Genomic DNA, 57205 nt, shown 5'->3' on the forward strand with positions numbered 1-57205 from the left:
GAGGGGGTCGGATGGGACGGCGCGTTACACGTATTGTGTGGGTGCGGTTTCCCCCGCGTTTGCTTTCTTGGATTCAATACCGTAATCGCGGGTGAACCCGCTCCCACAAGAGTCTTAGCCGTAGCGCTTGCGAGCCTCGATCGCCAGCCCGCTGCCGATGCTGCCGAAGATGTTGCCTTCCACGTGCCGCGCCTTCGGCAGCATCGCCGCCACGCTCTGGCGCAGTGCCGGGATGCCGCTGGAACCGCCGGTGAAGAACACCGTGTCCACCTGTTCCACACCCACGCCGGCCTTGAGCAGCAGTTCATCGACACTACCGCGCACCCGCTCCAGCAGGTTGTCGATGGATTGCTCGAACAGCGCCCGGGTCAGGTCGACGCTCAGTTCCTTCTCGATCCGCCCCAGGTCCACCAGGCGGTTCTGCTCATGGGTCAGCTCGATCTTGGTGGCTTCCACTTCCATCGCCAGCCAGTGCCCGGCGCGCTGCTCGATCAGCTTGAACAGGCGGTCGATGCCCAGGGTGTCCTCGATGTCGTAGCGCATGCTGCCCAGGGCCAGCTGGGATTTCTGCGAGTACACCGAGTTGATGGTGTGCCAGGTGGCCAGGTTGAGGTGGTAGCTGGTGGGCATCAGCGCCTGGCTCTTCATCCGGCTGCCATAGCCGAACAGCGGCATCACGCCTTGCAGGCTCAGTTGCTTGTCGAAGTCGGTCCCGCCGATATGCACGCCGCCGGTGGCGAGGATGTCGTCCTGGCGGTCGTCGAGCATGTGCCGCTCGGGAGCCAGGCGGATCAGGGTGAAGTCCGAGGTACCGCCGCCGATGTCGACAATCAGTACCAGCTCCTCGCGCTCGATGCCGGACTCGTAGTCATAGGCCGCGGCGATCGGCTCGTACTGGAAGGACACGTCCTTGAAGCCGATCTTGCGCGCCACTTCGGCCAGGGTGTCCTCGGCCTCCTGGTCGGCGGCCTGGTCGTCGTCGACGAAATGCACCGGGCGGCCCAGCACCACTTGCTCGAAGTCGCGGCCGGCGTTGGCTTCGGCGCGTTTCTTCAGCTCGCCGATGAACATCCCCAGCAGGTCCTTGAACGGCAGGGCGGTGCCCAGCACGCTGGTGTCGTGCTTGATCAGCTTGGAACCGAGCAGGCTTTTCAGGGATCGCATGAGACGCCCCTCGTAGCCTTCCAGGTATTCGTGCAGGGCCAGGCGACCGTACACCGGGCGGCGCTCCTCGATATTGAAGAACACCACCGACGGCAGGGTGATCTTGCCGTCTTCGAGGACGATCAAGGTCTCTTCGCCGGGGCGGTGCCAGCCGACGGTGGAGTTTGACGTGCCGAAGTCGATACCACAGGCACGGGCCGGGGATGCATGAGTCATGGAAGCGGTTCCGGGGAAAAACGGCCGCGCAGTTTATGCCAGCCGTGGACAGAATCAAGACCGATTATCTGTCTGGCGACAAACCCTTGGCGGTCTTGAAAGGCTATGCTCTACCCCAATCTTCACAGGCAGTGCATTTCAACCGATGGTGATTCCTTAGATGGATTTCAAAGACTATTACAAGATCCTTGGCGTAGAGCCGACGGCGGATGACAAGGCGATCAAGACCGCCTACCGCAAGCTCGCGCGCAAGTATCACCCGGACGTCAGCAAAGAGCGTGACGCCGAGGACAAGTTCAAGGAGGCCAACGAGGCCTACGAAGTGCTGGGCGACGCGGCCAAGCGCGCCGAGTACGACGAGATCCGCAAGTACGGCGGCCAGCACGGCCGGCCGTTCCAGGCACCGCCGGGCTGGGAAAGCCGTGGCGGCGCGGGCGGCGGTGGCTTCGGTGGCGGCGGTGACTTCTCCGATTTCTTCAGCTCGATCTTCGGATCGGCCGGTCGCGGCAACGGCAATCCGTTCGGTCGCGCTCAACAGCAGCGCAGTGCCGGTCGGCGAGGTCAGGACGTGGAAATGGAACTGGCGGTGTTCCTCGAAGAGACCCTGTCCAACGAGTCGAAGAAGATCAGTTTCCAGGTGCCCCAGCACAACGCCATGGGCCAGCGCACCGGCGACACGACCAAGACCCTCAACGTCAAGATCCCCGCCGGAGTGACCGACGGCGAGCGCATCCGCCTCAAGGGCCAGGGCGCGCCGGGCGTGGGTGGCGGGGCGAACGGCGACCTGTACCTGGTGATCCGCTTCGCACCTCATCCGCTGTTCGATGTCGAAGGTCATGACCTGATCATCACCGTGCCCCTGGCACCGTGGGAAGCGGCGCTGGGCACCAAGGTGGAAATGCCTACCCTGACCGGCAAGGTCAACCTGACCATCCGTCCGGACAGCCAGAGCGGCCAGCGCCTGCGGATCAAGGGCATGGGCCTGGCCAACAAGCAGGGCCAGCGCGGCGACCTGTACGCGCAACTGAAGGTGGTGATGCCGGCCCAGTCGGACGCCGCCACCCGTGAACTGTGGAGCAAACTGTCGGAGAAGGCCGGGTTCAACCCGCGAACTCAATGGAGTAAGTGACCATGAGTAGCACCCTGATCGTTCAGCTGGACATGCGTACCTTCTGCCAGGAAGCCGATCTCACGGCCGACTGCGTGATGGAAATCGTCGAACACGGCATCGTTGAACCTTCAGGGCGAACGCCGGAGGACTGGTTGTTCGACGACCGTTCGCCGGTGCTGGCCAAGCGTGCGGCGCGGCTGCACGCGGAGCTGGAGCTGGAATGGGAAGGGGTGGCGCTGGCGCTGGAGTTGCTGGAGGAAGTGCGGCAGTTGCGCAGTGAGAACGATATGCTTCGCCAGCGGTTGGGGCGGTTCGTGCAGTAATTCAAGAACATCACGGACCCTGTGGGAGCGGGTTCACCCGCGATTGCGGCAGTGGGCTCACCATCGCAATCGCGGGTGAACCCGCTCCCACAAGGTCCGCTCTAGCGGCACCTACGTTGGAGGAACAGCCCCCGGATTCAACACCAGTTGCATGAAGGTCAGATCCAGCCACCGCCCGAACTTCACCCCCACCTGCGGCATCTCCCCGGTCACCTTGAACCCGAGCTTTTCGTGCAGGCGGATCGAGGCCGCATTGCCGCTCTCGATCGCCGCCACCATCACATGCTTGTCGCACTGGCGAGCCCGCCCGATCAGGGCCTCCATCAGCCTCAGACCCAAACCATGCCCGCGCTGGTCGGCACGGATATACACCGAATGCTCCACGGTATGGCGAAAACCCTCGAACGGCCGCCAGTCACCGAACGAAGCGTACCCGGCGACTTCTCCAGTCTCATCCACGGCCACGATGATCGGGTAACCCTGCACTGCGCGCCCGTCGAACCAGGCCTGGCGGTTGGCCAGGTCCACGGGCTGCTCGTTCCAGATCGCCGTGGTGTTGAGCACGGCGTCGTTGTAGATGTCGCGGATGCCCGGCAGGTCGGCAGGCACGGCGTCGCGGAGGGTGTGAGGCATGGTGGTTATCCACAGGCTGGGGCAGGCCGCCAGATTAAATGGTTACCAGCCCGCGCACACCTTCGGCCTCCATGTTTTCACCACGGCCCTGCTGGACGATTTCGCCACGGGACATCATCAGGTACTGGTCGGCCAGTTCGGCGGCGAAGTCGTAGAACTGTTCCACCAACAGGATCGCCATGTCGCCGCGGGCCGCCAGCTTGCCGATCACCGCGCCGATCTCCTTGATCACCGAGGGCTGGATGCCTTCGGTGGGCTCGTCGAGGATCAGCAGGCGCGGTCGGCTGGCCAGGGCGCGGCCGATGGCCAGCTGTTGCTGCTGGCCGCCGGAGAGGTCGCCGCCACGGCGCTGCTTCATCTGCAGCAACACCGGGAACAGCTCGTAGATGAATTCCGGGACCTTCTTCGCCTCGCTGGCGCCGAAGCGCGACAGGCCCATCAGCAGGTTTTCCTCGACGGTCAGGCGCGGGAAGATCTCGCGCCCCTGGGGCACGTAGGCGATGCCGGCCTGGACCCGCTGGTGCGGCTTGAGTGCGGTGATGGCCTTGCCTTCCCAACTGACGCTGCCTTCCTTGGCGGGCACCAGGCCCATCAGGCAACGCAGCAGGGTGGTCTTGCCGACGCCATTGCGACCGAGCAGGCAGGTCACTTCGCCGATCTTCGCTTCGAAGGACAGGCCGCGCAGGATGTGGCTGCCGCCGTAGTACTGATGCAGGGAATCGATTTTCAGCATGTTGTTGTCCTTACCTTCCCAGATAAACCTCGATCACCCGATCATCCGCCTGCACCTGCTCCAGCGACCCTTCGGCCAGCACACTGCCCTGGTGCAGCACGGTGACATGGTCGGCGATGCTGCCAACGAAGCCCATGTCATGCTCCACCACCATCAGCGAGTGCTTGCCGGCCAGGCGCTTGAACAGTTCGGCGGTGAACTCGGTCTCGGCATCGGTCATGCCCGCCACCGGCTCGTCGAGCAGCAGCAACTGCGGGTCCTGCATCAGCAGCATGCCGATCTCCAGGAACTGCTTCTGCCCGTGGGACAGCAGCCCCGCCGGGCGCTGGCGCGAGGCGTCGAGGCGGATGGTGGCCAGGACCTCGTCGATACGGTCGCGCTGCTCGCCACTGAGACGGGCACCGAGGCAGGCCCACACCGACTTGTCGGTCTTCTGCGCCAGCTCCAGGTTCTCGAACACCGTCAGCGCCTCGAACACCGTGGGCTTCTGGAACTTGCGGCCGATCCCGGCCTGGGCGATCTCGACCTCGCTCATGCGGGTCAGGTCGAGGGTGTCGCCGAACCAGGCCTTGCCGCTGGTAGGGCGGGTCTTGCCGGTGATCACGTCCATCATGGTGGTCTTGCCGGCGCCATTGGGGCCGATGATGCAGCGCAGCTCGCCGACGCCGATGTACAGGTTCAGCGCGGTCAGGGCCTTGAAGCCGTCGAAGCTGACATGGATGTCCTCCAGGGTCAGCACCGTGCCGTGGCGTGCGTCCAGGCCGGGCCCGACCACCTGGCCGAGGCCGATGGCGTCACGGCCGCTGCCCGCGTCGAGAATGGGTTCGAGCATGAACTCGGGATGGATCGACGGCAGTCTCATTGTTCGCCCCTTTTCTTCAGCAGGCCGACCACGCCCTTGGGCAGGTACAGGGTGACGAGGATGAACAGCGCGCCGAGGAAGAACAGCCAGAACTCCGGGAACGCCACGGTGAACCAGCTCTTCATGCCATTGACCAGGCCGGCGCCGAGCAGCGGGCCGATCAGCGTGCCACGGCCACCAAGGGCAACCCACACGGCGGCTTCGATGGAGTTGGTCGGCGACATCTCGCTGGGGTTGATGATGCCCACCTGCGGTACGTACAGCGCCCCGGCCAGGCCGCAGAGCACGGCGCTGAGGACCCAGACGAAGAGCTTGAAACCACGCGGGTCGTAGCCGCAGAACATCAGGCGGTTTTCCGCGTCGCGCAAGGCGGTGAGCACCCGGCCGAATTTGCTCCGTGCCAGGCGCCAGCCCACATACAGGCTGCCCGCCAGCAGTGCCACGGTCAGCAGGAACAGCACCGCGCGGGTGCCTTGGGCGGTGATGTCGAAGCCGAGCAGGGTGCGGAAGTTGGTGAAGCCGTTGTTGCCGCCGAAGCCGGTCTCGTTGCGGAAGAACAGCAGCATGCCGGCGAAGGTCAGGGCCTGGGTCATGATCGAGAAGTACACGCCCTTGATCCGCGAGCGGAAGGCGAAGTAGCCGAACACCAGGGCCAGCAGTCCCGGTGCCAGCACCACCAGGCACATGGCCCAGGCGAAATGCTGGGTGCCGGCCCAGTACCAGGGCAGTTCGCTCCACGACAGGAAGCTCATGAACGCCGGCAGGCCGTCGCCAGCGGCTTCGCGCATCAGGTACATGCCCATGGCGTAGCCACCGAGGGCGAAGAACAGGCCGTGGCCGAGGGAGAGCAACCCGGCGTAGCCCCAGACCAGGTCCAGGGCCAGGGCGACGATGGCATAGCAGAGGATCTTGCCCACCAGGGTCAGGGTGTAGGCCGAGACCTGCAGGGCATGGCCGTCGGGCAGCAGCGACAGCAGTGGCAGGGCGACCAGCACGGCGAGGACGATGGCGCCGATGGCCAGGGACAGCCGCGGTCCGGCTTTTTGCGTGGCGGTGACAAGCAGTGGCTGGTTCATCAGTCGATTACCCGTCCCTTGAGGGCGAACAGGCCTTGCGGACGCTTCTGGATGAACAGAATGATCAGCGCAAGGATGAGGATCTTGCCGAGCACCGCACCGATCTGCGGTTCCAGCAGCTTGTTGGCGATGCCCAGGCCGAACGCGGCCCACAGGCTGCCGGCGAGCTGGCCGACGCCGCCGAGCACCACCACCAGGAAGGAGTCGATGATGTAGCTCTGGCCGAGGTCGGGGCCGACGTTGCCGATCTGGCTCAGGGCCACGCCGCCGAGGCCGGCGATGCCCGAGCCGAGGCCGAAGGCGAGCATGTCCACGCGCCCGGTGGGCACGCCGCAGCAGGCGGCCATGTTGCGGTTCTGGGTGACGGCGCGCACGTTGAGGCCCAGGCGGGTCTTGTTCAGCAGCAGCCAGGTCAGCAGCACGACGAACAGGGCGAAGCCGATGATCACGATGCGGCTCCAGGGCAGTACCAGGTTCGGCAGTACCTGGATACCGCCGGACAGCCAGGCCGGGTTGGCCACCTCGACGTTCTGCGCGCCGAAGAACAGGCGGATGGCCTGGATCAGGATCAGGCTGATGCCCCAGGTCGCCAGCAGGGTTTCCAGTGGTCGCCCGTAAAGGTGGCGGATCACCGTGCGCTCCAGGAGCATGCCGACCCCGGCGCTGACGGCGAAGGCCACCGGCAGTGCGAGCAGCGGGTAGAACTCGATGGCGCCGGGGGCGTAGCGCTGGATCAGCACCTGCACCACGTAGGTGCTGTAGGCGCCGAGCATGAGCATCTCGCCATGGGCCATGTTGATCACCCCGAGCAGGCCGAAGGTGATGGCCAGGCCGAGGGCGGCCAGGAGCAGGATCGAGCCCAGGGAGAGGCCGCTGAAGGCCTGGCCGAGCAGTTCGCCCAGCAGCAGCTTGCGCTTGACCTGGGCCAGGCTGGTTTCCGCGGCGGTACGCACGCCGGCGTCGCTTTCCACGGCGGGGTCGAGCAGGGCTTCGAGGCGGGTGCGGGCCATGGGGTCCCCGGTCTCGCCGAGCAGGCGCACGGCAGCCAGGCGTACCGAAGGTTCGGCGGCGGCCAGTTGCAGGTTGGCCAGGGCCAGGCCGAGGGCGGCGTGGACGCTGTCGTCTTTCTCCTGGGCGTACTGGCGGTCGAGGAAGGCGACCTGGGCCGGTTGCGCGCTCTTCTGCAGTTGTTGCGCGGCTTGCAGGCGCAGGTTGGCGTCGCTGCTGAGCAGTTGATGGCTGGCCAGGGCGTTGTCCACCAGCCCGCGCAGGCGGTTGTTCAGGCGCAGCTTGCGCTCGCTGTCGGGCAGGCGGCCTTGCTGCAAGGCCGTCAGCAGCGGCAGGCGGCCGGGATCGGGTTGTGCCGCCCAGTCCTGGAGCAGGCGGGCCTGGTCGTTGGGCTTGGCGGTGGCGAAGTATTCGGCTTCGCTGGCGTGTGCGGCGAGGGGCAGCAGCAGGCACAGGCAAAGCAGGAGGTGGTAGAGGGCCTTGGGCATGGAGCGGGGTCCCTTTTCTGGTAGAGGGAGGTGCGGTGTTCTTGAGGGCCTCATCGCTGGCAAGCCAGCTCCCACAGGGATCGCGGGTGGCCTGCCAGCGGTGTTGCCTTCAGGGGATCAGTTGCCCTTCACCGCATAATCCGGACGCTTGTCATTGCCCGGAATGAACGGACTCCACGGCTGCGCCCGCAGTGGCTGCTCGGTTTCCCAGACCACGTTGAACTGCCCGTCATCCTGGATCTCGCCGATCATCACCGGCTTGTGCAGGTGGTGGTTGGTCTTGTCCATGGTCAGGGTGAAGCCCGACGGCGCCTTGAAGCTCTGTCCGGCAAGGGCTTCGCGGACCTTGTCGACATCGGTGCTGCCGGCTTTCTCGACGGCCTGCGCCCACATGTGGATGCCGACATAGGTGGCCTCCATCGGGTCGTTGGTCACCGCCTTGTCGGCGCCTGGCAGGTTCTTCGCGTTGGCGTAGGCTTTCCAGTCGCTGACGAACTGGGTGTTGACCGGGTTATCCACCGACTCGAAGTAGTTCCACGCGGCCAGGTGGCCCACCAGCGGCTTGGTGTCGATGCCGCGCAATTCTTCCTCGCCCACCGAGAACGCCACCACCGGCACGTCGGTCGCCTTCAGGCCCTGGTTGGCCAGCTCCTTGTAGAAGGGCACGTTGGAGTCGCCGTTGACCGTGGAGATGACCGCCGTCTTGCCGCCGGCGGAGAACTTCTTGATGTTGGCGACGATGGTCTGGTAATCGCTGTGGCCGAACGGGGTGTAGACCTCTTCGATGTCCTTGTCGGCCACGCCCTTGGAGTGCAGGAAAGCGCGCAGGATCTTGTTGGTGGTGCGCGGATAGACGTAGTCGGTGCCCAGCAGGAAGTAGCGCTTGGCCGCGCCGCCATCCTCGCTCATCAGGTATTCCACCGCCGGGATCGCCTGCTGGTTCGGCGCCGCGCCGGTGTAGAACACGTTCGGCGACATTTCCTCACCCTCGTATTGCACCGGATAGAACAGCAGGCCGTTGAGTTCCTCGAACACCGGCAGCACCGACTTGCGCGACACCGAGGTCCAGCAGCCGAACACCACCGCGACCTTGTCCTGGGTCAGCAACTGGCGGCTCTTCTCGGCGAACAGCGGCCAGTTGGAGGCCGGGTCGACCACCACCGGTTCGAGCATCTTGCCGTTGACCCCGCCCTTGGCGTTGATCTGTTCGATGGTCATCAGCGCCATGTCTTTCAGCGAGGTTTCCGAAATCGCCATGGTCCCGGACAGGGAATGCAGGATGCCGACCTTGATGGTCTCGGCGGCCTGGATAGTCCAGCTCAGGCCCATCGCGGCGATGGATGCACTGAGGGTAAAGGCCTTGATCAGACTGCGACGCTTCATGGGTGCTCTCTCCGTTGAGTTCGTATTTGGCGGTAAGGCAAATGGCGACTGCGCGGATAGAGCGATAGCAAGGGCTGTGCCGGATTGTGTACAGGCTCTGGAACAAGGGTTTCAGCGGATTGTGAGCGATGCGTGCACCGCCCTGGAGCCCAGGACGGAGGCACGGTGCAGGCCGTTGCGCGCTGATGGTGCGCAACGGCCTGGCGGGGCGGGGATCAGCGTTGCGTCGAGCTGATGTGGCTGCGCGGCTGGCGACGGCTGCGCACGAACTGGTAGGTCACGGTGAGGATCACGAACCAGATCGGGGTGACCATCAGCGCCTGGCGGGTATCGGCCTCGAAGCTCAGCAGGACCAGGATGAAGGCGAAGAACACCAGGCACGCCCAGCACATGAAGCGCCCGCCCGGCATCTTGTACTTCGACGCCGCGTGCAGCGCCGCGCGCTGTTTGCGGTAGGTCAGCCAGGACAGCAGGATCAGCGACCAGACGAACATGAACAGGATCGCCGAGACGGTGGTCACCAGGGTGAAGGCCTCCATCAGGTCCGGAATCACGTACATCAGCGCGGCGCCGAGGAGCAGGCAGGTGCAGGAGAAGTACAGGCCGTTGGCCGGCACGTCACGGTTCGACAGCTTCTCGAAGGCCTTCGGTGCATCGCCCTCCTGGGCCAGGCCGAAGAGCATGCGGCTGGTGGAGAACACGCCGCTGTTGGCCGAGGAGGCGGCCGAGGTCAGTACCACGAAGTTGATCACCGCCGCGGCAGCCGGCAGGCCGGCGAGGATGAACAGCTCGACGAACGGGCTCTTGTTCGGCACCACGTCACGCCATGGGGTCACGGCCATGATCGCGATCAGGGCGAACACGTAGAACATGATGATGCGCAGCGGGATCGAGTTGATCGCCCGTGGCAGGGTGCGCTCCGGGTCCTTGGCTTCGGCGGCGGTGGTCCCCACCAGTTCGATGCCGACGAAGGCGAACACGGCGATCTGGAAGCCGGCGAAGAAGCCCATCAGGCCATGGGGGAACATGCCGCCGTCATTCCACAGGTTGCCCAGGCTGGCGGTGCTGCCGGAGGGCGACTGGAAGCCGCTGATGATCATGTACAGGCCGGTGCCGATCAGGCCGACGATGGCGATGATCTTGATCATGGCGAACCAGAACTCGATCTCGCCGAACAGCTTCACGGTGATCAGGTTCAGCGACAGCAGCACGCCGACGCACAGGATCGCCGGGACCCACTGCGGCAGGTCGGGGAACCAGAACTGCGTGTAGCCGGCAATGGCGATCACATCGGCGACGCCGGTGATGACCCAGCAGAACCAGTAGGTCCAGCCGGTGAAGTAGCCGGCCCAGGGGCCGAGCAGGTCGGCGGAGAAATCGATGAAGGACTTGTAGTTGAGGTTCGACAGCAGCAGCTCGCCCATCGCCCGCATGACGAAGAACAACATGAAGCCGATGATCATGTAGACGAAGATGATCGACGGGCCGGCGAGGCTGATGGTCTTGCCCGAGCCCATGAACAGGCCGGTACCGATGGCCCCGCCGATGGCGATGAGCTGGATGTGGCGGTTGGTGAGGTTGCGTTGCAGGTGATGCTCCTGCCCGTCCTTAGTAATGTCTTGATTCATTGCATGCATTCCATAAATCGCAGTCTTCTTGTATGTGAAGCGGCGGCTAGGCTATCACGGGAATCCGCGGGGTAGACGCGACAAGATGACTCGACTTTAGGGGAATGCCCTGTTTTGAAGCGCTTGATGTGGGAGCGGGTTCACCGGAACGCCGCTCCCACAAGGGCAGTGCCGTTTTCAGGCCCGCGCCACCAGCAGGCGCTTGCCGAACACCCGGTCCAGCCCCCACACCACCAGCATCGAGATCCCTACCAGCGGAAACGCCACCCCCAGCACCACCATCACCACCGTCGCGGTCTTCCAGCGTGGCAGGTCGTGGCGCAGCGGTGGAACACCGAGGCCGCCCTGGGGACGGCGTTTCCACCACATCACCAGGCCGCTCAGCGAACCGAGCAGGACCATCAGGCAGATCAGCAGGATCAGCATCTGGTTGACCACGCCGAACATCTTGCCTTCATGCAGCATCACCCCCAGCTCCGTGGCACGGGCTACCGGGCTGTAGTCCTTCCAGCGCACGTCCACCAGGACCTTGCCGGTGTACTGGTCGACATGCAGGGTGGCGTCGTTGCGCGGGTCGTCGGCGAACACGGCGATGGTGAACACGCCACTGGCGGTCTTCGGCAGGGTGATGCTGTAGCCGGGTTCGACGCTGCGAGCGGTTGCGATGTCCTCGACCTGCTGCAGGCTCACTTGCGGCGCCGCCGGACCGCTGTCCATGTGCATATGGCCCTGGTGCTCGGCATGGGCGCCGCCGGACGCCGGCAGCGGCGTGTTTTCCACCGCCCACGGCACCGTCTGCCGCGCCGCGTTGTTCAAGGTGCGGGCTTCCTGGTCCGACGTGGGCACGTCGTTCCACATGGCCGCCGGAAAGCGATTCCACAGGTCGGCGTACTGCTTGCCCCAGAAGCCGGTCCAGGTCATGCCGCTGAGCAGCATCAACAGCAGGACCAGCGAACCCCAGAAGCCGCTGACCGCATGCAGGTCGCGCCACAGCAGGCGCCCGCGGGCATTCATCCGCGGCCAGAACACCCCGGCGAAACGCCCGCCCCGTGGCCACCACAGGTACAACCCGGAGACGACCAGGACGATGCCCCAGCCAGCGGCCAGTTCCACAACGCGGTCGCCGACCGTGCCGACCATCAGTTCGCCGTGCAGCGCCCGGGCCACGGCTTGCAGGTTGCCCTTGGCATCCTGCTCGCCCAGCACCTTGCCGCTGTAGGGATCGACGAACACATTCAGTTCCTGCCCGTCGCGCGTGACCACGAATTGCGCACTGCGATCGGCGGCGGGCGCCGGCAGGTACTGGCTGATCGCGCTGCCCGGATACGCCGCCTGCACCTGGGCCAGCAGGTGATCGGCCGGGTACTTGTGATGCCCGGCCTCGACCATCATCAGCGAGCGGTACATCAACGGATCCAGCTGCGGCTTGAACAGGTAGATGATCCCGGTGACCGCCAGCACGATCATGATCGGGGCTACGAACAGCCCGGCGTAGAAATGCCAGCGCCAGGCCAGGTTGTAGAAGGAAAACGATGGCTTGCTCATGCAAGGCTCCCGAATGAGGGGCGCGGCCAGCGGCCGCGCCCTGGCTGGATCAGAAACTCAGGTCGACCTTGGTCCACAAGGTGCGTCCCGGCTCGTTCACCGTTTCCGTGCCGGAGTAACCGAAGCCGGCGTTGCCCGCCAGGTTCAGGTGCTCGGCATAGTTCTTGTCGAACAGGTTGTCGACGCCGGCGCTGAGCTTGAGGTTCTTGGTCACGCGGTAGGCACCGTTGAGCGAGAACACGCCGAAGCCGCCGGACTTGTCGAAGTCCTTGCCGACGATGTTGCCGTAGTTCTCCGAGACCCGGTTCTGCGCGGAAACCAGGCGCCACAGGGCTCCGGCGCTCCAGTCGCTTTCGCTGTAGGTCAGGCCGAGGCGGCTTTCCAGGGGCGGCATCTGCGGCAGCGCCGAGCCGTCGCTGCTGTTCTTGCCCCAGGCGTAGGCCAGGGTGGCGTCGGCTTTCCAGTTGGAGGTCAGCTGGTAGGCCACACCCATCTCGCCGCCCATGATCCGCGCATCGACGTTGTCGGCGCGGGACACGTTGGCGCCGCCACGGTAGTCATAGAGGATGTAGTCGCGCACCTGGCCGATGTAGCCGGAGGCCCAGGCCTCCAGGGTCTCGGTCTTGTACTGGATGCCGAAGTCGAGCTGGGTGGTTTTCTCTGGCTTGATCGAATCGAAGGCGTTGACCGAGCCTGCCGGGCCGGAGGTCGGCGAGAACAGCTCCCAGTAGTCGGGGAAGCGCTGGGCGTGACCCAGGCCGACGTAGGTGGTGGCGGGAATATCCAGCAGATCGTGCTCGTAACGCACGAAGCCGCTGGGCAGGGTGTCGGCGCGGGTGTCGCCGGCGGTGGGGTTGGGCATGCTCATCATCCCCGAGCCGATGCGCTGGCGGAAATCCTTGGCCGAGGCGCGGTCCAGGCGGGCGCCGCTGATCAGGCGGTCCTGGCTGTCCAGTTCCCAGGTCAGCTCGCCGAACACGCCGTAGTTGTGGAAGTCGGCGTCCTTGGTCCAGGGCAGGTTGCCGTAGGTGTTGACCCCCATGCTGCTGCGCTGGCGGTGTTCGTTGGTCTGCGCGTCGATACCGCTGACCAGCGTCACGTCCTCCCAGCGCCAGGTGCCCTTGATGCGCGCGCCGAGGGTGCGGCGGTCGACATTGGCGGCCATGGGGCCGGCCATCATCCCGGTGCCAGAAGGCGTGCGCAGGCTGTAGTTGTCCATCACGTGGTCGGCGTAGTTGTAGTAGACCTGCGCCTCTATCTTGTCGAAGACCTCGCCGATATTGGCTTTCTCGAAGCGCAAGCCGAGGCTTTCGCGCTTGAACTGCGAACCGTCCATGCCGCGTCCGGCGTAGCGAGCCTCGCCGTCGCCGCGCCCGGCGGTGAGCTCCAGCAGGGTGTCGCTGTCCGGGGTCCAGCCGACGGCGACATCGCCGTTCCACTTGTCCCACTTCGACGGCACGGTGTCGCCATGGCCGTCCTTGTAGTCATCGGAGCGCGACTGGTTGCCGACGAAGCGTACATAGCCTTCGCGACCGCCGGCTGCAGCATCCAGCAGTTTGTCGAAGCGGCCGTTGGAGCCGGCCAGCAGGCTGGCATTGACCCGGGTGCCGAGCTCGCCGAACTTCTCCGGTTCACGCTCGAAGAGGATGGTCCCGGCGGAAGCGCCCGGGCCCCATTGCACGGTCTGCGGGCCCTTGATCACGGTGAGGCGGTCGTAGGTTTCCGGCGAGATGTAGGAGGTCGGGGCGTCCATGCGGTTCGGGCAGGCGCCGAGCATCACGCCGCCGTTGGTGAGGATGTTCAGGCGCGAACCGAACATGCCGCGCAGCACCGGATCGCCATTGGTGCCGCCGGAGCGGATCGCCGAGAAGCCGGGGATGGTCTTCAGGTAGTCGGCGCCATCGCTGGCCGGGACCGGCTGGCGTGGGTCCTTGGGGTTGGTGACGATGGTCAGCGGCGAGCTGGGTGCCACGGCGGTGATCACCGTCGGGCTGAGTTCCGCGTTGTCGTGGTCATGGCCTTCGTGGCCGGTTTCCGCGGCCAGGGCGACCGGGGCAAGCAGGCTGCCGCAAAGCAGTGCGATGGTCCCGCGCAGGGACAAACGATGGACAGGGGTAGAGCTGGACATAGGTTTTCCAACATCGATCGGTCATGAGGGTGCACGCGGGCACGGCAAGGGGCCGTTCGCGAAGCACGGGTCGTCAGGGTGTCAGGCGATCGAAGCGGAAGGTGGCGCGCGGCTGCGGGCCCCAGGGAAGAACGCCCGGCGTGGCGGGCCCTGGCGCGGGTGGGCGATGAACTGGCGGCTGGTCGGAATGGCTTCGCTGTTGAGCAGGCTCAGTTGTTGCGGCAAGGCCGGGCAGTGGAAGAACAGGCTGCAATAGCCGCACTTCTCCCACATCACATGCATCGAGGCATCGCCGCCATGGTGGCTGTCGCCGTGATGGCCGCCGCCCATGTCCATCTCCATGCCCATCGGCATGGAGCCACTGTGATCCATCGGCATCGACTGGGAAACCAGCGGTCCGATGAAGATCATCAGCATGGCGAACAGGCTCAGCCAGCCCGCGCGTCTGCTCCTGGAGTCAGGACGCGGTGGCCGGTGCCGGGCAGGGCGGGCGAAGCGCATGGCGCGCGGCGTTCAGCGGATCAATGCTGGTGGGCGGCGGTCCCTTCCGGCGGCTGTTTCTGCACCGCCACTTCGACGGTGACGTCACCGGCTTTCTCGAAGTGCAGGGTCAGCGGGAAGCGCTTGCCGTCGGAGAGCAGGCTGCGGTCCTTGGGCTGCATGATCATCACGTGGTAGGCGCTGGGGCTGAAGGTGACCTGGCCATGGGCCGGGACCACGACGTTCGGCACCTGCTGCATGCGCATCACATCGCCGTTCATCACGTGCTCGTGCAGTTCCGAGCGATCGCTGATCGGGGTGTCGACGCTGAGCAGGCGGTCGGCCTCGGCGCCCTTGTTGTCGATGACGAAGTAGGCGGCGACGTTGGGCGCGTTGGGCGGCAGTTCCAGCGACCATGGGTGGGCGATATGCAGGTTGCCGGCGTTGTATTCGTGGGCACTGGCAAAGGTGGCGGGCAGCAGCAGGGCGGCCAGCAGCATGACGTTCTTGAGCATGGGATATCTCCGGTCGATTCAGATTGTGCGCGTGTAAGAGCGTAGGTGAATCAGACCGAAGGGGAGGCGCGGGGATTGAGTGCGGGCCAGCGCTCGCGGGGGGTGGGCGGCGCGGGGTGTTGCGCGTCGAGAGTGCTGGCCAGGGTGTGTTCGGGCAGCGTAAGTTGCGCGGGGGTACCGGGCAGGGCCAGGGTCGGCGCGGCGCCGGAGCAGCACCAGCAATGCTGCATGACGGCATGCTCGTCGTTGCCCTGGCCGGGGTCGATCTGGCCGATGGACACGGCGATCAGCTTGGTGCCGCCGGTGGAGCAGAAGGCGCCCCAGAGCAACTGGTCGGCGGGCGCCTTGGCGGCGGACGCGGACATCGGCATCGCCAGCAGGTTGAACAGCACTGCGAAGCAGGCGATCCAGGCGTAGGCGAGCCGGTTGGAGGACATGGGGTGACCCGTTGGGATTCGAATGGTGGCTATTTAGCCAGAAGATCCGGGGGATGTAAAAAATGGGGGTGCGATGAAGTGCCGCAGGCGGGTTGACACGTAACCTTGTGGGAGCGGGTGAACCCGCTCCCACAAGGTCCTTGGTCAGCTTCAGGATTTGGTCCGGCCCAGCATCCCTCTCACAGCCTCCTGCAGGTCCGCCGGCAACACCACCATCTTGGCGTTGTCGCTGCCCGCCAGGTTCTCCATGGCATTGATGTAGCGCTCACCCAGCAGGTACATCGCCGGCGTCACATCGGTGCCCACCGCATTCTTCACCAGGGTGATGGCCTGGGCCGAGGCTTCCGCCAGGTTCACCTGGGCCGCGGCGTCCAGCTTCGCTGATTCCTGCCGCGCCTGGGCTTCGAGGATGGCCGCCTGCTTGGCGCCCTCGGCGCGGGTCACGTCGGCTTTACGCTCACGCTCCGCCGCCGCCTGGCGCTCCATGGCCGCCTGCATGTTCGGCGATGGCTTGATGTCCTGGATCTCCACCGAGCGCACGGTGATGCCCCAGTCCTCGGTCTGCTCGGACATTGCCTCGCGCAGGCGCGCCTTGATCTGCTCGCGGCTGGACAGCGCTTCGTCGAGGTCCATGGCGCCGACGATGGCGCGCAGCGCGGTCATGGTCAGGCTGGTGACCGCGTAGGTGTAGTTCTCGACGCCGTAGGCGGCCTTCTGCGGGTCGACCACCTTGGCGAAGCACAGGGCGTTGGCGACGATCACCGCGTTGTCGCGGGTGATGATTTCCTGCTGCTGCACATCGAGGATGATGTCCTTGGTCGGCAGGCGGTAGGCCACCACGTCCATGTACGGAATGAGGATGTTCAGGCCCGGCTTGAGGGTGGTGTGGTAGCGCCCCAGGCGCTCGACGATCCATTCCTCGCCCTGGGGCACGATGCGCACGCCCTTGAACACCGTGACGAGGACGAACAGGGCGATGGTTGCGGTAATGATCAGACTGGTCATGACAGTTCCTTTGTTGATGTCCCGGGGATGCAGGTCAGGCCTTGCCGACCCGTACGGTGTTGCCTTCGATGGCGAGGATGCGCACCCGCTCGCCGGCGGCGATGTCGGCGCCGGCGATGCAGGTCCATTCCTCGTTGCCGAGGATCGGCTTCTGGAAACGCACGCGGCCCTTCTGGAATTCCGAGACCGGCGCCACCAGCAGGCCGACCTCGCCGATCACCTCGTCCGCGGTCCAGCGGTTGTCAGCCTTGCGCGGCTTGAACACCTTGAACCACAGGGCCACGGTCAGCGACGACAGCACCACCCAGATGATCAGCTCGCTGGCCAGGCTCAGCCCCGGCCATAGCCCGGCGATCACCCCGACGGCCACGGCACCGATTCCGAACCAGATGATGAAGAAGGTGGGCAGCACCAGTTCCAGCAGGATCAGGCCGAAGCCCAGCACCAGCCAGATCCACCATTGCAGTTCCATAATCGCAGCCTTGCGTGGGAGGGGATCACGCATTGGAAACGCTTGCCCGGGTATTGGCAATACCCGGGTGGATTACCGGGCGTTTCCGTCGGTCAGCGCCGCCAGCAGGCTGGCCGGGTCGGCGAAATGGCGGTCGACGTCAGGCAGTTCGGGACGGGCGAGGATCAGCACGGGAATGCCGCGTTCACGGGCTACCTGCAGCTTGGGTTCGGTGGCGCCGCTGCCGCTGTTCTTGCTGACCAGCACGTCGATCTGCCGGCGTTCGAACAAGCTGCGTTCATCTTCCAGCAGGAAGGGCCCGCGGGCGCCTATCACTTCGCAACGCACATTGCCGGGGCAGGCTTCGAGGGCCCGCAGGGTCCAGAACTGCTCCGGGGGGATTTCGTCGAGATGCTGCAGCGGCTCGCGGCCGAGGGTGAACAGCGGGCGGCGAAACGGGCGCAGTGCCTCGATCAGTCCGCTCCAGTCGTGCACCTCGCGCCAGTCGTCGCCGGGTTGCGGCGTCCAGGCCGGACGACGCAGGGCCCAACAGGAAACGCCTGCCAGGCTGGCGGCGCGGGCCGCGTTGGCGCTGATTCGCGCGGCATAGGGATGGGTGGCGTCGACCAGCAGGTCGATGCCTTCGTCCTGGATGAAGGCGGCCAGGCCCTCGGCGCCGCCAAAGCCGCCCACGCGTACGCGGCAGGCGAGGTCGTCCGGCACGCGGCCGATGCCGGCGAGGCTATAGATGTGCTCCGGGCCCAGCTGGCGGGCGATGCGCAGGGCTTCCGCGACGCCTCCGAGCAGCAGGATGCGCCGGCTCATGCCTCGGCGTCCTTGAACACTTCCAGGAGTGTAATCGGCAGGGCCTGGCGCCAGGTGTCGAAGCCGCCCAGGGGCTGGGCCTGGGCCACATGGATGCGGGTCAGCTCGCCGCCATGGCGCTCGCGCCAGTCCATCAGGCGCACTTCGCTTTGCAGGGTGACCGCGTTGGCCACCAGGCGCCCGCCCGGGCGCAGTTGTTCCCAGCAGTGTTCCAGTACACCGGGAACGGTGACTCCGCCACCGATGAAGATCGCGTCCGGCCGTTCCAACCCGTGCAGGGCCTCCGGGGCACGGCCGCGCACCAGGTGCAGCCCGGGCACGCCGAGGGCGTCGCGGTTGAATTCGACCAATTGCTGGCGCCCCTCGTCGGCTTCGATCGCCAGGGCGCGGCAGGACGGATGGGCGCGCATCCACTCGATGCCGATCGAGCCGCTGCCGGCACCGACGTCCCAGAGCAGTTCGCCCGGGCGCGGGGCGAGGCGGGCGAGGGTGATGGCGCGGACATCGCGCTTGGTGATCTGGCCGTCGTGGCGGAAGGCGCTGTCCGGCAGTCCGGCCAGAGGCGACAGGCGTGGTGCGCTGGCATCGGCCAGGCATTCGATGGCGAGCAGGTTGAGGTCGGCGACGCTGTCGACGTTCCAGTCGCTGGCGGTGCCTTGCACATGGCGCTCGGCTGCGCCGCCCAGGTGTTCCAGGACGTGCAGGCGGCTGGGGCCGAAACCGCATTCGCGCAGCAGCGTGGCGATCGCTGCCGGGCTGCTGCCGTCGTTGCACAGCACCAGCAGGCGCTGGCCGCTGTACAGGTGGCCATTCAACTGCGCCAGCGGGCGCGCGACCACGGACAGGATCACCACGTCCTGCAACGGCCAGCCAAGACGCGCGGCGGCCAGGGCGCAGGACGAGGGCGCGGAAAGCACATTCAGCTCCGCGGCCGGCACCTGCCGCGCCAGGCTGGCACCGACGCCGTAGAACATCGGATCGCCGCTGGCCAGCACGCATACCGGCTCGCCGCGCAGCGCCAGGACCCCGGCCAGGGAGAACGGGCTGGGCCAGGCCAGGCGCTCGGCTTTCAGGCAATGGGGCAGCAGGTCGAGCTGGCGCGGGCTGCCGAACACCTTGGCGGCACCGAGCAAGGCGCGGCGGGCCTGCTTGCCGAGGCCGCTGAAGCCGTCTTCGCCAATTCCAACTATGGTCAACCAGGGCGCCATGCCGTTCCTCTTTTCCAGGTCAATCCGACCGGCAGGCTTGGCCCGCCGCCGGGCAAAGCAGGCATAATACCGCGCCTTCGCGACCACCAACGCCTTTTGACGATTGACGGGTGACCCCTTGAACCAGTCCCGGCCCGCTCCTGCCATTCGCCCCTCGGCCTGCCCGGGGTTGTGGCGCATCGTCCAGGCGCTGGATGGCGGCATCTCGCGGATCAAGCTCGACGCCGGCCATCTCGAAGCCGACCAGGCCGAGGCACTGGCTGCGGCCGCCGAGCGTTTCGCCGGTGGCGTGATCGAGGTGACCAACCGCAGCAACTTGCAGATCCGTGGCGTCGGCGACGATCACCAAGGCTTGGTCGCGCAACTGCTCGGCGCCGGTCTCGGCCCGCGGGAGGCAGCCGGCGACGATGTGCGCAACCTGATGCTCAGCCCCGCCGCCGGCTTCGATCCGGCGATGCTGTTCGACACCCGGGCGCTGGGCGCGCGAATTCTCGATCTGCTGCAGACCACGCCGCGCTTCCATGAGCTCTCGGCCAAGTTCTCCGTGCAGCTGGACGGTGGCGAGGACATGGCGATGCTCTGGCATCCCCACGATCTCTGGCTTTCGCCCCTGCACCTGGACGACCAGTTGTGGCTGGCCTTCGGCCTGGCCGGCTGCCCCGGGCATGACGCACCGCTGGGTGCGGTACCGCTGGCGCAGGGCCTGGCCCTGGTGCACGGGGTGCTGGCGCGTTTCCTCGATCTGGCCGATAGCGGCCAGTCGCGCATGCGCCAGTTGCTCGGCACGATCGGCGTCGACACCTTCCTTGCCGGCCTGCCGCTGGCCTTGCGTCGCGACGCCGCGGTACTCGAATGGCGCCGCCGCGGACGTGACCTGGCGCTGCACCTGGGTGTCTACCCCCAGCGGCAGGAAGGGCGGGTCGCGGTCGGCGCCATGGCGCCACTCGGTCGCCTCAGCGCCCGGCAACTGCGTGGCGTTGCCGCGCTGGCCCGGGAGTTGGGCGACGGCAGCCTGCGCATGACGCCCTGGCAGAGCGTGCTGCTGCCCAACGTGGCGAGCGCCCAGGCCGAGCGCGTGCTGGCCGGCCTTGCCTGTCTCGGGCTGGTCGCCGACGCCGCCGCGCCGCTTGCCGGCGTGGTCGCCTGCACCGGATCGGCCGGCTGTGCCAAGGCCCAGGCCGACACCAAGGCCGATGCCGTGCAACTGGCAGCCAGCCTGCGTCGCCGCGGCCCGGTGGCGGGCATCCACCTGAGCGGCTGCAAGCGTTCCTGCGCCATGGCCCATACCGCGCCGAGCACCCTGCTGGCGGTCGGCCCCGGACGCTACGACCTGTATTTTCACGACCCGGCGCAGCCGGGCCCCGGCACCCTCGCCGGGCGCAACCTGACATTGGAAGAAGCGGGCGCCACGCTGGACGCCCGCCACGGAGCCCCCTCGATGATTGATTACATCCGCGACGGCCAGGAGATCTATCGCAACTCCTTCGCCATCATCCGCCAGGAGGCCCGCCTGGAGCGGATTCCGCCCGACCTGGAAAAGCTCGCGGTGCGGGTGATCCATGCCTGCGGCATGGTCGAGGTGGTGGACCGCCTGCAGTTCTCCGCCGGTGCCGGCAAGGCCGGGCGTGATGCCCTGGCCGCCGGGGCGCCGATTCTCTGCGACGCACGCATGGTCGCCGAAGGCATCACCCGCGCGCGCCTGCCGGCCAACAACGAAGTGATCTGCACCCTGCGCGACGAGAGCGTGCCGGAGCTGGCAAAAGAGCTGGGCAACACCCGCTCGGCGGTGGCCCTGGAGCTGTGGCGGCCGTACCTGGAAGGCAGCGTGGTGGTGATCGGCAACGCGCCGACCGCGCTGTTCTACCTGCTGGAGATGATCGATGCCGGCGCCCCGAAACCGGCGCTGATCCTCGGCTTCCCGGTGGGCTTCGTCGGCGCCGCCGAATCCAAGGCGATGCTCGCGGCAGACAGCCGGGGCGTGCCCTTCGTCATCGTCGAAGGTCGCCTTGGCGGCAGCGCCATGGCTGCCGCGGCGGTCAACGCCCTCGCCACGGAGGTGGAATGATGCAGGCTCGCGGACGTTTGCTGGGCCTGGGCGTTGGTCCCGGCGATCCTGAACTGATCACCCTCAAGGCCTTGCGCCTGCTGCGCGAAGCGCCGGTGGTGGCGTACTTCGTCGCCAAGGGCAAGCGCGGCAACGCCTTCGGCATCATCGAGCAGCACTTGCAGAGCGAGCAGACCCTGCTGCCGCTGGTCTACCCGGTGACGACCGAAGCGCTGCCGGCGCCGCTGTCCTACGAGCAGATGATCAGCGACTTCTACGACGAAGCCGCCGTCAGCGTCGCCGAGCACCTGGATGCCGGTCGCGACGTGGCGGTGATCTGCGAGGGCGATCCGTTCTTCTACGGCTCGTACATGTACCTCCACGACCGCCTCGCCGAACGCTACGACGCCGAAGTGATTCCCGGCGTGTGCTCGATGCTCGGGGGCGCCTCGGTGCTCGGTGCGCCACTGGTGTACCGCAACCAGAGCCTGTCGGTGCTCTCCGGCGTGCTGCCCCATGACGAACTCAAGCGTCGCCTGGCCGACGCCGATGCAGCGGTGATCATGAAGCTGGGGCGCAACTTCCCCAAGGTCCGCGAGGTGCTTTCCGAGCTGGGCCTGGACGGCCGCGCGCTGTACGTCGAGCGGGCGACCATGGCCAACCAGAAGATCGTCGCGCTGGATGAGGTGGACCCGCAGTCGTCGCCGTACTTCTCGCTGATCATCGTTCCCGGCGAAAGGTGGCAAGGCTGATGACCCGACGCGCACCCGCCATTGTCGTGCTTGGCAAGGGCAGCCTTGACACCGCCCGGAAAATCCAGCGTTTCTACCCCGATGCCCTGATCCACGGCCTGGCCGGCCGGGTCGAGGGTGTCGATCGCAGTTATGCGGAGTTCGGCGCCACGTTGCGCCAGCTCTACCAGCAGGACACGCCGATCATTGCCCTGTGCGCTGCCGGCATCGTCATCCGCAGCCTCGCCAGTGTATTGCTGGAGAAGGGCGCCGAACCGCCGGTACTGGCGGTGGCCGAGGACGGCAGCGCGGTGGTGCCGTTGCTGGGCGGGCTCGGTGGGGTGAACTTCATGGCCCGGGAAATCGCCGCCGGGCTGGGCGTTGCCGCGGCGATCACCACCAGCGGTGAGCTGCGCTTCGGCACCTGCCTGCTCAATCCGCCCAGCGGCTACGCCCTGGCCGACCTGGAGCTGGGCAAGCGCTTCGTTTCCGACCTGCTGGCGGGTGAAAGCGTGCGCATCGAAGGCGCGGCACCGTGGCTGGACGAAGCTCACCTGCCGCAGCGCGATGACGCGCAACTGACCATCCGCGTCGGCTGTGGCGAACGTGAGGCGGCGGCCAATGAACTGCTGATCCATCCGCGCTGCGTGCTGGTGGCGGTCGATACCAGTGTTCCGGCTCTGGCCGAGGCGGTGCGCGGGGCATTGCACCAGGCGAAGATCGCCGAGGCTTCGCTGGCCTGCCTGCTCGCCAGTGAAGCAGACATGGCCGACCCGGCCCTGCACGCGGCGGCTGCCGAGTTGGGCGTGCCGCTGCGCTTCGCCTCGGCACAGGCCTCGGTCAGTGCCCTGGCGGCCCAGGCGCTGCCGCAACTGCTGGCGCCGCAGGCGGTGGGCGAGGGCCTGGCGATTGCCGTGGCCGCCGAGCCGATCGATCCGCAGCGCATCGGTCGCGCCCGTGGCCGCGTCGCGGTGATCGGCCTCGGCCCTGGCGCTGCCGAGCTGATGGCACCGGCGGTCAAGGCCGAACTGGCCCGGGCCAACGATGTGCTGGGCTACGAGACCTACGTACGCATGGCCGGGCCGTTCCGTGCCGACCAGGTGCTGCACTGCACCGACAACCGTGAGGAACTGCAACGCGCCCGCCACGCCTTCGAGCTGGCGGCACAGGGGCGTTCGGTGATCGTGGTCTCGTCCGGCGATCCCGGCGTGTTCGCCATGGCCGCGGCGGTCCTGGAAGCACTGGAGGCGTCGAGCGATCCGGCCTGGCACCGGGTCGAGCTGGAAATGCTCCCGGGCATCTCCGCCTCGCTGGCCACTGCGGCGCAGGCCGGTGCGCCGCTGGGGCACGACTTCTGCGTGATCTCGCTGTCGGACAACCTCAAGCCCTGGTCGATCATCGAGAAGCGCCTCGACCTGGCCGCCCAGGCTGACCTGGCCATGGCCTTCTACAACCCGATCTCCCGCGCCCGGCCATGGCAGCTGGGCCAGGCCCTGGACATCGTGCGCCGGCACCGTGATGCCGCGACCCCGGTGGTGCTGGGACGCGATATCGCCCGGCCCGGACAGTCGCTGAAGGTGGTGACGCTGGGCGAGCTTGTGCCGGAGATGGTCGACATGCGCACCATGGTCCTGGTCGGGTCCTCCACCACCCGCACCTTCCCCCGTGCCGACGGCGGCGAGTGGGTCTACACGCCGCGCTGGTATCCAGCCACCTGAGTCCACGGTTTGCCTGGCAAAACCAGGAACGGCGGGGAAAGGTTTCGTTCCTGACCTCGCCGGCATTGCGACTTACCTTGGCGTTCCCTCCTTCCGGAGGGATCACCGAGAAAGGATCTTGCAATGACCGACAACAGCAACGAAACCCTGTCCCTCAGCTCCGCCGCCGTGGTTGAGAGCTCCCTGCTGGCCTTCGGCGCCGGCATGTCAGCGCAGAATCGCCAGGACGCGAAGAACAGCTACCTGTTCGCCAGTCTCGTCGCCAACAAGCGACACAACCAGCTCACCCTCAGCGAAGCCTGGTTCGATTATTTCCTCGAAGCCATGAGCGACTGCGGCTGGTCCGTGGCCCAGCGCACCTATGAAAAGGAAAGCAGCACCGAGCAATCGCTCACCCTCGCCAATGTCGCGGTCAAGGCCGTGCAGGCCGCGGCCGGCAGCCTGCTCCAGGGCGGACCGCTGGTCCAGGCGCTGAGCCTGCTCGCGGAGCATGCCATCGCCGGCCTGGGCAAGGACGAGCAGGCCCTGACCGTGTTCAAGCGCAACCTGTATCAGCAGTCCAACGTCATGGTCGGCGTGGCCTCGTGCATCGAGACCAAGGACGGCGAGGTGGTCATGGCCCTCGGTGCGATCCAGCGCACCGTGCGTCGTGAAGATGTCGACGTGCTGCTGTTCGACTGGGACAGCAACACCTCGGCCACCTATCGCAGCACGGCCGCCCTGTCGTTCAACAGCCAGGTCTATGCGCGGACCCGCGACATCGTCGAGCAGCGCCTGGGTGATCGCGCGGTGTCGCGGATCATGGACTACCCGATCTGATCGAGCGTCGAGCCCCTGGTGATTTTCTGGAGTTAACGGACATGGATGTCGACGGCTATACGATGTGGGTCACGGGGGGCAGCCTGGTGCTGGTCGCGCCGCAGGTCAGCGAACTGGAGTGTCGCAACGTGCTGCTCACCCTGCGTGACGCGCAAGCGTGGGCTGATGGCCAGATGGCCTCGCGCTTCGCACAGCACCGGCGCTGGTATCGCGCCTATCGCGGCGCCCTGGGCCGCCGTGGCTGGCGGGTGACCCACAGTTGCCAGAGCGTGGAGACTGCGGGAGGTCGCACCCTGTTGGCGCCCACCCAGCCATTGCTGCTGTGGCTGGGCAGCCTGCACGCCGAGCTGGGTGATGTGCTGGAACTGGGCATCGAGGCGCTGACGATGAATCCCCAGGGGTTCGAACAACTTTCACGCCACGCAGTGCGCGGCTTTCGCGGCGCCACGCAGGTGGTCTTGGAACTGGGCGTGTTACGTCCAGGCTCGCAACTGAGCCTGTGCAGTATCGCCCTGGAAACCACCACGACACTGGGCGCGGACTGGCTGACCGCACCGCTGTCGGGGACAAGCTTGCGCGGCGACCTGTATTTCCAGGGCTTGATGGCCGAGCCTGCGCCGGAGCTGCGGGATGTCGGACGCAACGACTTCCAGCGTCTTGTGCGCGTCGGCCATACCCTTCATTGAGGCTATCTCGTCATGACAGAACAACTCCGGGCATCGGTGGTGGGCAACGCCCTGGTGTCCTTCTTTCCCGATGTCGACCAGACCATGCGCGAGCGGGTCCAGGCGGCCATGCTGTTTGCCCAGCGCGCCACCCGCGAAGTGGTCGCCAGCGGCCAGGTCAGCGATGGCTACGACTACTACCTGCAGCAACTGAAATTCCTTGGCTGGGACGCGACATCGCCGCGCGAGCCCTTCGATCCGGAGCTGCAGCGGCGCAAGGTGCTGGACGAGATGCTGGCGCGTATCGGAGCCACTGCCGGCCATGAGTTCTCCACGGTGACGCGCTGGTCCCTGGACACGCTGGAACTCAACCAGCCAGCCCTGTTTCGCTTCGAGGAGCGCTCGCTGCAGCAGGCGGCATTCCAGCTGCTGCCCTGCCGGGTCAACCGGCCCGGCTACCTCGACATGGTGCTCTATCACGAAACCCTGGAACGGGAGGAGCGCCTGAGTGGGTTCCTGTTCCGCGAGCGGGTGGTCACCGGCGTGCGCGCCGAACTGGTACGTTTCAATGCGCGGCTGTTCGAGCAGCAGTTCGGCGAACGGGTCCGGCAGCGCCTGTACCAGGCCTTGCTGGAAGAAGTCTGCGAACTCTGATCAGGACACCAGGTAACCCTTGATCCCGGTGAAGATGATCTGCGCGGCCAGGGCACAGACGAACAGCCCCATCAGCCGGCTGACAATCTGCAGGCCCTGGTCGCCGAGGATCCGCTCGATGCGGTTCGACAGGTAGAGCACCAGGCCGACGGTGACGCTGGCCAGGGCGATACTGACGATGGCCAGCAGCTTGTCGTCCCAGTGCGGCTGGCTGACCCCCATCACCAGCAGGGCACCGATGGTCCCCGGGCCGACGGTGAGGGGAATGGTCAGCGGGACGATGGTCACGTCCTGCTGCACGTTGTCGGTCTGCACCGCCGATTTGCCCTGGGCCATGCCCAGCGCCGAAATGAACAGGACGCTGCCGGCGCCAATGCGGAAGGCATCCGGGGTGATGCCGAAGACGCCGAAGATCACCCGCCCGAACAGGTACAGCAGCACGCTGGCCACCAGCACGCCCATCGCCACTTTCCAGGCCAGGTGCTTGCGCTCCTTGCTGGAGTAGCCGCGGGTCAGGCTGATGAAGCAGGACAGGACGAAGAACGGGCTGTAGAGCACGAGCATTTTCAGGTAAACGCTGAACAACTCATGGAGCATGGTCTGGGCTCGCGAAAGAGGGGAGGCAAGTGTATCAGCGCGGCAGTGGCGCATCGGCAGGCGGGCGCGTCTGTTCGCGACGGGCCACCCAGTACTCGACCTGCTCGCGCAGTTGCGACAGCTCCACCGGCTTGGACATGTGCCCGTCCATGCCGGCGATGCGCGCGCGTTCCTTGTGTTCGGCGAGGATATGCGCGGTCAGCGCCACCACGGGCGTACGCGGGCGGCCCATGGCGGTCTCCCAGGCGCGCAGTTGCTGGGTCGCGGAGAAGCCGTCGAGGATCGGCATCTCGCAGTCCATCAGCACCAGGTCGTACTGCTTGGCCTTCATCGCCTTCAGCGCTTCCTCGCCATTGCTGGCGGTGTCCGGCTCGATGCTGAGCTTGCCGAGCATGCCGCGGATGACCTTGGTGGAGATGCTGTTGTCCTCGGCGACGAGAATGCGGAAATCCGCCGGCAGGTCGATCGGCACCGGCTTGGGCGGTGGCGCCAGGCTCGGTGGCGGGGCCTTGCTGCGTTGCGCCAGTTCCTCGGCGAGGGTGGTCTTGAGGGTGTAGCCGGCCACCGGCTTGGCCAGGATGCGCTTGACCCCGGCATTGCGCGCGATGATCTTGCTCGGCGCATTGCTGATGCCGGTGAGCATGACCAGCAGGATGTCGTGGTTCAGGCTCGGGTCTTCCTTGATCTTGGCCGCCAGTTGCATGCCGGTCATGCCTGGCATGTTCTGGTCCAGCAGGACCGCGTCGAAGTAGTCGCGCAGGTGCGCCTTGGTCCGCAGCAGGGCCAGCGCTTCCTTGCCCGATGGCACGGCGCTGACGTTCATGCCCCAGGCGCCGCACTGCTGCACCAGGACCTTGCGGCAAGTGTCGTTGTCGTCGACCACCAGCACCCGGGCGCCGCGCAGCGAGGCATCGAGATCGGTGGCCGGCTGCTCCAGGCGCTGGGCGTCGAGCGGCAGGGTCAGCCACAAGGTGTTGCCCTGGTTGTGGCTGGTCTTGATGCCGAATTCGCCGTGCATCAGGTTGATCAACTGCTTGGCAATGACCAGGCCGAGGTGCCCGCCCAGCTTGTTGCTGGAAAGGAAATGCTTGCTGTGCAGTTCGGCCTGCAGCAGGGCGTCGCGTTCGCCGGCCTGCATGGATTCGCCGCTGTCCTGCACGGCGATGCGCAGGCGCGGACTGTCGCCGCGCTGGTCGAGGGCCACCACCAGCAGGATCTCGCCGTGGTCGGTCTTCTTCAGGGCGTTGTCGAGCAGGCTGAGCATGGCCTGGCGCAGGCGCGTCGGGTCGCCGCTGATCACCCGTGGCACCTGCGGCTGGGTGAAGCTGATCAGCTCGATGTTCTGTTGCTCGGCCTTGGCCCGGAAGATCCCCAGGCAGTCCTCGATGAGCGCGTTGAGGTCGAACTGCACGTCGTCCAGCTCGATCTGCCCGGACTCCAGCTTGGAGATGTCGAGGATCTCGTTGATCAGGGTCAGCAGCTCGTTGCCGGCGCTGTGGATGGTTTGCACGTAGTCGCGCTGCTTGACCGACAGCGGCGTGCCGAGCAGCAGCTCGGTCATGCCCAGCACGCCGTTCATCGGGGTGCGGATCTCGTGGCTGATCTTGGCCAGGAACTCAGCCTTGGCGTTGATCTCGGCGTTGCTCGCCGCCTGTTCGCGGCTGGCGCTGAAGCGCGCTTCGTTGATGCTGCGCAGGCGTTCGCTGACCGCCAGGTTGAGGAGCAGGCCGCAGAGCACGGTGAGGCCGAGGAGAATGAACAGCAGCCACTGGGTCGGCGTGCGGGTCAGGCCGAGCAGGGCCGGCAGCACCACCAGGCAGCCGAGGTTGAAGATCAGCATGCTCAGGGCGAACAGGCGCGCCGGCGCGAAGCCCTTGTACCAGTGCCAGGTGGAAATGCCGAGCATGCTCAGGCAGCCGAGGGCGACCAGGGCGTAGGTCATCAGGTTCAGCGGCAGGGTGTCGACGAACAGCAGCAACAGGCCGCAGCACATCACCAGGATCATCTGTCCGTGGATCAGGCGGTTGACCCGCGACGGGCCGAGCGGTGCGAAGAAGCGCTGGGTGAAGGCCAGCCCGCAGAGGGTGGCGAGCATCACCGTGAGGTAGGCGGCTGGAGTCTGCGCGGTATGCCAGAGATTCCACGGGCCGCTGAGGTTGAGCAGGATCAGCGCGCTGAGCAGCATCAGCACGTGGTAGCCGGCGAGCCACAGGCTGCTGGCCGAGCGGGAATAGGCGAAGCGGGTCAGGTTGTGCAGGACCAGCATGCCCAGGCAGCCGATCAGCAGGCCGAAGAGCAGCGGGCGGCGCTGGTCGGCAGCGGCGTCGACCGCCGGCAGCAGGCTGATGCCGGGGCGCAACTGGTGTTCGGAGACCAGCCGCAGGTAGACGTCCAGCGCCACGGGGCTGGCTGGCAGGGACAGCAGCTGGTCGCTGCTGCTCAGGGTCAGCAGGCCGTTGTCGCTGCGACGACCGTTATGGAACTGCTGCAGCAGGTTGTTGCCGTCCAGAACATACAGATCCAGGCGCGACAGGTCGGGGGCGAAAACGCGGATCACCTGCTCTTGCTGGCCGGGCGGCAAGCGGTAGTGCAGCCAGAGTGCCTGGTTGGGCGCGGCGGCGTTGAGCTGGTTGAGTTCGATGGGGCTGAACTGGTTGCGGTAGCGTTCGGAGCGGATATCGCCGAGCTGCAGGTTGGCCTGGTTGTCGAGCAGAACCGCCCAACCGCTGCCGGAGTCGGCGAATGCCGGGGGCAGGCAGAGCAGGGTCAGCAGGCTGACGATGGTTCCAATGGCAATCCTGAGCCAACACACGACCATATCCCTTCCTAGCTTGATGCCGGTGCACCACTATGCGCGGCGCGCCGAGTCGAAGGCAAGGCCCCGGCGGGGCCCCGTCGACGGCCCGCAAGCCGCGCCACACGGGCGCCGGGCTTGCGGACGGGCGGATTACTCCTGATGCTCGCCACGCTCGCGGGCAATGGCACGATAGCCGATGTCCTTGCGGTAGAAAGCGCCTTCCCAGTCGAGTTCCGCAGCGAGGCGGTAGGCCTGTTGCTGTGCGGCCTCGACGGTGTCGCCCAGGGCGGTGGCGCAGAGCACGCGGCCGCCGCTGGTGACGACCTGGCCTTCCTTCAGCGCGGTACCGGCATGGAACACCTTGCCCTGCAGGGCGGCAGCGGCTTGCAGGCCCTTGATCGGCGCACCCTTGGCGTAGTCGCCAGGGTAGCCGCCGGCAGCCAGCACCACGCCCAGGCTCGGACGTGGATCCCAGACGGCTTCGATCTTGTCCAGGGCCTTGGCCAGGGCAGCCTCGACCAGCAGGACCAGGCTCGATTCCAAGCGCAGCATGACCGGTTGGGTTTCCGGGTCGCCGAAGCGGCAGTTGAACTCGATGACCTTAGGGTTGCCCGCCTTGTCGATCATCAGGCCGGCGTAGAGGAAGCCGGTGTAGACGTTGCCTTCAGCTGCCATGCCACGCACGGTCGGGTAGATCACCTGGTCCATGACGCGTTGGTGCACATCGGCAGTGACCACGGGCGCCGGGGAGTAGGCACCCATGCCGCCGGTGTTCGGGCCGGTGTCGGCGTCGCCGACGCGCTTGTGATCCTGGCTGGTGGCCATTGGCAGCACGTTGGCGCCGTCGACCATGACGATGAAGCTGGCTTCCTCGCCGTCGAGGAATTCCTCGATGACCACGCGCGAACCGGCGTCACCGAAGGCGTTGCCGGCGAGCATGTCGCGCACGGCTTCTTCGGCTTCGGCCAGGGTCATGGCGACGATCACGCCTTTGCCGGCGGCCAGGCCGTCGGCCTTGATCACGATCGGCGCGCCTTTTTCACGCAGGTAGGCCAGGGCCGGCTCGATCTCGGTGAAGTTCTGGTAGTCGGCGGTCGGGATCTTGTGGCGAGCCAGGAAGTCCTTGGTGAAGGCCTTGGAGCCTTCCAGCTGGGCGGCACCGGCGGTCGGGCCGAAGCAGTCCAGGCCGCGCTTGCGGAACAGGTCGACGACACCGGCGACCAGCGGCGCTTCCGGGCCGACGATGGTCAGGGCGACGTTCTTCTCGGCGAAGTCGGCCAGTTGCTCCAGGGCCAGCACGTCGATGGCGACGTTCTCGCACTTGGCTTCGGTGGCGGTGCCGGCGTTGCCCGGGGCGACGAAGACTTTCTCGATGCGCGGGTCCTGGGCGACTTTCCAGGCCAGGGCGTGCTCACGGCCGCCGCTGCCGATGATCAAAACGTTCATGTCAAAACCTCAGTGGGTTCGAAGGGCTGGCCTTCGCTTTGTGTTCGCTGTACGAGGTCGCAATGAAGCAGGTAGATGCAAGGCGGGGCCGGTTCCGATGAGCGGAGTTGCCGTCTGGCAATGAGCATCAGCGGAACCGGCCCCAACGCAGCAGATGCCTGCTTCAGTGCGGCCGATTGCCGTAAATCAGTGACGGAAGTGGCGCATTCCGGTGAATACCATGGCGATGCCCGCTTCATCAGCGGCAGCGATGACTTCTGCGTCGCGCATCGAGCCGCCAGGCTGGATCACCGCAGTGATGCCGACCTTGGCCGCGTTGTCGATGCCGTCACGGAACGGGAAGAACGCGTCCGAGGCCATGACCGCGCCCTGCACCTGCAGGCCAGCATGCTCGGCCTTGATTGCAGCGATACGTGCGGAGTTGACGCGGCTCATCTGGCCGGCACCGACGCCGATGGTCTGGCGGTTCTTGGCGTAGACGATGGCGTTGGACTTGACGAACTTGGCCACTTTCCAGGCGAAGATCAGGTCGTGGATTTCCTGTTCGGTCGGGGCGCGCTTGGTCACGACCTTGAGGTCGCCCTCGGTGATCATGCCGATGTCGCGGCTCTGCACCAGCAGGCCGCCGGTGACGCGCTTGAAGTCCCAGGCAGCGGCACGTTCGGCCGACCACTCGCCGCAGGCCAGCAGGCGCACGTTGGCCTTGGCCGCGACCACGGCACGGGCTTCCTCGCTGACGCTCGGGGCGATGATCACTTCGACGAACTGGCGCTCGACGATGGCGCGGGCGGTCTCGCCGTCCAGCTCGCGGTTGAAGGCGATGATGCCGCCGAAGGCCGATTCGGTGTCGGTGGCGTAGGCCAGTTCGTAGGCCTGGCGGATGCCGCCTTCAGGGCTGACGGCGACGCCGCACGGGTTGGCGTGCTTGACGATGACGCAGGCCGGCTTGACGAAGCTCTTCACGCATTCCAGCGCGGCGTCGGTGTCGGCAACGTTGTTGTACGACAGTTCCTTGCCCTGCAGCTGCACGGAAGTGGCGATGCCGGCTTCGGCCGGCTTGGCCTCGACATAGAACGCCGCGCTCTGGTGCGGGTTCTCGCCGTAGCGCATTTCCTGGGCCTTGATGAACTGGCTGTTGAAGGTGCGCGGGAATTCGCTGCGACCTTCGGTGGACAGGGCCTCGGCGGCCTGGTTCACGGTGCCCATGTAGTTGGCGATCATGCCGTCGTAGGCGGCGGTGTGCTCGAACGCCTTGAGCATCAGGTCGAAGCGCTGGGCGTAGGTCAGGCCACCGGCCTTGAGGTTTTCCAGGACGCTGGCGTAGTCGCTGGCGTTGACCACGATGGCCACGTCCTTGTGGTTCTTGGCCGCGGAACGGACCATGGTCGGGCCGCCGATGTCGATGTTCTCGATGGCGGTCGGCAGGTCGCAGCCCGGCTTGGAGATGGTGGCTTCGAACGGGTACAGGTTGACGGCGACCAGGTCGATCGGCTTGATCCCGTGCTCCTGCATGATGGCGTCGTCGGTGCCGCGACGGCCGAGGATGCCGCCGTGGATTTTCGGGTGCAGGGTCTTGACCCGGCCGTCCATCATTTCCGCGAAGCCGGTGTAGTCGGCGACTTCGACCGCGGCGACGCCGTTGTCCTGGAGCAACTTGAAGGTGCCGCCGGTAGACAGGATCTCGACGCCGAGCGCTTCGAGCTCACGGGCGAATTCGAGGATCCCGGTCTTGTCGGAAACGCTGATCAAGGCACGGCGGATCGGCAGGCGGGTAGTCTGGTCGGTCATTTCAGATTCCATAACGCGGTGGAGTCAGCAAAAAAGGCGACCTCACGGGGGAGTCGCCTTTTCTGGTTGGGATTCGTGCTTACAACAGGTCGTACTGCTTGAGTTTCTTGCGCAAGGTGCCCCGGTTCAGCCCCAGCAGCTCGCTGGCCTTGGTCTGGTTGCCCTTGACGTAGTTCATCACGCTTTCGAGCAAGGGGGCCTCGACTTCCGAGAGCACCAGGTTGTACACGTCCGTGACAGCAGCGCCTTCGAGGTGGGCGAAATAGTTGTGCAGCGCCTTCTCCACGCTTCCGCGAAGGGTCTGGCCCTCTTCGCTGGGGGTATTGAGGTGCTGTTTCAGGTTGACGTTGTCGCTCACGGGCGTTGTTCCACTCACTAAAGTCTCGGTCATCATCGTCATGCGGCCACCCCTTGTCCGTCCTCTGTCTCAAGGCTCTGTTGCCGTTCGCTGAAGAACAGGCGAACGTCGGCGCATTGCGCGTGTGTGTCTTCCAAACGATTGAACCGGGCGCGAAATTCCCTGGCGCCCGGCAACGTTGCGAGGTACCAGCCAACGTGCTTGCGGGCGATTCGCACGCCCATCACATCGCCGTAGAAGGCATGCAACGCTGCCAGGTGCTCCAGCAGAATCCCTTCCACTTCGCCCAGTCGCGGCGCCGGCAGCGTCTCGCCGGTGCGCAGGTAATGCTCGATCTCGCGAAAGATCCACGGCCGGCCCTGGGCGGCACGACCGATCAGCAGGCCATCGACGCCGGTGCTGTCGAGCACCTCGCGGGCCTTGTGTGGCGAGGTGATGTCGCCGTTGGCGAATACCGGGATCGACACCGCCTGCTTGATCGTCGCGATGGTGTCGTACTCGGCCTCGCCGGTGTACAGGTCGGCGCGGGTCCGGCCATGCACGGCCAGCGCCTGGATCCCGGCCTGCTCGGCGATCTTCGCCACGGTCAGGCCGTTCTTGTTGTCGCGGTCCCAGCCGGTGCGGATCTTCAGGGTCACCGGCACCTCCACCGCGGCGACCACCGCGTGGAGGATTTCACTGACCAGCGCTTCATCTTTCAATAAAGCAGAGCCTGCAGCCTTGTTGCAGACTTTTTTTGCCGGACAACCCATGTTGATATCGATGATCTGCGCACCCAGCTCGACGTTGGCGCGTGCCGCCGCAGCGAGCATCTGCGCGTCGCCACCGGCGATCTGCACCGAGCGCGGCTCGGGATCGCCTTCGTGGATCATGCGCAGGCGCGACTTGCGGCTGTTCCACAGGCTCATGTCGCTGCTGACCATTTCCGACACCACCAGGCCTGCGCCCATCCGTCGGCAAAGCTGGCGGAAAGGCTGGTCCGTGACCCCGGCCATGGGGGCCAGGATCAGGTTGTTCTGCAGTTCGTATGGGCCGATGCGTACCGCCGACATAGGTCTACCCTGTTGTGGGGCCGGATCATTAGAGTTCGAAAAAGGGTGGGCATGATACCCGCTCTCGATGACCGGATAAAGATGAATCTGGATAAAATCTGAACAGTTACGCCTATGGGGCGGGACGTCAACGACAGGCGCCCGACGCCGGAAAGCCGGCATCGGGCGTCGGCAATCACTCGGGAGAGCGGAAGCTCAGGCTGTAGTTCACCGCTTTCGGGCCCGGGTCGAGGATGTCCAGGGCGATGTGGATCGGGGTCTGGCTGGGCATCTCGGCCTTGCCCGCGAGTTCGCCGCTGAGGTACTCGGCGGGCTTGAAGCGACGGCTGGCGATGAGCTGGCCGTTGAGGTCGGCGAAGCGCAGTTCGAGCAGCGGGAAAGGCTGAGAGAACGGCGCACGGTTGTAGATGATCGCGTCCACCACCAGTGCACCCTTGAAGTCGAGATGGCTGCGCACCACCAGGTTGCTGCTCTTGATCCGGGCGATGTCGACCTTGGAAGGCACTTCGCAGCCGAGGGTCGGGCAGAGCTCCTGGAACCACGGACGGTACTGGTCCTGGCGGGCCAGTTCGTCGAAGTGATACCAGATGTACTGGCCGGCCAGGGCGGCGGCGGCCAGGACGATCAGCAACAGCCACAGCAGGCGCTTGCCGACCTTGCTGCGCGGTTTCTGCCAATCCAGTTGCAGCGGATCGTCGACCAGGTCGACCAGGGTGTCCTTGCGCGACGGCCGGGGCGCCTCGGGAATCGCGCCCAGTTCCGGGTCGCGGCGCTGGTCGGTGTCGAGCTCGTCCTGTTCGTCATCGTCACGGGCCGACAGGCGGGAGGCGCCGTCGGTCGGCTCATCCTCGTCGTCGATCTTCAGGGCCTGGACGCGGGGCGCTGCGACATCCTCTTCTTCCGGCGTCGGCAGGTCCAGCGACAGCGAAGGCTCGGTGCGCTCATCCGCCAGGGGCTCGTCGAGCAGGTCCGGCTCGGTCTTTTCCAGTTGCAGCGGCGGCTCGTCGACCACCACGGGTTCGTCCGCTTCGCGCTCGGTACTGGCGGCGCCGAACAGGCCGTCCTCGATCAGTTCGTCGGCGTGCGGATCGTCGCGCTTGGCGCTGAGGCTGTCCTCGCGCCGTGGGGCCGCGTGGAAATCGACGGTCGGCTGGATTTCCCGCTGTTCCAGGCGGGCCAGTTCGCGGTCGAGGTCGAGCTGGTCGAGGTCCAGCTCATGCAGGTCGACTTCCTTCCAGTGCTTCTGCGCGGCGGGCTCGACCTCTGCTGCGACCGGCTCGGGTTCGGCTACCGGTGGCGGGGTCAGCGCTTCTGGCGCTGGCTGGGCCGGGGCTTCGGGCTCTGGCGCCGGCTGCAAGGTGGCGTTCTGCTCCAGCAACTGGCGGGCGGCGTTGAATACCTGCAGGCAGTTGCCGCAGCGCACGACGCCGCGGGCCACGCTCAACTGGTTGTGGCTGACGCGAAAGCTGGTCTGGCAATGCGGGCACTGGGTGACGAAACTGTCGGTCATGCGGCGATCCGGGGGTTAACTGAAATCAGTCTAGTAGGAGCTGGCTTGCCTGCGAAGGACCGCAAGGCGGTCCCCGGAAAACTCACCGACGACGCCCGCTGATGCGTACCCAGCCGTCACGCACGACGATCGGGTCCAGGTCGAAGTCCGCCGTATACGCCGCGGCCACTTCGTCGCCCTGTTCGGCGAGGATTCCCGACAGCGCCAGCAGGCCGCCCGGACGCACCAGGCCGCTGAGTTGTGGAGCCAGGGAGACCAGCGGCCCGGCGAGGATGTTGGCGACCAGCACATCGGCCTGCATGGCCGGCATCTGCTCGGGCAGGTACAGGTCGAAATCGGCTTCGGCGATTCCATTGCGCCCGGCGTTGTCGCGGGAGGCTTCCAGGGCCTGCACGTCGATGTCGGTGCCAGTGGCGCGGCGCGCGCCCAGCAGCAGCGCGGCGATGGCGAGGATGCCCGAGCCGCAGCCGAAGTCGAGGAGGTTGACGCCGGTCAGGTCCTGGCCGTCGAGCCACTCCAGGCACAGCGCGGTGGTCGGGTGGGTACCGGTGCCGAAGGCCAGGCCCGGGTCCAGCAGCAGGTTGACGGCGTCAGGCTCCGGCGCTGCGTGCCAGCTCGGCACGATCCACAGGCGCTGGCCGAAGCGCATCGGCTGGAAGTTGTCCATCCAGCTGCGTTCCCAGTCCTGGTCGGCGATGACCTCGGCGTGGTGCTCCGGCAGTTCGGCGCCGGTCAGCAGTTGCAGGTGGGCGAACACCGCCTCGGGCTCGGCATCGGCTTCGAACAGCGCCAGCAGGTGGGTGTTGGACCACAGCGGCGTGGTGTTCAGGTCCGGCTCGAAGATCGGCTGGTCTTCGGCATCCATGAAGGTCACGGAAACCGCGCCCACTTCCAGCAGGGCGTCTTCGTAGGTTTCGGCCTGTTCCGGAGTGATGGCCAGACGAACTTGTAACCAGGGCATGGAGGTACCTTAACCAGGGGATTGGACGCAGTGTTGCGAAAGCCCGCCAGTTTACGCGAGCCGGACGGCAAAGGATAACCAACCTTTCTAACTATCTATCACCGCACCGTACCGGGGCTCGCGCAACCTGAGCAGCCTCATTCAACAAGGAGCGGGACGATGAGCATGAAGACAGAGGATGACGCGGCACGCCTGCCGCTGCTGCAACTGACGCGCTGGGCGTTATGGATAGATGCTTTCTTTGACGGGCGGCCGTCTTTCGAGGCATTCGCTCGCGAGCGCCTGATGATCCACCTGCGTTTCTACTACCCCACGGGCGATGTGGCGCCATCGTTTCCCCAGGCGCTGCTGCGTGGCCTGCTACAACGGATGATCGACGGACGATTGGCGGATTTCGACCCTGACCTGCACGGTCCGCTGCGTTGGCTGGATGGTGTCGGCGAACCTGAGGACGACGAGGGCTGGAGCGAGCGCCAGCAGGTGGTGATGCAGGTGATCGAGGGTGCGGCTTCCGGATTGCTGGCGGATTACTGCCAGATGCTGCAGCGCCGCTGGGCGCAGCGCCCTGCCGGGCTCGACGCCGACAGCGCCATGGGCGAGCGCTTTCTGAACAGCCTGGAGGAGCACTGTTCGGCACTGAAAACCCTGTTCTGCGTGGAGACCCTCAAGCGCTTCGATGGCGAAACCCTGCTGCAGCACCTCGGGAGCCTGGACGAGCGCTGGCGTCTGTCGTTCGCGGAGGAGGGCAGTCTGCCCGAGGCGCAGCGCCGGGAGGTCGATACGCTGATCCGGACGACACTGGGTGACTGGTTCAGTGGCCTGGGGCGTGACGAACTGGACAGGTTGCGCGACTTCCAGCGTCGTCATGCGTTGCTGCGCGAGCAACTCAGGTTGCTGATGGCGGGCGTGGAGACGCTGTCGGCCCATGCCCGCCTGGCGATCATCGAGTACTGCCGGCGGGTGCGAGGCATCGAGGTCGAACCTGACGAGCTGCAGGTCGTGACCCGCTTCGAGCAGCCGTACCCTGCGCTGACCCGTACACTGCGCCTCGCCGAACTGGTCGCCGAGGGACCATTGCTGTCCGGTGCCGGGAAAACCCGGACCTTGCAGCAGGACACCGGTGCGCTGAACTCGCTGCTGCCCGACGACCTGCTCGACGAACTGCTGCGCGAGGTCGATCCCCGTGCCACCTACCATCGCTGCCTGGCCGAGCGCTATGCCAGTGCCGAGGTGTTCGCCGCGCTCCACGACCTGAACGACCTGCGGCTGCAGCAGAGTGCCTTTATCGCGCGGTGCAAGGGACACCTGGGCGCCGAGAGTTATGCCCGGGTCCTGCGCGTTCGTGCGGACAACGGCGCGGGGCGGGACGAGCCCGGCGACAAGGTGACCGGGGTTTCCCAGTTTCCCGACGAGCCGCTGGCGCAACTGCTGCTGTTCTATCGCGAGGACGAACCCCGTCGCTTGTCCGACCTGGTGCTTTATGCACCGGGCAAGCCCGATGGCCAGGAATGGATCGAGTTGCCGTCGTTGCGCGCCCTGGCGGTGGAACTGGGCCGTTGGGTGGGCAGCGAGGCCGGCATGCGTTACCTGCTGGACCGGCTCAACGTCAAGGCGCAGCGCAGCGCCGAACAGTTCTACCTCGACGTACGCGAACGCCCGGATGCCTGGGATCTGTCCCGCGATCACCGCGGCCCGCAACATGGCTATGCCGAATGCAGCCGCTATCTGATCGGGCAGGGACGGGACAATCACCTCGACCAGGTCGCCTGGTACGAAGCGCCACTGTGGTTCGCCGAACTGCCTTTGGCCAAGCGCCAGTTGATTGCCGGGCTCAACGAGGACCTGCGCCTGCTCGACCAGGCGATGCAGCAACAGGTCGACGAGCAGGAAAGCTTCCTGGCCTTCTCCCGGCGTACGGTCAAGGCGGAAATCGCCAGCTACCTGCGCGAGTGCGGGGTGACCGAGGAGGTCGATCCGCAGACCATCCTGTTCGACTTCCTTCCCGACCTGGCCGGCTCGGCAAAGATCTCCCGCACCCTGCTCGACCTGGCCATGTATGGCCATGAAGACAACTGGGGCCTGGACAACCCGCGGATGCCGGTGCGCTCTTCCGTAGGGCAGGACCTGAGCGGGGTGCGGGCCGCCGAACTGACGACCTATCTGCGCAGCGCGTATATCGGCGAGCGTTATGCCAGGTCGATCCGCGATCGCTTCCTCGATCCGGGCAAGCCGGCCTATGCCAGGCGTCGGCAACTGCATTTCGCTCTGGCGCAGACCACCTTGCTGCGCGATGTGCATGTCACCCATGGCAAGGGAATGATCGAGGCGGCGGATCGCGACTGGCTGCTCGATGAAATCGGCCGGCTTGGCGAGGTGCGCCAGCCTCAGGGCGATTCGGCGGACAACATCGCCGGCGATGGCGTGTTTCGCTTCACCCTCGATGGGCGCAACAGCACGGGCCTCTACCTGTTCCGCCGGGTCGTCGGTGGTGTCGCCCACGACTGGCTGTACACCCCGCAGGCCCCCGATCGTCTGACCCTGCGCAAGTACAAGAGCTTCGCCGGTGCAGGACGCGGTGCGATGCATGACTGGTACCTGCAACACCTGCGCTTCGTCGATCGTCCCGTGGTTGCGGAATGGCTGGTACGGCTGGCCAAGGGCGAGGGAAGCCGCGACACCCTGCGCGAGGGCAGCCGGATCAGCGATTTCATGGCCGAGTACGACCAATTCCTGGAAAGCCACGTCAGCGATATCGAGGCGGTGACCAGAAGCCGTCGCCAGGTGATCACCGAGCAGGTGACCAAGGGGCTGCTGTACGCGGCCTTTCCCTTGAGCCTGGCGTTTCCTCCACTGGGTTTCGCCCTCGATGCGGTGTTCATCGCCATCGGCAGCTACAAGGCGATCGCCAGTCATATCGCCGATGATGATTCGGCGGCATTGGATCATTGGCTCGGCGTGGCCGCAGGGCTTTGGGGGATCGCCCTGCCGGGGGCCTGGGGCGTGTTGGGCCAGGTGTCCCGTGCCGGCTTGCGCAAGGCCAGCGAGGCCAGCCGCTGGAATCAGCTGACCCAGCAGGCCCGGCCGGGAATTCGTCAGGGTGAGCGAGCGGTGCTCAGCGTCATGGACGAACAGCGCGCCATCAAACGGGTGCCGGACAACCTGCGGCGCATGGAAAAGGGCGGCATCTGGCGCGGTGTCTATCGCCATGGCGGGGTGGATGGCCGGGAGACGTTCTACGTCAACCATCGAGGGCGCTACTTCCAGGTGCTTCACGATCGCGACAAGCACACCTTGCGCCTGGTCGATCCGCAGCATCCCCGGGCGTTCTACCGGGTGCCGATCCGACTGGAGGCGGAAAACCTCTGGCAGTTCAATAGCCAGGTGGGGGTGCGGGGTGGCGGTTCGACGCTTTATCTCGGCCAGGTACGCGAGGTGGCGGATGCCTTTGCCGCCAGGACCAATCCGTTGCCCCAGCGTGGGGCCTTGCAAGGCGAGGGGCTGATTGCCCGATTCGAGCCGGGCGGCAGCGACAACTACCTGTATTCGCTGAACATCGAGTCCTGCGTGGTGGCTTGCCTCTACAACCCGGCGAGCCGTAGCGGGGCAGTGATCCACATCGATCACAACGTCGGCCGGCTGGTGGAGGATGCACTGGAGTCGGCCTTGGCGAGCATCAATCGGGGCAGCCCCGGAGGGCGGATTCGCGCGACGCTGGTCGGTGGCGACTGGCTGTCCTCGGGCGCGGACATCGGTGGACCTGTGCGCTCGGCGCTGGCTCGACGAGGGATCCAGGCCGACTGGGATCATTGGTCGTATTCGTCGTGCCTGGGCAACATCTACGGTGTCCGCCTGGATCTGGCCGAAGGCGTCGCCAGCGTGTTCACCAGCACCCGTTCCAGTGTGCAGAAGGTCATCGACCCTATCTTGCTCGATGCCGTGCGCGGTGGCACCAGTGACATGGCCGGTCGGGCCCGGCGCTTCATGACGCGCTTCCAGCGGGAGCCATTGGTGCAGCACGCGGGGGGAGAGGTCACGACCTTGAGTGGCCAGCCGGCGACGGCCCGGCAGATCGAGGCGCACGCCTTGCAGCTCACGACCCTGAACTGACCGAGCCTCAAACAAGAAAGCCCCGGACCTGGGTCCGGGGCTTTCTTGCATTCAGCTACCGAAAGGCAGAAGCGGCGGGATCACTCCGAAGCCAGCTTGTGCTCCAGGTAGTGAATGTTGACGCCGCCCTTGCAGAAGGCTTCGTCGCGGACCAGCTCGCGGTGCAGCGGGATGTTGGTCTTGATCCCGTCGACGACGATTTCGTCCAGGGCATTGCGCATACGGGCCATGGCCTCGTCGCGGTCCTTGCCGTAGGTGATCAGCTTGCCGATCAGCGAATCGTAGTTCGGCGGAACCGAGTAGCCGCTGTACAGGTGCGAATCGACGCGAACGCCGTTACCGCCCGGAGCGTGGAAGTGCTTGACCGTGCCTGGGCTCGGGATGAACTTCTTCGGGTCCTCGGCGTTGATCCGGCACTCCAGGGAGTGACCGCGGATCACCACGTCATCCTGGGTGAACGACAGCTTGTTGCCAGCGGCGATGCTCAGCATCTCCTTGACGATGTCGATACCGGTGACCATTTCCGAAACCGGGTGCTCTACCTGCACGCGAGTGTTCATCTCGATGAAGTAGAAGCGGCCGTTCTCGTAGAGGAACTCGAAGGTGCCGGCGCCACGGTAGCCGATCTCGACGCACGCCTGGACGCAGCGGGCGAAGACTTCCTCGCGGGCCTTGGGATCGATGCCCGGTGCCGGGGCTTCTTCCAGGACCTTCTGGTGGCGGCGCTGCAGCGAGCAGTCACGGTCGCCCAGGTGCACGGCGTTGCCCTGGCCATCGGAGAGGACCTGGACTTCCACGTGGCGCGGGTTGGTCAGGAACTTCTCCAGGTACACCATCGGGTTGCCGAAGGCAGCACCGGCTTCGGTACGGGTCAGCTTGGCCGAGGAGATCAGGTCCTCTTCCTTGTGCACCACGCGCATGCCGCGACCACCACCGCCACCGGCGGCCTTGATGATCACCGGGTAGCCAACCTCGCGGGCGATCGCCAGCGCGGTTTCTTCGTCTTCCGGCAGCGGGCCGTCGGAACCTGGAACGGTCGGTACGCCGGACTTGATCATGGCGTCCTTGGCCGAAACCTTGTCGCCCATCAGGCGAATGGTGTCGGCTTTCGGGCCGATGAAGGCGAACCCGGATTTCTCCACCTGCTCGGCGAAGTCGGCGTTTTCCGCCAGGAAGCCATAGCCAGGGTGAATGGCGGTGGCGCCGGTGACTTCGGCGGCGGCGATGATCGCCGGGATGTGCAGGTAGGATTCCTTGGACGACGCCGGGCCGATGCACACGGACTCGTCAGCCAGGCCCAGGTGCATCAGCTCGCGGTCGGCCGTGGAGTGTACGGCGACGGTCTTGATGCCCAGTTCCTTGCAGGCACGCAGGATACGCAGGGCAATTTCGCCGCGGTTGGCGATCAGAACTTTTTCCAACATCGCTGGCTCTCCGCGGTTCAAACGATGGTGAACAGCGGCTGGTCGAACTCAACCGGCTGACCGTCTTCCACCAGGATGGCGTCGATGACGCCGCCGATATCGGCTTCGATGTGGTTCATCATCTTCATGGCTTCGACGATGCACAGGGTGTCGCCTTTCTTCACGGTCTGGCCGACTTCAACGAAGGCTGGGGAGGTTGGCGAAGCCTTGCGGTAGAAGGTACCGACCATTGGCGAGCGAACCACGGTGCCTTTGAGCTGTGGCGCGGCAGCGGCGGCTTCGGCAACCGGAGCAGCGGCAGCGGCCGGTGCGGCGGCTGGAGCGACGGCGGCGGCAACCGGGGCCGGTGCGTAGTACTGCTGGGCTGGAGTCTTGCTGTGGCGGCTGATGCGCACGGACTCTTCGCCTTCCTTGATCTCCAGCTCGTCGATGCCGGACTCTTCCAGCAGTTCGATCAGTTTCTTGACTTTACGAATATCCATTAATCATCAACTCCCAAGATTTGGTCAGGGTCGTATGAACGTGATTCAAACGTTCTTGTAGGCCCGGCGACGGCCAGGCCCGCGTTATTCAGGATTTGGCGGCGGCCAGTTGTTCCAGGGCGGACTCCAGGGCCAGGCGGTAACCGCTGGCGCCCAGGCCGCAAATCACTCCCACGGCGACATCCGAGAAGTAGGAGTGGTGACGGAACGGCTCGCGCTTGTGCACGTTGGACAGATGCACTTCGATGAATGGGATGCTCACCGCCAGCAATGCGTCACGTAATGCGACGCTGGTGTGGGTGAAAGCCGCCGGATTGATCAGGATGAAGTCCACGCCTTCGTTGCGCGCGGCGTGGATCCGGTCGATCAGTTCGTACTCGGCGTTGCTTTGCAGGTATTGCAGATGATGGCCGGCGGCGCGGGCGCGCTGCTCCAGGTCCTGGTTGATCTGCGCCAGGGTCACGGCACCGTAGACACCGGGTTCGCGCGTTCCGAGCAGGTTCAGGTTGGGGCCGTGCAGCACCAGTAGGGTCGCCATCTGCGCATCCTTTGATTTTTTGTAGGACATGAATACAAGCGCGGCGACTATGCCGCAAAGACCCGAGCACTGTCCAGTTAACTGCAATAGCCAGCACGTTGACCGAGATTCGCGCAAAATATGTGACTATTTTGTTAATCCCGGTCATTGGCCGCAGTTTTTTCGCGGCCTCGGAAGTTATAGACGCAGATCGGCGCGAATGCGCTGCAGATGCTCGGCGAATTCGCCGGCGTTCGTCTCGCCCACCACGCGGGTGGCCGTGTTTTCGCTGCCGTTCGCCGCGAAGAACAGCAGGGCGGGCGGGCCGAACAGCTGGTAGCGGTCGAGCAGGGCGCGCTGTTCGGCGCTGCTTTGCGTGATATCGAAGCGCACGCGCCGGTATTCCTTGAGCAATGGCAGCACGTTTGGCGCATTCAGCACTTCACGCTCGATGACCTTGCAACTGATGCACCAGTCGGCGTACCAGTCCAGCACCAGGGGCTGGCCGGCGGCCTTGGCTTCGGCCAGCACGCGATCGAGTTGGGCAGGGCTGTCGATGGTTTCCCAGTGTTCACTGCTGGCCTGGGTGACGCTGGCAGTGGTGCCGGCGACCGGCAGTGGTCGCAGCGGATCGCCCGAGCCGCTGAAGGCGCCGTACCAGCAAGCCAGGGCATAGACCAGCAGGAACAGGCCGAGCAGTTGTGCCAGGCGCTGGCGCGGGGTTTTCACCACGAACTCCAGCGCGCCGAGGAACAGCGCCACGCCAGCGGCCAGCAAGCCCACCAGGAGCAGGGTGACCTGGCCCGGCAGGACGCGGCTGAGCAGGCCGATGGCCAGGCCGAGCAAGAGCACGCCGATGGCGTTCTTCACCGTCACCAGCCATGGCCCGCTCTTCGGCAGCCAGGCCGCGCCGCCGGTCGCCACCAGCAGCAGCGGGGCGCCCATGCCAAGGCCCAGGGCGAACAGTTTCAGTGCACCGCCGAGGGCATCGCCGCTGGCGCTGATATAGAGCAGGGCACCGGCCAGCGGTGCCGACACGCAGGGCGAGACCAGCAGGCTGGAGACCACGCCCAGGACCGCAGCGCCGAGCAGCGAGCCGCCTTTGGTCTGCCCGGCGACGCGGTCGAGACGATCGTTCAGGGCACGCGGCAGCTTCAGCTCGAACAGGCCGAACATGGCCAGGGCGAACAGCACGAAGAACAGCGAGAACGGCACCAGCACCCAGGCCGACTGCAGTCTCGCCTGCAGGTTCAGGCCCGCGCCGAACAGGCCCATCAGGGCGCCGAGCAGGGCGAAGCAGGCGGCCATCGGCAGCACGTAGGCCAGCGACAGCGCGAGGCCGCGCCAGCCACCGACCTGGCCTCGCAGGACCACGCCGGAGAGGATCGGCAGCATCGGCAGCACGCAGGGGGTGAAGGTCAGGCCTATGCCGGCGAGGAAGAACAGCGCCAGGCTTTTCCAGCTCCATTGCTCGCGGGCGCCTGGCGCGGTAGCGGCCGGCGTCGCGGAGCCCGCGCCATCGATGCTCAGGCGTTCGGTTTCCGGGGGATAGCACAGGCCCTTGTCGGCGCAGCCCTGGTAGGTCACGACCAGGGTGAAGGGGCGTTTGTCGTCGGTGCGCGGCAGGTCGATGTCGAGGATGCCGTGGTAGACCTCGACGTCGCCGAAGAACTCGTCGTGCTTGGCTTCGCCCGGAGGCAACTGCGGCGTGCCCAGCGCGATGTCGGCAGGTTCGGTACGGAACTGGAAGCGGTGGCGGTAGAGGTAATAGCCCTCGGCAGGAACGAAGCGCAGCTTGATGCCCTGGGCGTCGCCCTGCATCAGGTTGAGCTTGAAGGCTTCGCGGACCGGGAGGAAATCGGCGCTGTTGTTCAGGGACGGGGCGCCGAGGGTGGCGCTGGGGCGGCTGTCGAGCAGGCCGGCGCCCATGGCGGGCAGGGCCAGGGCCAGCAGCAGGAGGCAAAGCAGACGACGCATGATGGTCTCGCGGGGGGGCAGAGTTGTCCGCATGATAGCCGACTCGGGGATCTGCTGTGTTGCTGATGGCCCTGTCGCGGATCTAACACATTTCGGTCAAGTGAAGCGTGGCCCCTGTGGGAGCGGGTTCACCCGCGATGACGGCAGTGGCGTCACCGACGCTATCGCGGGTGAACCCGCTCCCACAGGGCCGCGCACCTACAAGCGGAAAGCCCGAACCGCGGTATTCAGCTCCCCACCCAACCGCAGCAACTGCTCACCCTGGTTGCGACCTTCGCCGATCCGCTGCAGGTTGTCCTCGCCCAGATCGTGAATCCGCTCGCTGTGGTCGCGAATTTCGCTGACCGCCCCACTCTGCTGCGCCGTGACATCGGCAATCCGCACCGCCGTATCGGAGATGGTCTGGATCGCCAGGACGATCTCATCCAGAGCACCGTCCGCCGCCTGGGCCTGGTCGGCGGTGGCCTCGGCGTGTTCCAGCTGCAGGCGCATGCCGTCCACCGACTCCCGTGCCGCCTGCTGCAGGCGGGTGATCAGGGTCTGGATCTCGCCGGTCGCCCCGGTGGTGCGCTGCGCCAGGGAGCGCACTTCCTCGGCCACTACGGCGAAGCCACGGCCCATCTCGCCGGCTCGCGCAGCTTCGATGGCCGCGTTGAGGGCCAGCAGGTTGGTCTGTTCGGCAATGGCACGGATCACCGTCAGCACGCCACCGATGGTCGCCGACTCCTGGGCCAGTTCCTCGATGACCTGGGCATTGCCTTGCACCTCGTCCACCAGCCTGCGCAAGCCGGTGAGACTCTGGCCGATCACCGCCTGGCCCTGTTCCACCGCAAGACCGGCCTGGCGACTGGCATCGGCCGCCTGGCTGGCGTCCCCGGCCACCTGGACGATGGTGGCTTCCAGCTCGCCCAGGGCATCGCGGATCTGCGCGGTGTCGCCGGCCTGGCGCTCGGCGCCATCGTGCAGCGCGCTGCTCATGCCGGCCAGGGCGTGGCTGCTGCCGGCAACCTGTTCGGCGTTGCTGCGAATGGTCCCCACCAGTTCCACCAGGTAATCCCGCAGGCGGTTCAGCGAGTCCTGGATATCGTGCATCTCGCGGTTGCTCGGCGGCAGGTCGATCGGCTTGCTGAAGTCGCCGCCAGCCCACTCCGACAACGCCGGGTCGAGCGCGGTGAGAACCCGGGCCAGACGCCGCTGCAGGCGGTCGATGACCAGCGCGATCAGCAGGATCAGGGCGATCATCACGCCCTGCATCAGGCGCACTTCGCTCTGGATCTGCCCGTGCTGGCTGCGCACGCTCGGTTCCAGGTCGGCGATTGCCTGCTGCACCGCGGCGATCCGCGACTGGGTGGTGGCGGCCAGCTCGCTGCGGCGCTGGATCTGCTCGCGGGTACGTTGCAGTTCCGCCGGGTAGCGGCTGATCAGGCTGTTCAATTCACGACGCAGGCCGATGGCGGTGTCCTCGGCCTCGCTCTTGCTCTCGCTGGCCAGGCCCATCATCGCGGCGAAATCGTCGGAGCCGGAGGCACTGGCTTCCTTGACTCCGAGCAGCGGCAGGGCATCGAGGACCTTGGCCTGCTCGGCCATCAGGTTGAGTTCCCGCTCGACTTCCTCGGCCAGTTCGCTGCGGCCGCTGCTGACCAGCTTGTCGCGGGCCAGGGACAGGCGGCTCAGGTGCAGGCCGGCCTGCACCAGCGCCGGGGCATAGCGGCTGCCGTCGGGATTGTTGCTGTTCTGCGCATAGCGCAGCCACTGTTCCAGGTTGGCGCCCAGCTCGCGTTCGGCCTGCAGCAGCAGGGCCTGGGGATCGCCGGCCAGCTTGCCGGCGGCCAGCAGTTCATTGCTGGTGAAGGTGGCCAGGCTGTCCAGGCTCGGACGCACGTTCTGGGCCAGGTCTTCCGGCAGTTGCTTGAGCTCTTCCTGGAGACTCTGGGTGGCTTGCAGCGCGGTGGCATGCTGCAGGGCATCGCCGCTGCCGAGGTAGGTCTGGATATTGCGCGCGACCTGGTTCTGGAACTGCTGGGACAGGCCCAGGTAGCGTTCCATCAGCAGGTACGGGCGCTCCAGCGCCTTCTGCGACCACCACAGGGTGGCGCCAAGGGCGAGACAGACCAGGACCAGTAACAGGGTATTGAGGTTGGTGAGCAGCTTCAGGCGCATGTGCTTGACTACCGACGGCTGGAGGCAAGGCACTGAAACTATTGCGTTTTTATTACATGGTTATGACGAACCCGGCGCTTCGGTCAAAAAAAAGTGGCCATTTGATTTCACTGGCCGACGCGCTGCACCCGATTGCGTCCTGCACCCTTGGCCCGATACAGCGCTTCGTCGGCGGCGGTGGCCATGCTCAGGGCGTCGAGGTCGTCGCCCAGTTCCACCACACCGGCACTGAAGGTGCAGAACAGGTCCTGCGGCTGGGCCGGATAGTGGATCTCGGCGAAGCGCTGGCGGATCTCGTCGAGCACCTTGTGCGCGGCATCGAGGCCGGTGTTGGGCATGACGATGGCGAACTCCTCGCCGCCATAGCGGCCGATGAAGTCGGTCTTGCGCAGGCGCTGCTTGAGGAACAGCGCCAGGCTCTTGATCACCCGGTCGCCCATGGGGTGGCCGTGGCTGTCGTTGACCCGTTTGAAGTGATCGATATCCAGCATGGCGAAGCTCAGCGGCCGGCTTTCGCGGCGGGCGCGGAAGCTGCAGTCCTCCAGCAGTTGCAGGATATGGGTGTGGTTGTAGAGGCCGGTGAGGCTGTCACGGACCATCCGCGCCTTGAGGTTGCGTGCGCGGGCGGCGCGGTTGCGCACCGTGGTGATCAGGTGGCGTGAACGGATCGGCTTGGTCAGGAAGTCGTCGCCGCCCTCGCTCATGGCGTCCAGCTGCTTGTCCAGGTCGTCCTCGGCGGACAGGTAGATGATCGGCACGCTGACGTAGCGGTCGTTGTGGCGGATCACCTTGGCCAGTTCGGTGCCGGTGCAGGCCGGCATGTACATGTCGAGGATGATCAGGTCGGGCTGGAAATCGGCCAGCTCGGCCATGGTCTGGATCGGGTCGGTGAGGGTGCGGGTGACGATCCCGGCGTTGTTCAGCAGGCGCTCGGTGTGCAGGGCCTGGGCCCGCGAGTCGTCGATGATCAGCACGCGGAACGGTTCGTACTGGGTGACGCTGGTGAGCAGTTCGACCTTTTCCAGCAGGCTCGACGCTTCCAGGGTGCCGGTGAGGAATTCCTGGCCGCCGGCGCGCACGGCGGCGAGGCGGGTCGGCGTGTCGGTTTCGTGAAGGCTGAAGAACAGCAGCGGCACGCGCTGCTCCAGGCCCTGCTGGGCCTGTTCCGCGAGGCCCAGGCCGAGACCGGCGCCGCCGAAGTCCACGTCCATGACGATGGCGGCGGGCAGGCGCTCGCTCATCGAGGCGCGAAAGGCCTCCGCGGTGGGCAGCGCTTCAACGCCGAGGCCGAAGAACTCCAGTTGCTTGGCCAGGCGCTCGGCACGCTCATGGTCCTGGAGCATCACGTAGACCGGCTTGCGCAGCGGCGGCAGGGTGGTCTGTTCAAGGCGGTCGCCCTGGCGCAGGCCGGTGCGTGACAGGCGCTGCATCAGGCGGTTGAGCTCGCTGATCAGGCTGCTGCTCAGGCGCGCGCTGTTGGCTTCGACGGCGGCCAGGGTCTGGCCGATGGCTTCGGCCAGTTGCGTGTGCTCCGGTTGCTCGAAGCGTTCGGCGTAGCGTTGCAGGCGCAGGTTGGCCTCGCTCAGTTCGCCGAGGTCGCCTAGCGACCATTCGCTGCGCTGCAGGCGCTGCCAGATTTCCAGGATCTGCCGGGCCTGGTGAATGACCCGCTGGGCAAAGTGTTGCTTCAGTCGCTCGCGATTCGGGTCTTCTGGCTCGGTCATGTCCTGACTACTTGTTAGAAATGAGGCAGTTCGAGTGATGGCTCTATGCTAGCACCACTTTTGGCGCAAACGAGTGCCCTGCATCAATTTATTGACGCCGGAGAATCATTCAGTTCGTGACCCTCGGGTCGGTTGGGCGATAGGCTGCCTTGCTTTATAGTTGCGAGCACCCCGGTCGCCCCGGCGCCAGCGCACCCGCCGACATTCACACTGGCTCGGCACCAATGCCTGGCGGCCGTGGTCGAACCCTGCAAATGCCCTGACTGAAAAAGGACGATGCCATGCTGGACTGGAAAAACCGTACAGGCGACGCCGAGTCGCGCGAGGAGCGCAAGGCGGGTCGCGCCACGGCGAGCGGCAGTTACTTCCGCGGCCTGCTCAGCCGCTCGCTGGGCGCGGTGATCGGCCTGTACCTGGTGGTGACCATCGCCCTCGGCTGGTACTGGAGCGAAGAGCCGGACCTGTTCCCGGTACAGCAGAACGCCCAGGCCGCCGCCGAGCACAACGGCCAGCAGATGGTGGTCGGCTACACCACCATCGAGACCCTCAAGACCGTTGCCGGCACCCTGCTCAACAAGCCGGGCGGCTACATCTCCAACGACCGCTTCCCGCCGGGCCTGTGGATGGACAACATGCCGAGCTGGGAATACGGCGTGCTGGTCCAGGTCCGCGACCTGTCCCGCGCCCTGCGCAAGGACTTCGCCCGCTCCCAGTCGCAGTCCACCGAGGACGCCGACCTGGCCAAGGCCGAGCCGCGCTTCAACTTCGACAACAAGAGCTGGATCCTGCCGTCGAGCGAGTCCGAGTTCGAGGAAGGCATCAAGTCGCTCAATCGTTACCAGGCGCGCCTCGCCTCGGGTGATTCCGGTGCCATCTTCTATACCCGCGCCGACAACCTGAACAACTGGCTGGGTGACGTCGCCACCCGCCTGGGCTCGCTGTCCCAGCGACTGTCGGCGAGTGTCGGCCGGGTCAAGCTGAACAGCACCCTGAAGACCGAGACCGTGGTCCCCGGCCAGGCGCCGCAGGTCGACGAGGAACTGGTGGAAACCCCGTGGCTGCAGATCGACAACGTCTTCTACGAAGCCCGTGGCCAGGCCTGGGCCCTGTCGCACCTGCTGCGTGCCATCGAGGTCGACTTCGCCGACGTGCTGGCGAAGAAGAACGCCACCGTCAGCGTGCGCCAGATCATCCGTGAGCTGGAAGCCTCGCAGGAACCGCTGTGGAGCCCGATGGTGCTGAACGGCAGCGGCTTCGGCATGTGGGCCAACCACTCGCTGGTCATGGCCAACTACATCTCCCGCGCCAACGCCGCAGTCATCGACCTGCGCCAGTTGCTGTCGCAAGGCTGATGAGCATCAGCGAAGCGGAGGCGGCGCACCGGGCCGCCTCGGACCGGGAGCAGGTCGCCTGGGTCGACGAGGACGACAACCTGCTCGGTGCGCTGCCCCGCGCCGAGCTGCGCGAGCGCGGCCTGGTCGGGCGCTGCACCTTCATCCTGCTTTTCAATGGCGCCGGCCAGCTGTGCATCCACAAGCGCACCCTGAGCAAGGCGCTGTACCCCGGCCATTGGGATGTGGCTGCCGGCGGCATGGTCGCGGCCGGCGAGGAATACGCCGCCTCGGCGGCGCGGGAGCTGGAGGAAGAGCTGGGGGTGAGCGGTGTCGAGCTGCGCGCCCACGACCATTTCTTCTTCGACCTGCCCGGCAACCGCCTCTGGTGCGCGGTGTTCTCGGCGTTCTGGGACGGGCCTTTGCGCCTGCAGCCGGAAGAGGTCAGCGAAGCCCGCTTCGTCAACCCGGAAGTGGTCTGGGCCGAGTCGCAGACACTGCCGTATTGCCCCGACTCCCTGGCCGCGCTTTCCCGGGCCTTCGGCCGTCAAGCCTGATGTCGCGAAAATTGCCCGAAATGGCGCAGTTCTGTACTTAGCAAGCGGGACATTTGCCGTTACACTGCGCGGCCTTTTTACCCTGCCGCGTAGCCATTCGCGACAGGTGCGCTGCCCCTGCCAGAGTGGGGCTTCGCGGTCGTCGTCCCGCCCGGGTCCACGACCAGTTTTTTGTCCTCAAACCCGAGGATCAAAAGTGGCCAAGAAAGCCTCGTCATTCTCCGCCCTGGGCGGTCTGGTGTTCTCCACCGATGCGGGCCGGCACTGTCCGGACTGCAACCAACCCATCGATGCCTGCACCTGCAAGCAGACGCTCATCCCGGAAGGGGATGGCATCGCTCGTGTCCGTCGCGAAAGCAAAGGTCGCGGCGGCAAGACGGTGACCACCATCACGGGCGTGCCCCTGCCTCTGGAACAGCTCAAGGAGCTCGCCAGTACGCTGAAACGGCGTTGTGGCACCGGTGGCGCGTTGAAAGACGGCGTCATCGAGATCCAGGGTGACCATGTCGAGCTGCTGCTCGGCGAACTGGTCAAACAGGGCTTCAAAGCGAAGAAATCCGGCGGCTGATCGCCTGCTTCCCGTTCGTTCGTCCGGTGCCCGTACAGGCCGGGTGAGGGCCGGGAGCACCCGGGGCTTTTCGCCCAGCGTCTAAACTCGTTGCCTTGTGAAGGGTCCAAGCCCGAACAGGGAAAATCGTCATTTTCATTTTCTACACTGCGCCCTCCCGCATGGCCGGTGTTATCTGACTTTCTTTATAGGGGACTTCGATGTCCGTACGACGCACACGCAAAGACGATGGCAGCCAATGGACCGTGGCGGACAGCCGCAGTGTTTACGGGATTCGCCATTGGGGCGCGGGCTATTTCGCGATCAATGAAGCCGGGCGTGTCGAAGTGCGCCCGAACGGCCCGGGCAGCGCGCCGATCGACCTCTACGAGCAGGTCGACGAACTGCGCAAGAGCGGCCTGTCGCTGCCGCTGCTGGTGCGCTTCCCCGACATCCTGCAGGACCGCGTGCGCCAGCTGACCGGCGCCTTCGATGCCAACATCGCGCGCCTGGAATACCAGAGCCAGTACACTGCGCTGTACCCGATCAAGGTCAACCAGCAGGAAGCGGTGGTGGAAAACATCATCGCCACGCAGAACGTCTCCATCGGCCTCGAAGCCGGCTCCAAGCCGGAGCTGCTGGCGGTGCTGGCGCTGGCGCCGAAAGGCGGCACCATCGTCTGCAACGGCTACAAGGACCGCGAGTTCATCCGCCTCGCGCTGATGGGCCAGAAGCTCGGCCACAACGTGTTCATCGTCATCGAGAAAGAGTCGGAAGTGGCCCTGGTGATCGAAGAGGCGGCCGAGCTCAAGGTCAAGCCGCAGGTCGGCCTGCGCGTGCGCCTGTCCTCGCTGGCGTCGAGCAAGTGGGCGGACACCGGTGGCGAGAAGTCCAAGTTCGGCCTGTCCGCGGCGCAGCTGATTTCCGTGGTCCAGCGTTTCCGTGACGCCGGCCTCGACCAGGGCATCCGTCTGTTGCACTTCCACATGGGCTCGCAGATCGCCAACCTGGCCGACTACCAGCACGGCTTCAAGGAAGCCATCCGTTACTACGGCGAGCTGCGCGCGCTGGGCCTGCCGGTGGACCACATCGACGTCGGTGGCGGCCTGGGCGTCGACTACGACGGCACCCACTCGCGCAACGCCAGCTCGATCAACTACGACATGGACGACTACGCCGGTGTCGTGGTCGGCATACTCAAGGAATTCTGCGATGCCCAGGGCCTGCCGCACCCGCACATCTTCTCGGAAAGCGGCCGCTCGCTGACCGCGCACCACGCCATGCTGGTGATCCAGGTGACCGACGTCGAGAAGCACAACGACGACGTGCCGACCATCGAGAACAAGGAAGCCCTGCCGGAAACCGTGCAATGGCTGGCCGACCTGCTGGGCCCGACCGACCTGGAGATGGTCACCGAGACCTACTGGCGCGCCACCCACTACATGAGCGACGTGGCCGCGCAGTATGCCGACGGCAAGATCACCCTGTCCGAGAAGGCCCTGGCCGAGCAGTGCTACTTCGCCGTGTGCCGGCGTCTGCACAACTCGCTGAAGGCCCGCCAGCGCTCGCACCGCCAGGTGCTGGACGAACTCAACGACAAGCTGGCCGACAAGTACATCTGCAACTTCTCGGTGTTCCAGAGCCTGCCGGACACCTGGGCCATCGGCCAGGTGCTGCCGATCATCCCGCTGCACCGCCTCGACGAAGAACCGCTGCGTCGTGCCGTGCTGCAGGACCTGACCTGCGACTCCGACGGCAAGATCAACCAGTACGTCGACGAGCAGAGCATCGAGACCAGCATGCCGGTGCATGCGGTCAAGGAAGGCGAGGACTACCTGCTGGGCGTGTTCCTGGTCGGTGCGTACCAGGAGATCCTGGGCGACATGCACAACCTGTTCGGCGACACCGACTCGGTGAACATCTACCAGAACCCGAACGGCAGCGTGTACCACGCCGGCATCGAGACCCACGACACCATCGAAGACATGCTGCGCTACGTGCACCTGTCGCCGGAGGAACTGATGACCCACTACCGCGACAAGGTCGCCAGTGCGCGCATCAGCGATCGTGAGCGGACCCAGTTCCTCGATGCGCTGCGCCTGGGGCTGACGCGGTCTTCGTACCTGTCGTCGTAAGATTCAGGCGATATAAAAAGCCCGCTTCGGTATGCTGGAGCGGGCTTTTTCATGGGCGACACAGATGATGAGTATTTACACTTGTGAAGACTGACGGGATCCAGGTAGGAGCTGCGTAAGCTGCGAAGGACCGCATAGCGGTCCCAAAACCTGTCAGCTCGGTGAGCCTGGAGAAACGCGCCAGATCAGGCACTGTGAATCCGCAACAGGGCTTGGAGGGACTCGTGCGGGATGGTTTCGGGACCGCTGGCGCGGTCCTTCGCAGCTAAAGCAACTCCTACCTGAGACCCCATGGATACCCGTGCAGCGATGAGGCCAGTCGCAGTGCCCGGAATATCTGGAGTTACTCGCTGGTGGCGGTCAGGTCGATGGTGACGGGTTTTATCTCGTCATCTTCCCGCAAGAGCGATGTGCTGTTGTAGCGGTAGACGCTGTCGTGGGTGCGAGCGGTGATCTTCAAGCCGGTCACTGCGGTGATGGCTCCTGGTTGTTTGGTGACCAGAAAAGGGTAATGGTCCTCCAGCAGTTTCAGCGCCTGGGCGTTATCGGATTGCCGGGCTGCGATGAAGTAGAGGTAGACCATCGGTACAGTAGCGCCGCCGCTATTGCTCAGGACCTCGTACACGGAGCCTTGGGTGCCTATGGGATAGCGATTCATGATCTGGCTTAGCTCGGGTTTTGGATCCGGGGTGAAAGTCCAGATCGACTGGACCACAACCACTAGCAGCAAACTCGCGACTAGCCACTTAGTAACCATGCCGTTTTGCATACTCGATACCTGCCTTGATCTGCCTCTGGTCTTTAGGATCGTCACCGTAAGGCGCATTGGACCACCAACTTCCAAACTCAGGTTCACTCGTGCCTGCCTGGCTTTGTGCCCATCCTGCTCCTCTAAGCAGCACCTCTTCCGAAATTCCTGCTGCGGTGCCGGTCGCACCGTAATTGAAATTTCCGAAATCTTCGTACTTTCGGCCTTGTCGCTTGTAGTTCCATGGTCCTCGGCTTCTGACCTTGGTATAGAACCAGGAGAAAAGAAATGAAGTTCCACCTCGGCTGAAATGAATTTTCTTGCTGTGAGCTTCGCGCATGTTGGATGTAATCGATACGCCGCGGGGAGCTTTTGGAGTCATGCTTTGTCCGTTCTTTTAACTGTTTATCGAGTTCCCCCCTCCTTGGGATGTGACCTTTTCCGCCAGTGCGGTAACAGAGTCAAAGAATGGTATGTGACAGATTATGTTGAGTCTGGCGGTTCAGGTGTCGCGGCGCGGGCTAGGCGGACATCTGGCGTGTTCAGTCTGGGAGTCGCCTGGGCAACGGTGCTCACTCATTTCACTGATTTGTCTATTTCAGCAGATGCTGAAAATTGTCAATTCAGTGAAATTTCACTTATTACTCAAGAGCTCCCAATCTCATCCAAACCACCCATCCCGCCGCTGCAACCGCCACCCCATCACCCCCAGCGTCACCCCACGCAACGCCATGAACAGCAGGAACGCCGTCCATAACCCATGGTTGCCCAGATCCCGCGCCAGCCAGGCGAAGGGCAGGGCGATCAGGACGCTGAGCAGCATGCCGTCGCGCATTTCCCGGGCGCGGGTGGCGCCGATGAACAGGCCGTCGAGCAGGTAGCTCCACACCGCGATCAGCGGCAGCGCCGCCAGGTACGGCAGGTACTCGAAGGCGGTCTCGCGCACGCTGGCGATATCGGTCTGCATCTGGATGAACAGGTGTCCGCCCAGCAGGAACAGCACCGCGAAACCCAGGCTGGCGATCAGCGACCAGCCTCCGGCGACCACCAGTGAACGGCGCAGCGCCGGCCGGTCCCCCGCACCGATCGCATGCCCGCACAGCGCCTCCACGGCATGGGCCAGGCCATCCAGGGCGTAGGCAGTCACCAGCAGGCCATTGAGCAGCAGGGCGTTGGCGGCCACCGTCGCCTCGCCCATCCGCGCGCCCTGCATCGTGATAAGGAAGAACACGCCCTGCAGCGCCAGGCTGCGGATAAAGATGTCGCGGTTGACGCCGAGCATCGGCCGCCAGCTCTGCCAGCGCGCCAGCAGCGGCCAGATCACCCGGCCGGGATAGGCGCGCAGCGAAGGTCGGGTCAGGGCCAGGCCGAGCAGGGCCGCGACCCATTCCGCGATCACGGAGCCCCGCGCCGCGCCGACCACGCCCCAGTCCAGGCCGAGCACGAACCACAGGTTGAGGACGATGTTCAGCAGGTTGGTGGTGAGCAGGATCACCAGCGGCACACGGGCGTTCTGCGTGCCGAGGTACCAGCCGACCAGGGCGTAGGTGGCCAAGGCTGCCGGCAGGCCGAGCAGGCGGGTGGTGAAGAAGTCGAGGGTGCCCTGTTCCAGCGCCGCGTCGGGCTGGATCAGGTGCAGGGCGAAATGGCTGAGGGGGATGGCCAGCAGGCCGAGAAGCGCGGCGAACAGCAGGGCGAGTAGCAGGCCTTGTACCAGGACCTGGCGCAAGGCGTTGCCATCGGCGCGGCCGGCGGCCTGTGCGGCGAAGCCGGTGGAGCCCATGCGCAGGAAACCGAGCACGCCGACCAGCAGGGTGTAGAGGCTGGCTCCCACCGCCACCGAGCCGAGCTGGTGGGCATGGGGCAGGTGGCCGACCACTGTGCTGTCCACGAGGGCGACCAGGGGTACCGAGATGTTGGACAGGATCATCGGCGCCGCCAGGGCCCAGACCTTGTGGTGGGTGGGGCGGTGGCGCCAGTCGGTGAGCAGTTGGAGCATTCAGGGAGTCCTTGTGAGTCTTGCGACCGCTTTGCGGTCGTTCGCGAGCAAGCTCGCTCCCACAGAAGGTGAGCAGTGGGTCGCCAGGCCAAACATTCTACCCATGCTTCGGCACTTTGCCGGGTGAACCCTGTCTCACCTCGGCATCGGTCCCCGGTGAAACCGCGGACCTTGATATATAGTTTCCCGTCTGCCCCTGCTGCCGAAGAGTTTCCTCCCATGCTGAACAAAGGATTGTGGCTGGCCTGTGCGCTGGCGCTGCTGAGTGCCTGCGACTCGTCTTCCCCCGACAAGCCCGCCCCGGCCCCGGCTGAAAAGGCCGCTGCTGCGGCGAGCGCAGCGAAGGTCGACGAAGCCACCCTGGCCCAGCGCTACGCCGGCCGCGAGCTTAACGTCGTGGACGTTTCGGAAGTCCAGGTCGACGGCGCCAGCGCCCTGTCGGTGACCTTCTCCGCACCCTTGCAGGCCGACCAGCGCTTCGCCGAGCGCCTGCACCTGGTCGACACCACCAAGGGCAAGGTCGACGGCGCCTGGGAGCTTTCCGACAACCGCATGGAGTTGCGCCTGCGCCACCTGGAGCCCAAGCGCAAGCTGGTCCTGACCATCGACGCCGGCCTGCGCAGCGTCAATGGCAACCAGTTGGCCAACGAGTACGTCAGCCGCCTGGAAACCCGCGACATGGAGCCGAGCATCGGCTTCGCCAGCCGCGGTTCGCTGCTGCCGACGCGCCTGGCCGAAGGCCTGCCGGTGATCGCCCTGAACGTGGCCAAGGTCGACGTGGAATTCTTCCGCATCAAGCCCGAGTCGCTGCCCACCTTCCTGGGTTCTTGGGGCCGCAGCAGTTCCCTGCAAAGCTATGAAGCCCGCGACCTGCTGCCCATGGCCGAGTTGGTCTACGCCGGCCGCTTCGACCTCAACCCCGCGCCCAACACCCGCGAGACCCTGCTCCTGCCCATGGCCGGGATCAAGCCGTTGCAGGAAGCCGGGGTCTACCTGGCGGTAATGCGCGAGGCGGGCACCTACAACTATTCGCAGCCGGCGACCCTGTTCACCCTCAGCGACATCGGGCTCTCGGTGCACCGCTACGACAGCCGCCTGGATGTCTTCACCCAGGCCCTGGAAGGCGGCAAGGCGCTGG

General features: G+C 65.7%; 48 protein-coding genes and 1 pseudogene (1 of these 49 cut by a window edge). 15 read left to right on the plus strand and 34 right to left on the minus strand.

Annotation, left to right across the window (positions count from 1 at the left end; genetic code table 11):
- Positions 1 to 114: 114 nt before the first annotated feature.
- Entirely contained in the window at positions 115 to 1380 is a 1266-nt protein-coding gene (locus V0R59_RS24965) for an Hsp70 family protein (RefSeq protein WP_330075728.1), read from the minus strand.
- Between the two features lie 160 nt (positions 1381 to 1540).
- Here V0R59_RS24965 and cbpA point away from each other — a divergent pair, with 160 nt between their 5' ends.
- Both cbpA and V0R59_RS24975 read left to right on the plus strand, forming a co-directional pair.
- Positions 1541 to 2509: a curved DNA-binding protein gene (cbpA, locus tag V0R59_RS24970; protein ID WP_330075729.1), complete on the plus strand. Its 969-nt coding sequence runs from the start codon at positions 1541 to 1543 to the stop codon at positions 2507 to 2509.
- A gap of 2 nt (positions 2510 to 2511) precedes the next feature.
- Entirely contained in the window at positions 2512 to 2814 is a 303-nt protein-coding gene (locus V0R59_RS24975) for a chaperone modulator CbpM (protein WP_330075730.1), read from the plus strand.
- Positions 2815 to 2925: 111 nt separating this feature from the next.
- On the opposite strand, the gene V0R59_RS24980 is transcribed toward V0R59_RS24975, so the two are convergent.
- The 16 genes from V0R59_RS24980 to cbiE form a co-directional block, all read right to left on the minus strand.
- Complete coding sequence (locus V0R59_RS24980; protein ID WP_330075731.1) at positions 2926 to 3447, minus strand: GNAT family N-acetyltransferase; 522 nt, start codon at positions 3445 to 3447, stop codon at positions 2926 to 2928.
- A 34-nt stretch (positions 3448 to 3481) separates the two neighbouring features.
- Positions 3482 to 4180, minus strand: a complete 699-nt coding sequence (gene urtE / locus V0R59_RS24985) for an urea ABC transporter ATP-binding subunit UrtE (RefSeq protein WP_330075732.1) — start codon at positions 4178 to 4180, stop codon at positions 3482 to 3484.
- 10 nt (positions 4181 to 4190) lie between these two features.
- The gene (gene urtD, locus V0R59_RS24990; RefSeq protein ID WP_330075733.1) at positions 4191 to 5042 is read right to left on the minus strand and encodes an urea ABC transporter ATP-binding protein UrtD; all 852 of its coding nucleotides are present in this window, start codon (positions 5040 to 5042) and stop codon (positions 4191 to 4193) included.
- Positions 5039 to 6118, minus strand: coding sequence for an urea ABC transporter permease subunit UrtC (gene urtC, locus V0R59_RS24995; protein WP_330075734.1), 1080 nt, complete (start codon positions 6116 to 6118; stop codon positions 5039 to 5041). The genes urtD and urtC overlap by 4 nt, the downstream gene beginning before the upstream one ends.
- Positions 6118 to 7614: an urea ABC transporter permease subunit UrtB gene (gene urtB / locus V0R59_RS25000; RefSeq protein WP_330075735.1), complete on the minus strand. Its 1497-nt coding sequence runs from the start codon at positions 7612 to 7614 to the stop codon at positions 6118 to 6120. Before urtB ends, urtC begins: the two co-directional genes overlap by 1 nt.
- A gap of 117 nt (positions 7615 to 7731) precedes the next feature.
- A complete protein-coding gene (gene urtA / locus V0R59_RS25005; protein WP_330075736.1) occupies positions 7732 to 8997 on the minus strand; it encodes an urea ABC transporter substrate-binding protein in 1266 nt (421 codons plus the stop codon).
- Positions 8998 to 9212: 215 nt separating this feature from the next.
- On the minus strand, positions 9213 to 10625 hold the full coding sequence (cycA, locus tag V0R59_RS25010; RefSeq protein ID WP_330075737.1) for a D-serine/D-alanine/glycine transporter: 1413 nt from the start codon (positions 10623 to 10625) through the stop codon (positions 9213 to 9215).
- Positions 10626 to 10802: 177 nt separating this feature from the next.
- Positions 10803 to 12170 carry a PepSY-associated TM helix domain-containing protein gene (locus tag V0R59_RS25015; protein ID WP_330075738.1) on the minus strand — a complete coding sequence of 456 codons (1368 nt, stop codon included), beginning with the start codon at positions 12168 to 12170 and terminating at the stop codon, positions 10803 to 10805.
- A 49-nt stretch (positions 12171 to 12219) separates the two neighbouring features.
- Positions 12220 to 14298, minus strand: coding sequence for a TonB-dependent copper receptor (locus tag V0R59_RS25020; protein WP_330075739.1), 2079 nt, complete (start codon positions 14296 to 14298; stop codon positions 12220 to 12222).
- A gap of 81 nt (positions 14299 to 14379) precedes the next feature.
- Entirely contained in the window at positions 14380 to 14799 is a 420-nt protein-coding gene (locus tag V0R59_RS25025; RefSeq protein ID WP_330075740.1) for a DUF2946 domain-containing protein, read from the minus strand.
- Positions 14800 to 14819: 20 nt separating this feature from the next.
- Positions 14820 to 15293 carry a copper chaperone PCu(A)C gene (locus tag V0R59_RS25030; protein WP_330075741.1) on the minus strand — a complete coding sequence of 158 codons (474 nt, stop codon included), beginning with the start codon at positions 15291 to 15293 and terminating at the stop codon, positions 14820 to 14822.
- 50 nt (positions 15294 to 15343) lie between these two features.
- A complete protein-coding gene (locus tag V0R59_RS25035) occupies positions 15344 to 15730 on the minus strand; it encodes a DUF2946 domain-containing protein (RefSeq protein ID WP_330075742.1) in 387 nt (128 codons plus the stop codon).
- A 150-nt stretch (positions 15731 to 15880) separates the two neighbouring features.
- Positions 15881 to 16735: an SPFH domain-containing protein gene (locus tag V0R59_RS25040; protein WP_330075743.1), complete on the minus strand. Its 855-nt coding sequence runs from the start codon at positions 16733 to 16735 to the stop codon at positions 15881 to 15883.
- A gap of 34 nt (positions 16736 to 16769) precedes the next feature.
- The gene (locus V0R59_RS25045; RefSeq protein WP_330075822.1) at positions 16770 to 17207 is read right to left on the minus strand and encodes an NfeD family protein; all 438 of its coding nucleotides are present in this window, start codon (positions 17205 to 17207) and stop codon (positions 16770 to 16772) included.
- Positions 17208 to 17279: 72 nt separating this feature from the next.
- The gene (locus tag V0R59_RS25050; protein WP_330075744.1) at positions 17280 to 18011 is read right to left on the minus strand and encodes a cobalt-precorrin-6A reductase; all 732 of its coding nucleotides are present in this window, start codon (positions 18009 to 18011) and stop codon (positions 17280 to 17282) included.
- Positions 18008 to 19219 (minus strand): precorrin-6y C5,15-methyltransferase (decarboxylating) subunit CbiE, encoded by a 1212-nt coding sequence (gene cbiE, locus V0R59_RS25055; protein ID WP_330075745.1) that lies wholly within the window; start codon positions 19217 to 19219, stop codon positions 18008 to 18010. The genes V0R59_RS25050 and cbiE overlap by 4 nt, the downstream gene beginning before the upstream one ends.
- A 103-nt stretch (positions 19220 to 19322) precedes the next feature.
- On the opposite strand from cbiE, the pseudogene cobG reads away from it, so the two are divergent.
- The 7 genes and pseudogenes from cobG (at position 19323) to V0R59_RS25090 (ending at position 25850) form a co-directional block, all read left to right on the plus strand.
- Positions 19323 to 20665 (plus strand): annotated as a pseudogene (gene cobG, locus V0R59_RS25060) (precorrin-3B synthase).
- Positions 20658 to 21284, plus strand: coding sequence for a precorrin-8X methylmutase (locus tag V0R59_RS25065; protein WP_330075823.1), 627 nt, complete (start codon positions 20658 to 20660; stop codon positions 21282 to 21284). The pseudogene cobG and the gene V0R59_RS25065 overlap by 8 nt, the downstream one beginning before the upstream one ends.
- Entirely contained in the window at positions 21281 to 22015 is a 735-nt protein-coding gene (locus tag V0R59_RS25070) for a precorrin-2 C(20)-methyltransferase (RefSeq protein ID WP_330075746.1), read from the plus strand. Before V0R59_RS25065 ends, V0R59_RS25070 begins: the two co-directional genes overlap by 4 nt.
- Positions 22015 to 23712, plus strand: coding sequence for a precorrin-3B C(17)-methyltransferase (gene cobJ / locus V0R59_RS25075; RefSeq protein ID WP_330075747.1), 1698 nt, complete (start codon positions 22015 to 22017; stop codon positions 23710 to 23712). Before V0R59_RS25070 ends, cobJ begins: the two co-directional genes overlap by 1 nt.
- A 123-nt stretch (positions 23713 to 23835) precedes the next feature.
- Positions 23836 to 24531, plus strand: a complete 696-nt coding sequence (locus tag V0R59_RS25080; RefSeq protein WP_330075748.1) for a hypothetical protein — start codon at positions 23836 to 23838, stop codon at positions 24529 to 24531.
- A gap of 41 nt (positions 24532 to 24572) precedes the next feature.
- Complete coding sequence (locus V0R59_RS25085; protein WP_330075749.1) at positions 24573 to 25217, plus strand: hypothetical protein; 645 nt, start codon at positions 24573 to 24575, stop codon at positions 25215 to 25217.
- Positions 25218 to 25229: 12 nt separating this feature from the next.
- The gene (locus V0R59_RS25090) at positions 25230 to 25850 is read left to right on the plus strand and encodes a hypothetical protein (RefSeq protein ID WP_330075750.1); all 621 of its coding nucleotides are present in this window, start codon (positions 25230 to 25232) and stop codon (positions 25848 to 25850) included.
- Here V0R59_RS25090 and V0R59_RS25095 read toward each other — a convergent pair whose 3' ends face one another.
- The 8 genes from V0R59_RS25095 to prmA all read right to left on the minus strand — a co-directional run bounded on the left by V0R59_RS25095 (position 25851) and on the right by prmA (position 36359).
- Positions 25851 to 26447: a MarC family protein gene (locus V0R59_RS25095; protein WP_330075751.1), complete on the minus strand. Its 597-nt coding sequence runs from the start codon at positions 26445 to 26447 to the stop codon at positions 25851 to 25853.
- 34 nt (positions 26448 to 26481) lie between these two features.
- Positions 26482 to 29265, minus strand: a complete 2784-nt coding sequence (locus V0R59_RS25100) for a hybrid sensor histidine kinase/response regulator (protein WP_375547387.1) — start codon at positions 29263 to 29265, stop codon at positions 26482 to 26484.
- Between the two features lie 129 nt (positions 29266 to 29394).
- Positions 29395 to 30690 carry a phosphoribosylamine--glycine ligase gene (gene purD, locus V0R59_RS25105; protein ID WP_330075752.1) on the minus strand — a complete coding sequence of 432 codons (1296 nt, stop codon included), beginning with the start codon at positions 30688 to 30690 and terminating at the stop codon, positions 29395 to 29397.
- 186 nt (positions 30691 to 30876) lie between these two features.
- Positions 30877 to 32478, minus strand: a complete 1602-nt coding sequence (gene purH / locus V0R59_RS25110) for a bifunctional phosphoribosylaminoimidazolecarboxamide formyltransferase/IMP cyclohydrolase (RefSeq protein ID WP_330075753.1) — start codon at positions 32476 to 32478, stop codon at positions 30877 to 30879.
- A 79-nt stretch (positions 32479 to 32557) separates the two neighbouring features.
- Entirely contained in the window at positions 32558 to 32878 is a 321-nt protein-coding gene (gene fis / locus V0R59_RS25115) for a DNA-binding transcriptional regulator Fis (RefSeq protein ID WP_003186237.1), read from the minus strand.
- Positions 32875 to 33888: a tRNA dihydrouridine synthase DusB gene (gene dusB, locus V0R59_RS25120; RefSeq protein ID WP_330075754.1), complete on the minus strand. Its 1014-nt coding sequence runs from the start codon at positions 33886 to 33888 to the stop codon at positions 32875 to 32877. The genes fis and dusB overlap by 4 nt, the downstream gene beginning before the upstream one ends.
- A 175-nt stretch (positions 33889 to 34063) precedes the next feature.
- Positions 34064 to 35398, minus strand: coding sequence for a DUF3426 domain-containing protein (locus V0R59_RS25125; protein ID WP_330075755.1), 1335 nt, complete (start codon positions 35396 to 35398; stop codon positions 34064 to 34066).
- Positions 35399 to 35480: 82 nt separating this feature from the next.
- Positions 35481 to 36359 (minus strand): 50S ribosomal protein L11 methyltransferase, encoded by an 879-nt coding sequence (prmA, locus tag V0R59_RS25130; protein ID WP_330075756.1) that lies wholly within the window; start codon positions 36357 to 36359, stop codon positions 35481 to 35483.
- A gap of 159 nt (positions 36360 to 36518) precedes the next feature.
- Here prmA and V0R59_RS25135 point away from each other — a divergent pair, with 159 nt between their 5' ends.
- Positions 36519 to 40466, plus strand: coding sequence for a hypothetical protein (locus V0R59_RS25135; RefSeq protein WP_330075757.1), 3948 nt, complete (start codon positions 36519 to 36521; stop codon positions 40464 to 40466).
- An 80-nt stretch (positions 40467 to 40546) separates the two neighbouring features.
- Here the strand turns inward: V0R59_RS25135 and accC are convergent, their stop codons facing one another.
- From accC to V0R59_RS25165, 6 genes are all read right to left on the minus strand, one after another.
- Positions 40547 to 41890: an acetyl-CoA carboxylase biotin carboxylase subunit gene (gene accC, locus V0R59_RS25140; RefSeq protein ID WP_330075758.1), complete on the minus strand. Its 1344-nt coding sequence runs from the start codon at positions 41888 to 41890 to the stop codon at positions 40547 to 40549.
- A 17-nt stretch (positions 41891 to 41907) separates the two neighbouring features.
- Entirely contained in the window at positions 41908 to 42372 is a 465-nt protein-coding gene (accB, locus tag V0R59_RS25145) for an acetyl-CoA carboxylase biotin carboxyl carrier protein (RefSeq protein WP_330075759.1), read from the minus strand.
- A gap of 88 nt (positions 42373 to 42460) precedes the next feature.
- Positions 42461 to 42910 carry a type II 3-dehydroquinate dehydratase gene (gene aroQ / locus V0R59_RS25150; RefSeq protein ID WP_330075760.1) on the minus strand — a complete coding sequence of 150 codons (450 nt, stop codon included), beginning with the start codon at positions 42908 to 42910 and terminating at the stop codon, positions 42461 to 42463.
- A 177-nt stretch (positions 42911 to 43087) separates the two neighbouring features.
- On the minus strand, positions 43088 to 44866 hold the full coding sequence (locus V0R59_RS25155; RefSeq protein ID WP_330075761.1) for a protein-disulfide reductase DsbD: 1779 nt from the start codon (positions 44864 to 44866) through the stop codon (positions 43088 to 43090).
- Between the two features lie 198 nt (positions 44867 to 45064).
- On the minus strand, positions 45065 to 47026 hold the full coding sequence (locus tag V0R59_RS25160; RefSeq protein WP_330075762.1) for a methyl-accepting chemotaxis protein: 1962 nt from the start codon (positions 47024 to 47026) through the stop codon (positions 45065 to 45067).
- Positions 47027 to 47133: 107 nt separating this feature from the next.
- On the minus strand, positions 47134 to 48750 hold the full coding sequence (locus V0R59_RS25165) for a diguanylate cyclase (RefSeq protein WP_330075763.1): 1617 nt from the start codon (positions 48748 to 48750) through the stop codon (positions 47134 to 47136).
- 281 nt (positions 48751 to 49031) lie between these two features.
- Here V0R59_RS25165 and V0R59_RS25170 point away from each other — a divergent pair, with 281 nt between their 5' ends.
- The 4 genes from V0R59_RS25170 to speA all read left to right on the plus strand — a co-directional run bounded on the left by V0R59_RS25170 (position 49032) and on the right by speA (position 53320).
- Positions 49032 to 50102: a DUF2333 family protein gene (locus V0R59_RS25170; protein WP_330075764.1), complete on the plus strand. Its 1071-nt coding sequence runs from the start codon at positions 49032 to 49034 to the stop codon at positions 50100 to 50102.
- Entirely contained in the window at positions 50102 to 50638 is a 537-nt protein-coding gene (locus V0R59_RS25175; protein ID WP_330075765.1) for an NUDIX hydrolase, read from the plus strand. The genes V0R59_RS25170 and V0R59_RS25175 overlap by 1 nt, the downstream gene beginning before the upstream one ends.
- 196 nt (positions 50639 to 50834) lie before the next feature.
- Positions 50835 to 51206 (plus strand): translation initiation factor Sui1, encoded by a 372-nt coding sequence (locus V0R59_RS25180; protein ID WP_330075766.1) that lies wholly within the window; start codon positions 50835 to 50837, stop codon positions 51204 to 51206.
- Positions 51207 to 51406: 200 nt separating this feature from the next.
- Complete coding sequence (gene speA, locus V0R59_RS25185; RefSeq protein ID WP_330075767.1) at positions 51407 to 53320, plus strand: arginine decarboxylase; 1914 nt, start codon at positions 51407 to 51409, stop codon at positions 53318 to 53320.
- A gap of 343 nt (positions 53321 to 53663) precedes the next feature.
- On the opposite strand, the gene V0R59_RS25190 is transcribed toward speA, so the two are convergent.
- The 3 genes from V0R59_RS25190 to V0R59_RS25200 form a co-directional block, all read right to left on the minus strand.
- Entirely contained in the window at positions 53664 to 54089 is a 426-nt protein-coding gene (locus V0R59_RS25190) for a hypothetical protein (protein ID WP_330075768.1), read from the minus strand.
- Positions 54067 to 54450, minus strand: coding sequence for a polymorphic toxin type 44 domain-containing protein (locus V0R59_RS25195; RefSeq protein ID WP_330075769.1), 384 nt, complete (start codon positions 54448 to 54450; stop codon positions 54067 to 54069). Before V0R59_RS25195 ends, V0R59_RS25190 begins: the two co-directional genes overlap by 23 nt.
- A 279-nt stretch (positions 54451 to 54729) precedes the next feature.
- The gene (locus V0R59_RS25200; protein ID WP_330075770.1) at positions 54730 to 56067 is read right to left on the minus strand and encodes an MATE family efflux transporter; all 1338 of its coding nucleotides are present in this window, start codon (positions 56065 to 56067) and stop codon (positions 54730 to 54732) included.
- Positions 56068 to 56286: 219 nt separating this feature from the next.
- On the opposite strand from V0R59_RS25200, the gene V0R59_RS25205 reads away from it, so the two are divergent.
- Positions 56287 to 57205, plus strand: the 5' end (the start) of a protein-coding gene (locus V0R59_RS25205) for an alpha-2-macroglobulin family protein (protein ID WP_330075771.1). It continues 3974 nt past the right edge of the window; only the first 919 of its 4893 coding nucleotides appear in the window; it begins with the start codon at positions 56287 to 56289; the stop codon falls past the right edge of the window.

The sequence above is a fragment of the Pseudomonas ulcerans genome, from assembly GCF_036324125.1.
Classification (GTDB): domain Bacteria; phylum Pseudomonadota; class Gammaproteobacteria; order Pseudomonadales; family Pseudomonadaceae; genus Aquipseudomonas; species Aquipseudomonas ulcerans.

Bases quoted from the DNA above. Each gene is read 5' to 3' on its own strand.
- V0R59_RS25100 (WP_375547387.1), bottom strand. From the start codon at position 29,265: ATGGTCGTGTGTTGGCTCAGGATTGCCATTGGAACCATCGTCAGCCTG.
- V0R59_RS25125 (WP_330075755.1), bottom strand. From the start codon at position 35,398: ATGACCGACAGTTTCGTCACCCAGTGCCCGCATTGCCAGACCAGCTTT.
- dusB (WP_330075754.1), bottom strand. From the start codon at position 33,888: ATGTCGGCGGTACGCATCGGCCCATACGAACTGCAGAACAACCTGATC.
- V0R59_RS25175 (WP_330075765.1), top strand. From the start codon at position 50,102: ATGAGCATCAGCGAAGCGGAGGCGGCGCACCGGGCCGCCTCGGACCGG.
- V0R59_RS25095 (WP_330075751.1), bottom strand. From the start codon at position 26,447: ATGCTCCATGAGTTGTTCAGCGTTTACCTGAAAATGCTCGTGCTCTAC.
- V0R59_RS25050 (WP_330075744.1), bottom strand. From the start codon at position 18,011: ATGAGCCGGCGCATCCTGCTGCTCGGAGGCGTCGCGGAAGCCCTGCGC.
- cycA (WP_330075737.1), bottom strand. From the start codon at position 10,625: ATGAATCAAGACATTACTAAGGACGGGCAGGAGCATCACCTGCAACGC.
- V0R59_RS25030 (WP_330075741.1), bottom strand. From the start codon at position 15,293: ATGCTCAAGAACGTCATGCTGCTGGCCGCCCTGCTGCTGCCCGCCACC.
- cbiE (WP_330075745.1), bottom strand. From the start codon at position 19,219: ATGGCGCCCTGGTTGACCATAGTTGGAATTGGCGAAGACGGCTTCAGC.
- V0R59_RS25040 (WP_330075743.1), bottom strand. From the start codon at position 16,735: ATGACCAGTCTGATCATTACCGCAACCATCGCCCTGTTCGTCCTCGTC.
- V0R59_RS25090 (WP_330075750.1), top strand. From the start codon at position 25,230: ATGACAGAACAACTCCGGGCATCGGTGGTGGGCAACGCCCTGGTGTCC.
- fis (WP_003186237.1), bottom strand. From the start codon at position 32,878: ATGACGATGATGACCGAGACTTTAGTGAGTGGAACAACGCCCGTGAGC.
- V0R59_RS25080 (WP_330075748.1), top strand. From the start codon at position 23,836: ATGACCGACAACAGCAACGAAACCCTGTCCCTCAGCTCCGCCGCCGTG.
- V0R59_RS25195 (WP_330075769.1), bottom strand. From the start codon at position 54,450: ATGACTCCAAAAGCTCCCCGCGGCGTATCGATTACATCCAACATGCGC.
- V0R59_RS25065 (WP_330075823.1), top strand. From the start codon at position 20,658: ATGATTGATTACATCCGCGACGGCCAGGAGATCTATCGCAACTCCTTC.
- V0R59_RS25200 (WP_330075770.1), bottom strand. From the start codon at position 56,067: ATGCTCCAACTGCTCACCGACTGGCGCCACCGCCCCACCCACCACAAG.
- V0R59_RS25135 (WP_330075757.1), top strand. From the start codon at position 36,519: ATGAGCATGAAGACAGAGGATGACGCGGCACGCCTGCCGCTGCTGCAA.
- prmA (WP_330075756.1), bottom strand. From the start codon at position 36,359: ATGCCCTGGTTACAAGTTCGTCTGGCCATCACTCCGGAACAGGCCGAA.
- speA (WP_330075767.1), top strand. From the start codon at position 51,407: ATGTCCGTACGACGCACACGCAAAGACGATGGCAGCCAATGGACCGTG.
- V0R59_RS25170 (WP_330075764.1), top strand. From the start codon at position 49,032: ATGCTGGACTGGAAAAACCGTACAGGCGACGCCGAGTCGCGCGAGGAG.
- V0R59_RS25070 (WP_330075746.1), top strand. From the start codon at position 21,281: ATGATGCAGGCTCGCGGACGTTTGCTGGGCCTGGGCGTTGGTCCCGGC.
- V0R59_RS24975 (WP_330075730.1), top strand. From the start codon at position 2,512: ATGAGTAGCACCCTGATCGTTCAGCTGGACATGCGTACCTTCTGCCAG.
- V0R59_RS24980 (WP_330075731.1), bottom strand. From the start codon at position 3,447: ATGCCTCACACCCTCCGCGACGCCGTGCCTGCCGACCTGCCGGGCATC.
- urtC (WP_330075734.1), bottom strand. From the start codon at position 6,118: ATGAACCAGCCACTGCTTGTCACCGCCACGCAAAAAGCCGGACCGCGG.
- urtD (WP_330075733.1), bottom strand. From the start codon at position 5,042: ATGAGACTGCCGTCGATCCATCCCGAGTTCATGCTCGAACCCATTCTC.
- V0R59_RS25190 (WP_330075768.1), bottom strand. From the start codon at position 54,089: ATGCAAAACGGCATGGTTACTAAGTGGCTAGTCGCGAGTTTGCTGCTA.
- aroQ (WP_330075760.1), bottom strand. From the start codon at position 42,910: ATGGCGACCCTACTGGTGCTGCACGGCCCCAACCTGAACCTGCTCGGA.
- V0R59_RS25035 (WP_330075742.1), bottom strand. From the start codon at position 15,730: ATGTCCTCCAACCGGCTCGCCTACGCCTGGATCGCCTGCTTCGCAGTG.
- V0R59_RS25020 (WP_330075739.1), bottom strand. From the start codon at position 14,298: ATGTCCAGCTCTACCCCTGTCCATCGTTTGTCCCTGCGCGGGACCATC.
- V0R59_RS25015 (WP_330075738.1), bottom strand. From the start codon at position 12,170: ATGAGCAAGCCATCGTTTTCCTTCTACAACCTGGCCTGGCGCTGGCAT.
- urtA (WP_330075736.1), bottom strand. From the start codon at position 8,997: ATGAAGCGTCGCAGTCTGATCAAGGCCTTTACCCTCAGTGCATCCATC.
- V0R59_RS25165 (WP_330075763.1), bottom strand. From the start codon at position 48,750: ATGACCGAGCCAGAAGACCCGAATCGCGAGCGACTGAAGCAACACTTT.
- urtE (WP_330075732.1), bottom strand. From the start codon at position 4,180: ATGCTGAAAATCGATTCCCTGCATCAGTACTACGGCGGCAGCCACATC.
- cbpA (WP_330075729.1), top strand. From the start codon at position 1,541: ATGGATTTCAAAGACTATTACAAGATCCTTGGCGTAGAGCCGACGGCG.
- accC (WP_330075758.1), bottom strand. From the start codon at position 41,890: ATGTTGGAAAAAGTTCTGATCGCCAACCGCGGCGAAATTGCCCTGCGT.
- purD (WP_330075752.1), bottom strand. From the start codon at position 30,690: ATGAACGTTTTGATCATCGGCAGCGGCGGCCGTGAGCACGCCCTGGCC.
- V0R59_RS25025 (WP_330075740.1), bottom strand. From the start codon at position 14,799: ATGCGCTTCGCCCGCCCTGCCCGGCACCGGCCACCGCGTCCTGACTCC.
- V0R59_RS25160 (WP_330075762.1), bottom strand. From the start codon at position 47,026: ATGCGCCTGAAGCTGCTCACCAACCTCAATACCCTGTTACTGGTCCTG.
- V0R59_RS25045 (WP_330075822.1), bottom strand. From the start codon at position 17,207: ATGGAACTGCAATGGTGGATCTGGCTGGTGCTGGGCTTCGGCCTGATC.
- cobJ (WP_330075747.1), top strand. From the start codon at position 22,015: ATGACCCGACGCGCACCCGCCATTGTCGTGCTTGGCAAGGGCAGCCTT.
- urtB (WP_330075735.1), bottom strand. From the start codon at position 7,614: ATGCCCAAGGCCCTCTACCACCTCCTGCTTTGCCTGTGCCTGCTGCTG.
- purH (WP_330075753.1), bottom strand. From the start codon at position 32,478: ATGACCGACCAGACTACCCGCCTGCCGATCCGCCGTGCCTTGATCAGC.
- V0R59_RS25155 (WP_330075761.1), bottom strand. From the start codon at position 44,866: ATGCGTCGTCTGCTTTGCCTCCTGCTGCTGGCCCTGGCCCTGCCCGCC.
- accB (WP_330075759.1), bottom strand. From the start codon at position 42,372: ATGGATATTCGTAAAGTCAAGAAACTGATCGAACTGCTGGAAGAGTCC.
- V0R59_RS25085 (WP_330075749.1), top strand. From the start codon at position 24,573: ATGGATGTCGACGGCTATACGATGTGGGTCACGGGGGGCAGCCTGGTG.
- V0R59_RS24965 (WP_330075728.1), bottom strand. From the start codon at position 1,380: ATGACTCATGCATCCCCGGCCCGTGCCTGTGGTATCGACTTCGGCACG.